Genomic DNA, 57,671 nt, shown 5'->3' with positions numbered 1-57,671 from the left:
GGGTACGAAATTGTATATTACGGGATATGATTTCAAACACTTGCCAACAGGCGGAATGGTTGCGGTAGCTACAGATACCGGCGGTGCAATCAAGGGGAAAAAGGTTGACATTTTTGTACCGGTAAGTAAACAGACAGGCAACACATTCGGCGTGCAAGACGTAAAAGTGTACGTGTTGAAATAATATCTACTATTATAAAGTAGATCATACTTAATACCAGCAATTGAATAACAAGCCTCGCCATTCGGCGGGGCTTGTTTTATTTACTCCTTCTTCTCCTTCTGATCCTGAAGCAAATCCGGTAAGGTAACGAATTCATATTGGCGCTCCCTTAACTGCTTAATTATAGAAGGGAGTGCCTTTACGGTTCCATGCAAATACCCATTCTGTGTGCTACCGCTTGCATGCTGCAAAATAATGGAGCCTGGACGAACTTCACGCATGACATTCTGCAATATGTGTGATGCGCTCAAACCTCTCCAGTCATTTGAATCTACGTCCCAATTGACGACCAAGTACCCGTTATCTCCTGCCCATCGCAGTTGCTCCTCATTTATCTCGCCATATGGCGGACGGAAATAACGCGGTTTATATCCGATAGACTGCTCAATAATCCGTTCCGTATCCTTTAACTGATGCTCAAAGGCAGGAAGCGTGAGCCTCGTCAACAACGGATGGTTGTACGAATGATTGCCGATGATATGGCCTTCGCGAACCATACGTTCGACCAACTTCGGATATGCCTTGGCACGAGTGCCTACAAGGAAGAAGGTGGCTTGTATATTGTGCTCCTTCAATATATCCAAGACAAGCGGTGTAATTCGATTATCTGGTGCGTCATCGAAGGTAAGGGCAACTTGTCGTTCGCCTCGACGTTGCTTTGCATTTAATTTGAAAATATGCGGATACTTCACCCTAAGCTCTGCAATTGTGAGCTGTCGTTTCTTCATTTTATGCATGCTAGAACGTGAAGATTGCGAAGTTTGTGCTGCAGATTGAGATGTGCTCGATTTTTGCCAAGTTTGCTTGCGAGCATTCGAATCATTTTCTATTTGTTGTCTAGAATGAGATTGCGCCTGCTTCTTTTTCAGTTCTTTGCGTTCTGTCTGCTCCGTCGTAACGGTGAACTTTGGCAAATGAATCGTTTCTAATCCAGTTGTCCCATGTAAGCTATTGTAGCTTTGAGAATGGGTGGTCTCTGATCCAGCCTTGAAAATGCGGGGGACAGAATGAGTGCGATCTTTCGTCCACAGGCTTTCAGTTGATGAATGGATTGATTCTGATTGCGTTTGATTGGGCTTGATCGGAGGAAGATTGGGTATGGATGGCGCTTCCTGTTGGCGAGCGAAGCAGCCAGCTACTGCGAGCAAGCACAAAGATAATACAGATAAACAAATTTGTTTATTTCGCATAGTGCCATTCCCCCATTCCGTAGACATCAATGTTCTTGTTATGTCCTTGGGGGTAAAGAAATATGCCCCAATCATCATTCAACAGTGACAGGGAATTAATCTCATTGTACAGGCAGCTGTTTCAAGCACGACTTGTAACTTCTTGCTAATATTCTGAAAATTTGCGAAACCATTGTCATAATGATGACTGATTTGTGATATGTGTCACAGTAGGGGGAGGTTTAGAACAGGCATAGTAGAGTTGTAAAGGTGAGAAAAGCTTTAAATAGGCCATATCGGGCCGCCACAGTAGGGTGGGGCTTTTCTTACGAGCAGGAATCTGCACGTCTCAATAATAACGTGAGAAGGATGCAGACTATCCTTACTCGTGAAAAAAGGAGCATACTTGTGTATACGATTCTTTCCAACGAACGCATCTCTGAAGGCATTTACCTCATGACGGTGGAGGGTCAGTTTCAAGCAAGAATGGGACAATTCTATATGCTGCGAGCCTGGAATATGGCACCCGTTCTGTCTCGTCCAATCAGTATTTGTAATCTGGAGCGGGATCGCATTCAATTCCTGTACAAAATTGCAGGAGAAGGCACACGATTGTTTGCACAGCTTCGTGAAGGAGACCGTATACAGCTGGAAGGGCCGTTCGGCAATGGTTTCCCCCACGTTAAAGGACGAACTGCGCTAATCGGAGGCGGTATAGGCATTGCACCCTTATTGTATACAGCGAAGCAGCTGGATAAACCGGATATTTATCTCGGCTTCCGAGGACAATCTTATTTAACGGAAGTTTACGAACCATATGCAAACGAATTAGTGGTTCGCGTAAACGGAAATCTGCTTGATGACATTGACTTGAGCAAGTATGACAATGTGCTTGTTTGCGGTCCACTCGGTATGATGAAGGCGATCGCTTTACAAGCAGAAGGCTTGGATACGAAAGTATATGTTTCTTTTGAAAAACGGATGGCTTGTGGAATCGGAGCATGTTATGTGTGCACAGTAATGAATAAAAACGGCAACCGCAAAGTATGTGCGGACGGGCCTGTATTTTTAGCGGAGGAGGTGGAATGGCATGCGGAACTTAGCTTGTAATGTGGCCGGAATTCCGTTCAACAATCCGATTGTGATGGCATCGGGGACTTTTGGCTTTGGACAAGAATATGCCAAATTGTATGATATCAACAAGCTGGGCGGCATCTCCTGCAAAGGGCTTACCCTCCATCCACGTAAGGGGAATAACGGTGCCAGAGTATGGGAAACACCTGGCGGAATGATGAATAGTGTAGGACTTGAAAATCCAGGCATCGATGCATTCCTGACAGAAGAAATGAAATTTTGGGAGACCATTGAACCGGTTAAAATCGCAAATCTGGGCGGCAGCAACATTGAAGAATATGTAATCGGGGCCCTGAAGATAACGAAGGATGCTGAGGAGCGCCGAAAAGCAAAAGTTCGGGCCGTGGATATGATTGAACTGAACATTTCATGCCCAAATGTAAAAGAAGGCGGAATTGCTTTCGGTGTTAAAACAGAAGTTGCAAGAGAGGTTATTCGCGAGGTTCGTCAAGTTACCTCGTTGCCTCTTGCTGTGAAACTGTCTCCAAACGCAGAAAATATTGTAGAAATGGCAGTCATGTGTGAGGATGAGGGAGCCGACTGCGTCTCCTTGGTTAATACGTTCTCCGGCATGAAAATAGATATTTATCAGCGTCGCAGCATTTTTTCAAATACGTATGCGGGCTTGTCTGGTCCAGCTATTAAGCCAATAGCGCTGCGAATGGTTCATCAGGTTGCACAGCAGGTGTCCATTCCGATTATGGGAATGGGTGGAATTGCGTCGGCCTCGGATATTATCGAGTTTATTATGGCAGGAGCCGAAGTCGTACAGGTTGGTACTTATAACTTTATGAATTTGCGTGCGGGGGAAGAGCTTTTGGCTGGACTTCAGAGCTTTATGGAAATGGAGAACATTCATAGTTTGGATGAAATTCGCGGCATTATTAGATAAGGTTCAAGCGGCTAAAATGAGGGGGCGCGAATTGGTATGAATCAGCTACAGCCGGGGGAAGATCTGAGCATCCAGTTCCAAAAAATCGGTAGGGATTATCTGTTCACGATTTGTGGTGGGGATCAGCATATTGGTGCCGTATCCACTGCATACAAGGGGCAGGGGACGGATCAGCAGGAATGGGTAGTGCAGACGAACAAGGTTCCGGGTCATAAGGAATATGTATTAACTGAACCTATGGCTCAACAGGCTGCACAGGAACTGCAAGCAACGGTAACGGTCTGTGCAGGCATTCACTATGATCATCTTACAACATCAGAGATTGAAGCTGTTGTTGATCGCGCTTGGAAGCAATTTTTACTTACATTGTCTGCAATGAAATAGAGCAAGTTGAGCGTCTGAGAGAGAAGATCGGGGTTTCCTGATCTTCTTTTTTATATTGTTTTCCATTCAATTTTGATTCTTTTTGTTGTGCTACGATGGGTGTATACAAAATTCCACTTTTCCATATAAAATAGAGATAGGATTTTTTTGTTTTTTTGAAACAACTTTAGAACTGATTCGTATGAATGTGTAATGAAACATAATAGTAAATCACACGTATTTTGTTTCAATGGTTATGCAACTCAAAGGAGGAAATATACAATGTCCGTATTTAAACGTTTGCGTGATTTAACGATGTCCAATATTTATGCTTTGATTGAAAAGGCGGAAGATCCGATTAAGATGACGGATCAATATTTGCGCGATATGCAAGAGGATTTGGAAGAAGCAGAACGCGCAGTCGCACAGCAAATCGCGATCGAGAAACGCTTCAAACAATCTTATGAGGAGCAAGAGGCTCTTGTGAATAAGCGCGCTGAGCAAGCCGCAATTGCAGTTCAAGCTGATAATATTGAATTGGCACGCCGTGCGTTGGAAGAGAAAAAAGCTGCTGAAGCGAAAATGAATGAATATAAAGCAAGCTATGATCAAAATAAAGCTTCTGCAGATGCCCTTCGCGCGAAGCTGGAAGAAATGCGCAAGCAATACACAGATATGAAAAACAAGCGTGAAACGTTGGTTGCTCGTATCAACGCTGCGAAGGCACAAACAGAAATCAACAAAGCGATGGCGGGATTCAGCTCCGATACTGCTATGTCAGGCTTGAAACGCATGGAAGACAAAATGCTGCAAATGGAAGCTCAGGCTGAAGCGAGCAATGAAATTCGCGGAGCGGGAAGCAAGTCATTGGATGATGAGTTCGCGAGCTTGACAAAGGATAAAGGTGTCGAGGATGAATTGGCAGCCCTGATGAAGAAGTACGATAAATCTGCCGAATAATCGGAATCGGATATAGAAGACGCTTGTTATCTGATGTGCAAGCGTCTTTCTTTATTCTCCATCAAGGTATATGTTAGGATAAATTCGATACAATGAAGAGAACAAACTTTTATACGAGACTGCTCAATCTGGACAAACTTCGCTTAGGAAGGTATTCGTTATTGGAGCAGTGAAGGAGGATTCGAATTGAGTTTCGGATTAGAAAATTGGTCTGTCTTACTGGAAAATGTCCCGAGAATTGCAGTGTGGACAGCCATTGGAGCGGTGCTCTTATTCATTCTCATGATTGTAGACTCCTTTTTTACAGGATACAAAGATATTCATGAGATGAGACAAGGTAATGTAGCGGTGACGACTCGCTTTATTATGAAGCTGTTCTCCCAAGGCTATATTTTGTCTAGTTCTATTCGCGTCGCTTACAGCTTAGGCGAGGCATTAATGATGTCTCTCTTCTCATTTATTATTTTGCTCATTCTAGAGCTTCTTGTCCGCTTGTTGTTCCGTTCTGTATTCAATATGAACTTAGAAGTCGGAACGAAGGAAGGAAATATGTCCTATGCACTTGTGGCAGGATCGCTTCATGTGGTCGGCGCGCTAATTATCGCAGCCTGTGTATAACGCAACAGAAAGGAGGCACCATTCATGAGCATATGGAAACGTATCAAAAATATAATGGCTAAGCCGGAAGCGCCTCAACCGGAGAAAACCCCATCCACGCTCGGACCTGGCGATATTTGTGAAGTATCTTTAATCAGTTATGAGGTCATTGGACGTACGGATTGGCGCATGCGCAATTCGGCTTGGCTGACGCTGAGAGATGGCTCACAAATCAAATATTTACTCGTGGAGCAAAGAGAGAAAGCTTACTATAGTCTCTATGATTCCATTGATGGTCGTCTAGACGATGCGGAGGAAGTGCCTACAGAAATTGAGTTAGACGGGAAATGGTATTACATGGAAGACCAATATAACGGCAGAGTTGTGTGTACAGGACAAACGCCATTTGGCGTATCTGGGGAGCAGTACGTATGGCAATTTCAAGCCGATGATCGTAAGCTGCTTCGCATTGAATGGCAGGATGGACGATTCCAGTTGTATGAAGGAGATTCCGTCATATCTGCCGACGTACGCATCCTGCGCGGTTCTTAAGAGGCGCCTATGCGAAAATTCGGATTGGATTCAATCAAATGGCTAGTCATTTTCAGCTTGATTATTCCATTGTTGACCGCCTGCGGTCAGTATGATGTATCAGAAACGTATCCGCTGGAGTCGGTTAGTCGTGATGGAAAGAGCACTTCCTATATCTATCGTGCTGAAAATACGACCGTGCCAGAGGTAGTCAAGTCAATTGCTGATAAGCGCACACCTAAGCAGACATCGGAGCAGAGTGATGAACGGATGTTCCTCGTCTATGATGATGAGCTTATACAGGTGCAGCGCGACAAAGACAAACCAGAAGATGCGATCATCGAGGTTGATTCACATGAATATGTAAAACAGAATTATGACCGCAGCTTCCTGGAAATGTACTTGCAATACAAGCTGCTTGATACGCTGTTCGATTCATTAAGTGGAGCCGGGAAATACCGAGGTTACAATGATCGTCGTACATACGAACCGACGAAATCATATCAGAAGCCTACGGTGGAGGATAAGAAAAAAGCCCCTCCAATGACGGTTGAGCGAAAAGGCTCTATCTTCCGCAGAGGCTCTTCGTCAGATACGTCAACGAACACTGGTGGAGGGTTCTTCTCCAGACAGCCTAAGGATAATAGCAAGCGTGGCTCTATATCACGAGGGGATAGTGGAGGCAGTTATAATCCGCCGAAAGTAAAGAAGAATAAGCCGCCGAAGACTCGTTCAGGTTCGGGAAGCATCTTCCGACGAAAACGATAGGGCAGCTAATAAAGAATGAACCGCTCTTCTAATCCAGAGCGGTTCTATTTGTGTCTGTTCCATTTATAAGCTTATACAAACTTGATAGTTGAATACGTTATTCATCAGCACTTGGACGCCGCTCAATGGCCTCAGACATTGTCTTATCGGTTAGATGGGCATAAATTTCCGTTGTTTCAGTTGAGGCGTGGCCAAGCTGTTCTTTTGTTTTATAGATATCATTTTGCAAATAATAGTCCGTGGCAAAGGAGTGACGAAGCTTATGCACGGTTAGGGCAGGTTTGCCATATCTCTTCGCATATTTAATGATCATCTGCTGGATGGCGCGCTTTGTCATCCGATTGCCTTCCTTTTCTCCATTTTTGATTGCGAGAAAGAAGGCTTTTTCTTTTTTAGGCGCTGCGTATCGAGTAGAACGGGTTGCTAAGTAATCGACCAGATCTTGTTTGGCACTATCGCGGTAATAAACAGGAGTCTTGAACGTTTCATCATTATGTCCCTTGCGGTACACGTAGACAAGCTTGTTGTTCATATCGACATCGTCCAAGTTCAGGTTGACGACTTCGCTGACCCGCAGTCCTGAGTTCAGAATCAGACTGACGATAGCAGCATCTCGAACCGCATTTTGTGCATGGGCGTAAGCGGCTTGCTTATTATTAATGACATCTTGAGCATATCCTTCCCGCACATAGTGGATAAAGCCGCTGATTTCATTGTCTTCAAGCAGTTTTCCCTTGAGTTTGGAAGCACTGTCCTTCGGTTTATGTATACGTTTGATTTCGATTTTGGCCATTACATTCCGTTTTAATAACGGATAGAAATTCTCATCCTCTGCAATTTGGCTCAAGTAGTGAAATAGAGAGCGCAGAGAGGACAGCTTGCGGGACACGGTTACACGAGCATTCGTCGCTTCCTTGTATGTCGTCAAATAAATGCGGAACGAAGTAATATGCTCCATTCGCAGTGACTCCAAATCCAGCAGCGTAACATCTTTCAGGTCATGAGCATCAGTAAGTCGTTCTGAAACGAGCCAACCTAAAAATATTTCGTAGTCCCGCACATATTCCAACAAGGAGGATGGAGATAAATCTGGCATCTTATATTCAATAAATTGTTGCACGTACCAGGGCAGGGACGGCAGCTTGTGCTGAAGCACAGCACGGTCTCTCGTCTTCTGAATCGTCATTTTTGGCAGAGACCTCCTTCCATACTCCTTCTATTGTAACCGAACTAGCGTTCTTGCGTAAAGAAACAAGTCGGTAGTCAAATATATGTTCAAACTAATGGGTAGAGATGCTACAATGGTTAAAGTTGTGCAGACAAGGAGATAAGAGGACATGAAACAAACTTACTCGTTAAAGCAAAAAATGATTCAAATGCTTCATATTTTACTGCCCATATTCGTAACGCAAGTAGCGATGCAGTTGATGACGTTCTTTGATACGGTAATGTCAGGCAACTACCGAACCTCTGATTTAGCGGGAGTAGCGATTGCAACGAGTATTTGGGTTCCCGTATATACGGGGCTTAGCGGAATATTTCTCGCGGTGACGCCGATCGTAGCACAGCATATGGGAGCAGGACGCAGGCAGTTAATTGCCCCAAGTGTGACCCAAGCAGCATATTTAGCTGTCATTTTCGGAGCGGCTGTCATCGGAATTGGTATTTTTGCGGTTGATCCGATACTGACTTTCATGAAGCTGGATACAGATGTCCATCGAGTTGCTCGGGAATATTTGACTGCAATTGGCTTTGGAGTCATTCCATCTTTCCTTTACACCGTAATGCGCGCTAGCATTGATGGGCTTGGCTTAACTCGGGTTACGATGATTATTACACTGCTGTCCTTCCCAGTTAATGTGCTGTTGAATTACTTGTTCATTTTCGGAAAAATGGGGCTGCCTCAGTTCGGCGGCGCAGGAGCTGGAATCGCAACAGCAATTACGTATTTCATTATTACATGCGTCGCATTTGCATTTTTGCGCCGTAACGATCGTATGCGGGAAATGGGCATGTTTCGTTCTTGGAAGGGGATATCGCTTACGCATTGGAAAGAAGTGCTGCTCATCGGGTTGCCAATTGGACTATCCATTTTCTTTGAAGTAAGTATATTCTCCATGGTAACCATATTCATGAGTGAATATGACACGGCAACAATTGCAGCACATCAATCGGCACTCAATTTCGCTTCATTATTATACATGCTTCCGATGAGCATCGCGATGTCATTAACGATTCTCGTTGGTTTCGAAGTAGGCGCCAAGCGATTCAAGGATGCGAAGACCTATGCGAGACTTGGTATATTTACAGCGGTGGGTTTATCCTTGCTATGTGCGGTATTCCTGTTCTTATTCCATAATGAAGTGGCAGGCATGTACACGAAGGAAGCGGGGGTACGCGAGATTACATCGTCGTTCCTTATATACGCTATATTCTTCCAACTGTCTGATGCGGTTGCGGCACCCGTACAAGGTACACTTCGCGGTTATAAAGATGTTAATGCAGTGTTCATTATTGCATTTGCCTCGTATTGGATTATTGGTTTGCCATTAGGCTATGTATTGGCCAACTGGACAGACTTGCAAGCCTATGGGTATTGGATCGGGCTTATTAGCGGGCTTGCAGCAGGCGCGGTTGCTCTGTTTACGAGACTTGCAATTGTAGAACGCAGAGTAATAAAGAACGTACAAACAAATTAATTAATGGAACTAAAAATTAGATTGATTAAATAAACGCATTCAGTAAATTACTCGAAACAAGAGGGCATCTGCTCTCTTGTTTTTTGTTTTGTTTCATTGAATTCAGTGATCTCCTCGGTATTTTTGTCCAACGACAGAATAAGGTTTACTTTGAAATTATTTAACCATGGATTATATGCAAAAAAAGCAATTATTTTTCTGGACGTTGATTTGCGGCAAGAAAAGTGAATACTTTTCTGAGTAGCGACAGAAAATTGATCTGTTCTTCTTCATCCATAGTTTCAATTGGCATGGCAAAAAGAATGATTCTCGCAGTCATCTTAGCGTCGGTTCTCCTGTCGGGAATTCCGGAAGCAGATCATTCTCTCCCAGCACACTTACTGCCCGGTTCAGATGATCCTGCGAATCTGCAAAATGATGATGATGAGTGGGCCCTTCCCATGTTCCGATCCATTGTATATCTAAAACCTCATTTGCGTTTTTCCAATCTTCAATTCTGTTATCTACCCAACCATGCAGCTTCCAAAATATTGGGTTTACATGACTTGAATAAGTATCCCCTAAATAGTCATACTGAGGATTATCCCATCTTGAGTCTATAACTTCAGGATTCTCGGCAGCCACAGGAGGTCTTTGTTGACCAGGATTCGACGCAAACCGCATATGAAGATTATTATGAATCGTAAACTCGATGCGCGCTCCCATCTCACCCAAGCTCATATTCCTTAATTGTTCCGGATCTTTAAACTGATTTTCTAAAGGCAACAGAACCGTTGAATAATAGGAATCTGATTTTACTTGATTCAAATCGGAATTCCAAGCCGGAGGAACCGGATAATCCTGATCACCAGGCGCAGGAACATTCGTCCACCCTTCGACTTTAAGGTAATCGGGTTGGCCGATTCTTTCCAGTTCCTTGTTGACGGATGCGATCATTTGCCGATGCATAAACAAAAAATCTTCACCTGAAGCATTGTTAAAGATTGGAGTTCTGTTTTGATTCAGGGCGGGGCGGGGGGGTTCCCACCCCAAGTTTCTCAAACTCTGCTGTGCTGAGCTAGACAGGCGGAGCCAATTGTTTCGCACTGTATGCCAAATATAGTGGTGCATTCGCATATCGCGGCTAGCCATCATTAAGATAATTTCATTCGGTAATTGAGGTACTGCCATTTGTTGATACTCCTTCGTTTTTCGATAGTTTCGAGCTTTAACAGTCTGCTAACCCATACGTTTTGCTTCATCGATCGCGCGGGACGCATCGACCAGACCAAAACCAGTGGCAAGGTCGGAACCCGGCATAGCCGGATTTTGATCGGATCGACCCTCTGTGAAGTCTTAAAGTTAATGTCATTCCTGCTTGTATGTCCTCAATTTCGGATTGTCTGAATAGCTCCTTTGATTTTTCATTTTATTGATGTTGGAAACACATATAGATTGACCCAAAATACCGTTAAAATACATGGACATAAATTTCCTGTCTCTCTTGTCGTTGTATGCCATATTGGAATTTCTTTATTGCACAGGGATGAGGCCTCTTAAACAACTTCCGAATGAAGGATAAAGATAAGCTATAATGAGGTGAATTTATTTGGAGTAGATCGAATGAAGCAAAGACTGGAATGAGCATGAATCGTGTTGTGGAATTAGAAAGGAGAGGAAACACTTTAAACCGCTTGAGGCAAATTGCAAAAAGTGCTTGTACTTTCCAAACTATCGATGTACCTTTGGCCTGAGAATCGCGAATGGAAAATGTGTTTCTGTCACTAAAATAATCAGTATTCTGTCGTTCTACAATATTTTGTTAGGAGTAAATGATTTACGTTTTATATTGTCTTTACATAAAAAATATTATGTTAACTAAAATATTACTGCAAATATTGGATTCATGAAATGATGTTCATTATTAGTGTACTTTTTCATCACATTATGTTAAGGTTATAGCGAATATAGTAGAGGAGGTATCTATTTTTAGGTCATGTGGACTAACTAATTGGATTTCGTTATGAAATTGGATACAACGATCCAGGTGCTCTGCCGCAATGGTGGAACGGTTAGAAAACACGTGTGCCTATATACAGATACTCTTATCGTAATAGTTCGTACAGAGGAAGCAGTGCAGGCTGAATAAGCCATGCTCCTGTTTTGTTTTGTCGTGACTTGTACCTATGCGTAAGCTCTTTAGAGTGCTTATGGAGGGTATGCGAATTGTTGACGTTAGGTTTCTTTATCGCACAATCTAATCGTGACTCATCGGCAGAGGCCGGTGGGTTTTTTTGTTGCGCTTAGTTGCGCAGATAAAGGAGGTTAACGTATGACGTTGTTGTTAAGCTGCAGAAAATTAGCGAAAGCCTTTGGAGATTTGCAGGTTCTGCGAAATGTTCAGCTCGATATTGCCAAGGGGGATCGCATTGGACTGGTCGGATGCAATGGTGCAGGCAAAACGACACTCGCTCAGTTACTATATGGAACAGAAAAGCCGGACGCAGGCGTGATCACTTGTTACGGAGATTCGATTGATATCGGATATTTACGGCAATCGACTTCGTATTCTGTTCAAATGTTCCGTGAGATGTCGGAATGTATGCTGGAGAAGGAGGGAGCTTCCTCATTCATGACTGCAACAAGCATGATGGGCGTAAGTCAGGTACAGTCCTGGGAAATGGAGAGAGTTCGTCATATGAGCGGAGGGGAGCGCACGAAGATGGCGCTAGCTCATATCTGGTCTACTCGCCCTCATTTATTACTATTAGATGAACCAACGAATCATTTAGATTTGGATGGCGTAGAATGGTTGATTCGAGAACTGAATGCATATGATGGTTCGATGATTGTCATCTCGCATGATCGATATTTTCTCGATCGGACGGTTCAGCGCATCATTGAGCTCGAGGATGGGGTTGCTCATGAATACATGGGGAACTACAGTGCTTATCGCAATGAAAAAGCTCGAAGATATCAGAATCAGCTGCATCAATATGAGACAGAGCAAAAGGATAAAGCAAAAATAGAAGCGGAAATCCTCCGCTTGGAACAGTGGTCTTCCAAGGCGCACCGAGAAGCAGGCAAAGTTGGCAAAATGATCGAGATGCGTACTGGGATCAAGGAGTTCTATCGTACCAAGGCCAAGAAAATGGATCGACAGGTGAAATCGAGGATAAAAAGGCTTCGTCGATTGGAATATGAAGGAATTCAGAAGCCGCGAGAAGAGCAGCAAATCTATTTTGAATTCGATCATCCCGAGAAACGGGGGAGGCGAATGCTGGAAGCCAATCGGATTCGTAAATCTGTAGGGAATAAGCTCTTATTTCAAGATAGTTCATTTACCGTTCAGCGTGGTGACAGAATCGGACTTCTGGGGCCGAATGGATGCGGCAAATCAACCCTTATCCGGATGCTGATTGGGCAGCTTCAACCTGATAAGGGGGAGATCTGGCTAAGCCCAAGTATCAAGCCCGTCTACTTATCTCAGGAGCTGGACGAGCTGGATACGGAGCAATGTGCATTAGAATGGTACGACTCCGAAAGTCTTGCCGAGGTACGTACGGTACTCGCTCAGATGGGGATCGAGTCAGCAATGTTGATGAAACCGATGAAGCGCCTAAGCTTGGGGGAACGGATGCGTCTTAAAATTGCGAACTTGATCGTCAATCATTCAGACGTACTTGTACTAGATGAACCAACGAATCATTTAGATTTACAGAGCAGGACCCAACTGGAGGAAACGCTAACCTCATATTCTGGAACGATGCTGATTGCTTCTCATGATCGGTATTTCCTCGAACGAGTATGTCACAAATGGTTGGTCTTTCATGACGGTAAAGTGACTCTATCACAGCGCCCATTAAGTCAGGTAGTGCAAATTGGAAGCGTTGATGCAAGGAGATCGGAACAGATGCCTTCCTCAACTGTTGTGTACGATCGATTAATGGTAGAGCATAAATTGTCCCAAGTGTTAGCTGAGCTATCACTGTGTAAGCCGGGAGATAAGAAGTATGCGGCACTAGATAAGGAATACCAATTGTGGATCAACAGAAAAAAGCATTTGGAACAATCTAATCATAATTAGCTGAATTTAGCGAATGATAGGAGTACATTCGTGCATGAGAGGATGTCCGACAATATGAGAATGAAAAGGCATGTACTCCTGCTAAATGTATGGCTATTCTGATGTTCATGTCTGGTTTTCAAAACGGAACTCATGTCCGATTGGAGCTAACGGAAAATGAATTGGACTCTGTGGTTCACGCCCTACAAACAGGCGGTAGCTCTATTTCAGCTTAAGAGAAACAAAGTATCGTGACGCAGGGAGAGAAAATGCTCTGAAGTGAGGCCTTCGTCTGGAACGAACAAAGACGTAATCGGGCATGCATTTCCTGCTAGCGTTTCCATCGGTGTGATTCCTTATATGGGTACAGTCGTCATTAAGCCCAAAGGGATGGGGAATGGGTATGAGTTGATCCAAAAAATCAGCCTTGAAGATTTCATGAGATAGGTTTTCTAATAAGCAAAATTTCCTTCATTTCGAAGGAAGGCGTTTCGATCTCCATTTGCCGCATTACAGGAGATTATAGAACGACACAAACATTGGTTCAAGGAATTTCTACTAAATGGGTGGAAATCAAAGGTCAAGGATTAATGTTTGTGTCGTATTTTTTTAGTACAAATGTCCTCAGATTCTACTTGATCAGAACCGCAGCCTGTCACAACCATCAAAAGATGCAGCAGTCATCCAACCTAGATAATGGAACAGGCATAAACCTTGTCAAAGATAAATGATTGTGTTATTTTATATGTGTAACCGGTTTCACATTTAGAGGTGAGTAACAATTATGGCAACAATTAGAGACGTAGCGAAACATGCGGGCGTATCGGCGGCAACCGTATCGCGGGTAATCAATGACACTGGATATGTGCATGATGATACCCGCAGAAAGATTGAAAACGCTATCAAAGAACTCCATTATACGCCGAATGAAGTAGCAAGATCCTTATACAAGCGAAAATCCAGACTCATCGGTTTCCTTCTCCCGGATATCACTAACCCTTTTTTTCCTGAGTTGGCGCGAGGGGTCGAGGATAAGATGCAGGAAAATGATTTTCGGATCATTTTTGGCAACAGCGATGAAGACCTCAGAAAAGAAAAGGAATATATCCAAACCTTCGTACAAAATAATGTGGTTGGCGTGATTGCTTCCACGAATCATCCGGATGCCGATATCTATCGAAAGCTGAGGATTCCGGTAGTATTCCTCGACCGGACGGTGGATAATCGCCCATCGGTATATGCGGACGGATACGAAGGCGGAAAGATAGCTGCCCGTGAAATGATTGCCCGCGGCAGTCGACGGATTACGGTCATGCAGGGTCCGGCTTCCATTCGGCCGGCGCAGGATCGTTATCAGGGCGCGATTGATGTGCTGAATCGTCATGGGATGGATTACAATGTGATCCAGACTACATCATTTTCGTTCACGGAAGCAGGAAAGTGGGCGAAGGAATTGTTCGAACGTTATCCGGACACCGATGGCATCATTGCCAGCAACGACATTGTTGCTACGGCGGTGCTTCATGAAGCGCTTCGACTTGGCAAGAATGTACCCGATGACGTGCAAATTATCGGATTTGACGATATTCCGCTCAGCAGTCTCTTAACACCGGCGCTGACGACGATCAGGCAGCCTGCTTATGATATGGGCAGAGCCTCGGCAGACCTTTTGATACAATTATTAGAGAATGAAAACGTAGATCAGAAAATCATACAGATGCCCGTAACATTTACAGAGCGGGAAACAATGAGGAAGGTGGGGCAACATGGCAAAAATTATTGTAGTAGGAAGCTCATCGATTGATTTAGTCGTTACATCGTCCAAACGCCCGGGGGCCGGTGAAACGGTACTCGGAGAAAGCTTCAAAACCGTTCCTGGAGGCAAAGGAGCTAACCAGGCCGTAGCCGCAGCGCGGCTCGGAGCCGACGTAACCATGATCGGGCGCGTGGGAGACGATGCATTCGCTGAACAAATTTTGAACAACTTTAAGCAAAACAAAGTTTGTATCGACTATGTGGAACCGGTTACACATATGGAAAGCGGAACGGCGCATATCGTTTTAGCGGAAGGCGATAACAGTATTGTTGTCGTAAAAGCGGCCAACAATGAAGTAACGCCGGATTACATCGACCATTCGATGAGAGCTTTTAAAGACGCGGATATGGTGATGATCCAGCAAGAAATTCCGGTAGAAACCGTAACTTATGTTAGCCGAATCTGCAAGAAGCTGGGGATTCCGCTGCTGCTCAATCCGGCGCCTGCACGTCCGCTTGATAATGAAGTAATCGAAAATGCTGCGTATATTACGCCAAATGAGCATGAAGCGAAAATACTGTTTTCAAGCCTGAGCATTTCAGAGGCGCTGCGCAAGTATCCGAACAAGCTGTTTATAACCGAAGGCAGCAAGGGAGTACGTTATTTTGATGGCTCAAATGAAGTGCTTGTACCCTCTTACAAAGTAGAAGTGGTGGATACAACTGGTGCGGGAGATACTTTTAATGCCGCTTTTGTGGTTGCTCTGGCAGAGGGAACAGCGATTTACGATAGCGTCCGTTTTGCCAATCGTGCAGCTTCCTTGTCTGTAACGAAGTTTGGTGCGCAGGGCGGCATGCCATATCGTCAAGAAGTGGAGGCGCAGATGTAATGAAAAAACAAGGCATATTGAACAGTCATATTTCGAAAATTCTAGCTGATTTGGGCCATACGGATTCGATCGTTGTCGCCGACGTCGGTCTTCCCATCCCGGAAGGGGTAAAGAAAATTGATCTGGCGCTGACGCTAGGTACGCCAAGTTTCGAAGAAACCGTAAATGCCATTGCTGCCGATATGCAAATCGAAAAAGTGGTGATTGCGGAAGAAATCAAAACGCAAAATAGTGAAGCAAATGCTTATATTCAGCATAAATTTGCAGATTGCGAAATCGAGGATTGTCCTCACGAAGAATTCAAACAATTGACCCGCAAGGCCAAAGCTGTGATTCGCACGGGCGAGGCCAAGCCGTTCGCCAATATCATTTTACAGGCAGGCGTCTATTTCGGTTAGCAAGCGTGTGCTTGCCAAAGCAGTTTTCTGTGATAAACAGTTAGAGGAGTCTTGCTCCGCTAAACGAAGCATTTGCTTACGAAGCTAGTTTTGCTATGAAGGCAATCAGAGAAGCAACACACACAAAACTAAGCATCTGCTAACGAAGTAAGTTTTGCTGTAAAGAACATCCATAGAAGCAACGTTCGCAAAACTTTTAAGGAGGAGCCATTATGCAGATTCAAATGAAAGGAATCCACAAGGCCTTCGGCAGCAACCAGGTATTATCTGGCGTCGATTTTGACTTGCGCGAAGGCGAGGTTCACGCCCTCATGGGTGAAAACGGTGCAGGCAAGTCTACCTTGATGAACATCCTGACGGGCCTGCATCAAAGAGATAAGGGAACTATTCTTATCGACGGCAAGGAAACGTATTTTGCCAATCCGAAAGAAGCGGAGCGTCAAGGCATCGCTTTTATCCACCAGGAGCTGAATATATGGCCTGATATGACTGTGGTGGATAACCTGTTCATCGGGAAGGAAATGTCCTCGTCTTGGGGACTTCTTAAATCAAAGGAAATGAAGGCGCTTGCAAAGGAGCAGTTCAAAAGACTCTCCGTTGACATTCCGTTGAATATGGAAGCAGGACAATGCTCGGTGGGACAGCAGCAGATGATTGAAATCGCCAAGGCACTGTTGACGGACACCAAGGTCATTATCATGGACGAACCAACCTCAGCGCTGACGGAAAGAGAAATTCAGAAACTATTTGAAGTCATTCGTTCCTTGAAACAAGAAGGAGTATCGATTGTTTATATTTCGCATCGAATGGAGGAGATCTTCGAAATTTGCGACCGGATTACGGTTATGCGTGACGGCCGGACGGTAGACACGAAGGCGATTCCGGAAACGAATTTCGACGAAGTCGTAAAGAAAATGGTCGGCAGAGAGCTGACCGAACGCTTCCCTGCTCGCAGTCCTTCACCGGCCGAGGTTGTATTGGAAGTTGAGCATGCAACTCGCAAAGGATGGTTTGAAGATGTAAGCTTCAAGGTACGTCAAGGCGAAATCGTTGGTTTCTCCGGTCTGATGGGTTCGGGACGCACCGAAATCATGAGAGCGCTTTTCGGATTGGATCGGCTGGATCAAGGCGAGGTTCGCATGTTCGGCAAGAAGGTCGTGATTAGAAAGCCGGTCGATGCCGTAAATCATGGAATCGGTTTCATCACGGAAGACCGCAAAGACGAAGGATTGGTTCTGGACTTTTCCGTTCGGGAAAACATGGTGCTCCCAAGCATCAGTGGATTTACAAAAAAAGGCCTCATCTCGACGCAAAGTGAAAAGTTGTTCGTGGATGCCTTGATTAAGCGACTGCAGATCAAAACGCATTCAGCGGAAACCGCAGCGGGCAATTTGTCCGGCGGTAATCAGCAGAAGGTGGTTATTGCCAAGTGGATAGGTATCGGGCCGAAGCTGTTAATCCTTGATGAACCGACCCGGGGCGTAGACGTTGGCGCTAAGCGCGAAATCTACCAGCTCATGAACGAGCTTACAGGCCATGGCGTTGCCATCATTATGGTATCTTCCGAATTGCCTGAAGTGCTCGGCATGAGCGACCGCATCGTTGTTGTTCATGAAGGGAGAATTACAGGAGAATTAAACAAAGCAGAAGCGACACAGGAGAAAATAATGACGCTGGCGACAGGGGGACAGTGATATGACTACCATCAATGATGCAAAAACAAGCAAAGGCTTTCAACTTTCGCAAATGACGCAAAAGCTCGGACCGCTTCTTGGTCTATTCATTCTGATTGTCATCGTATCCATTCTAAACCCAAGTTTTTTGGAACCGCTTAACATTTTAAACTTGCTGCGGCAGGTATCTATCAACGCACTGATTGCGTTTGGGATGACCTTCGTCATTCTTACGGGCGGGATCGACTTGTCCGTCGGTTCAACCCTGGCATTATCAAGTGCGTTTGTAGCCAATATGCTCGTAGCCGGCTATGATCCGATTCTATCTATCCTCGCCGGATGTTTGCTTGGTGGCGTTATGGGCATGATTAACGGTCTTCTGGTGACACAGGGCAAAATGGCTCCGTTTATTGCGACACTTGCAACAATGACGATTTTCCGAGGACTGACGCTTGTTTATACGGATGGTAACCCGATTACCGGGCTTGGTGACAGCATGACATTCCAATTGTTCGGTCGCGGTTATCAGTTCGGTATTCCGGTTCCTGCTATTACGATGATTATTGCCTTTGCCGTGCTGTGGGTGATATTGCACAAAACGGCATTTGGACGCAAAACCTATGCAATCGGTGGCAACGAAAAAGCGGCTATCGTTTCCGGCATTAAAGTATCACGCGTTAAAATCATGATTTATTCTTTGGCAGGTATGCTTTCCGCTTTGGCCGGGGCTATCTTGACTTCACGTTTGAATTCGGCACAGCCGACTGCAGGTACATCCTATGAGCTGGACGCAATCGCTGCGGTTGTATTGGGCGGTACAAGCCTTTCCGGAGGCCGGGGACGAATTGTCGGCACGCTGATTGGTGCACTGATTATCGGCACCCTGAACAACGGTCTAAACCTGCTTGGCGTATCTTCTTTCTATCAAATGGTGGTCAAGGGTATCGTTATTCTAATTGCGGTGCTCATCGACCGGAAGAAATCTGCATAAGCGAGAGGAGAGAATCACATTGAAAAAGCTAACGTTTATACTGGCAGCGTTTCTGCTCATTGTAACGACCGGATGTTCCCTAGAGCCTCCAAGTTGGGCGAAACCAAAGTCAGACGGCGACTTGAAAAATATGAAAATCGGTTTGTCCGTCTCAACGCTGAATAACCCGTTTTTCGTTTCCTTGAAAGACGGCGTGGTTGCCGAAGCCAAAAAACACGGCATAGAAACAATTGTCGTCGATGCGCAAAACGATTCGGCTAAACAAAGCAATGACGTGGATGACTTAATGCAAAAAGGCGTTAATGTATTGCTCATTAATCCGACTGATTCTTCAGCCATCTCAACCGCCGTGCAATCGGCGAACAACCTTGGTATTCCTGTCATTACGCTCGACCGCTCGGCGGATCAAGGCGACGTTAAAGCACTAGTAGCTTCAGATAATGTCAAGGGCGGGCGCATGGCGGCTGAATTTATCGAGAAACTCGTCGGCAAAAATGCGAAAGTCATTGAGCTTGAAGGTGTAGCGGGCGCATCGGCAACCCGTGAACGCGGCAAAGGCTTCCACGAAGTGGCCGACCAAACTTTGAAAGTTATTGCAAAGCAAACGGCAGACTTTGACCGTACAAAAGGCCTCAATGTGATGGAGAACCTGCTGCAAGCAAACCCTGATGTACAAGCTGTGTTCGCGCACAATGACGAAATGGCGCTAGGTGCGATTGAAGCTATTAAGAGCACCGGCAAAAATATTCCGGTTGTCGGATTTGACGGTAATGATGATGCATTAAAATCGATTCAGGAAGGCAAGCTGACGGCTACTGTGGCGCAACAGCCTGAGCTGATCGGACAGCTTGCGGTGCAAGCTGCATATGATGTGCTGCAGGGCAAGACAGTGGACAAAACGATTCCTGCTCCGCTGAAGTTGGTGATCAAAGAATAAGATACGGAAAATACTTGGATGACGATTCGTTTATTATGCTCTCTTTTCGGCGAACAGGCTCATGTTTTTGGGCCTGCTGCTGTTAAGGGAGCTTTTTTTGCGAACGTAATCGGCGGCGTTACGTCTCAAAAACAAAAGGAAATCAGATTTAACGTAACTACAAGTCGATATTGGGGGTAAAACAGTCACAAAGGCACTTGTTTAGCACAATAACGATACTAGAATCTTAGCGGCTCAATTTAGCCGCAAATAGCGATATCACGTTTCGTTAGAGATCATTTATATGGCTTCCTCAACAGCCTGATTTATCTCTGCCTTTCAGCTAATCTTCTTCAGATCGATTTTCCGTCTCCCGGCGCTTTTCGTTGTTACCGGGCTTGCACAGGGCGGCACGGCTGACTTCATCAACAACGCTGCGAGCGCGAAGATGAATGCGCCGTTTATGGAGCTGTTCGTGCGTGGAATTTTATGTAATACGCTTGTCTGTCTCGCGGTTTGGTGTTCGATGAAGCTGAAGGAAGAGGTCGCGAAGCTGGTCATGATTTTTTGGTGCCTGTTCGCCTTTATCACCTCCGGGTTTGAGCACAGCGTGGCGAATATGACGCTACTGTCGGTCTCGCTGTTCATCCCGCATCCAGAGACGGTTTCATGGGCAGGACTGGCCGCAAATTTGATTCCGGTCACGCTTGGCAACATGGTTGGCGGCATTTTGTTTGTAGGAAATGCTTATTGGTATATTGCGAAGGATTGAGAAGGAGTGGAAGTTTAGTTGTTTTAGAATAAAAGTAGAAAACACGGTTAAGCAGCCTGTCGTCGCTTGAATGAAGTAGCGATGGGCGGCTTTTTTTGTATTAAAATGTGCTTAGCGTGGTTTTTCCGAAATGCTGGCGGTACCCCTAGTTTAACATATACCTAGTTAGGGAGAGAAAGTCATACGTGAAAAATATGAACGTCAAATAGGGCCGTAGCGGACGGACTGGGGCCCGTGTATGATGAAAGAGATTAGTATAGCTGACGACCATGATATCAAGTTCTTGTCATCCGACAGGAACGTCAACATTTTAACGAAAAAAAGCTAAGCGAATCGTGTTCATGAAAAAGCCGGTTTCTCCTACTCTAAGGATGAATCGGCTTCACTTTTTCCAGATCATGTTGATCAGTGGATATCACCGCGATTATCGATAGTCAAAATTTCGAAAACAATCGATGATTGTTACGATCCAATGGATACGGGCTAATTTATTTGCCTCTCAGATCTAAAACTGCGTATAATATCAATTATACGCAGTTTTTTTGTAGCTATTTAGGCAGCATAATCAAGGGAGAAATGCGTAATGAACTGGACACGAGATGATTTGCAGGCCATGTACGAGCAGCCGCTTGAAGCCTTTCGATTGTGGATGGACAATGCGGGGTATACGTATTATACGAAGAAAAATTATATGGGAGATGTTCGTCAATTTTTGCTCACTTTGGACGGCAAGCCTGCCGAAGAAGCGACGAAGTTCCAAGTGCTTTCATTTCTTGCGAAGGTGAAGGCGTCCGGTGTGAGTGATGCGACGCGTAATCGCAAGCATTGTGCAGTAACAAGCTTTTATAAAGCGCTAAATGAGTTTGAGCTGGCAGATGTGAACCCGGCTGCCGGGGTGAAAAAATCAAAGACAGAAATGAACCGTGCACCTGTATTTATGAACCCAGAGCAGCTCCGCCAGCTTCTCGTTCGAACAGAAGGAAAGTATCGTGATCGTAATCTGGCGATTCTCATGCTGATGGGATATGCGGGTCTTCGTGTTGGCGAGGTTCATCGTCTGAATGTATCGGATTATTATCCGGAACGGCATTCCATTGAAGTATTGGGCAAAGGGAGAAAGTGGAGAACGATTCCCCTGCCTGCGGTGGTTGCTGCTCAGCTGGACATTGCGCTTGCGGAGCGACTCACGCCTTGGAGGGAAGGTGAGGATGCCTTCTTCATTTCCCAGAAGGGTCAGCGTCTGTCAATTCGCAATATTCAATACATTGCAGAGCAGGCTTTTTGTAAGCTGCAATCGGATCAGGAACGGAGACCGCATGGAGGAAGAGGGCGATCGTATTCCTGCCATAAGCTGCGCCACTCCTTCGCTACCATGCTGCTGCAGAGCGGTACTGATATACGAACCGTGCAGGAAATGCTTGGACATGCTTCCATTCAAACGACAACGGTATACACCCATGTAACCGATCGACAAAAAGAAGAAGCTGTGACTCGCTTGCAGGCATTTTTATCATGAGTCGAAAAATGATGCAAGAACGTATACAATTAGGAAGGGAAACGTATAACGAACCTGCCCCCACTACAAACTATATGGTATCAGGGAAAAGAGGAGGGGTTGAATGAATGCAATCAAGACGAAGCTGCAAGCCTTATTGCGCAATAAGCGGCTTGTTCAGACGCTCAAGATAGCCTTTCCTTTAGCCGTCATTATCTTTGTCTTTATTCAAGGAAAGAAGGAATTATCCAGGTTTTCACTACGGGAATCGCTGCATGCCATCCGTTTAATATCGAGTGAGTATTTTACGGGACTCATTGTATTAGGAGGACTGGCGGTTGCAACTATGTTTTTCTATGACCGCCTGCTGCTACGTTCGATTAAGGCACCTGTTCCTATTGGCAAAACATTTCGAGTTTCTTGGATTGCAAATACCTTTAACGGCATTGTTGGATTCGGAGGTATTGCTGGGGTAGGAATTCGTACCGTTCTATACCGTCCATTTACAGGGGATGCGGGTAAATTGCTGCTGGCGATCGCTTGGATGGCGCCTTCCATGATTAGCGGATTATCATTGCTAGGTATCTTAGTGCTGCTGCACGTGTTCCCTGCAGGTGAGCTGCTTGCAGCCAAGGGATGGCTATGGATCGTTCTTGTCGGGGTGGCCTTATTCTTTCCTGCGTATTTACTTTTCTCGCGCTGGAAGGGAAGAGCGAACGCGAACGCCAAGCTGACATTTGGCTATACGGTTGTGTCATTTATTGAATGGCTCGCTGCAGGTTCGGTGGCCTATGTAATCTTATTTATGCTGAAGGCAGATGTCTCCTATGCTGAAGTAATCGGTGTATTTACAGTGAGCGCCATCGCCGGTCTGATCAGTATGGTCCCAGGGGGATTCGGGACTTTCGACATCACATACTTAATTGGCCTGCAGGCGCTAGGGGTTGCAGACAGCACGGTATTTACCGCATTGCTTCTCTATCGGATCGTATACTACTTTATTCCCTTTACGCTGGGGTTAATCTTTGCGGCCTTCGAGTTCGGCGGTGTTGCCGTCAAGAAGTTCGAGGATCATCCTACGTTAGGATCGTATATAGAGTCAGGAAGCATTCTATGGTTCGTACAGAGGTCGATATGGAGCTCTTTGTCTGCATGGTCAGTTGTGATTCTGCTGTTCATGACCTCTTTGTTTTTATTTACATACACGTTTACAGAGCCATCCTGGGAATCATCCATGTTCGTTCTGCCCTTGTTCCATGGTTCCATATTTCCAATAGTGAACGGTATCTTATTAGGTGCAAGCCTTTTGATGCTGCTGCAATTGAAGGGGCTATTTGAAAGAACGATTCGGGCGTATGTGATGACTTTAGCCTCTCTCGCCATTTGTACGCTGCTTACATTCCTGTTAGGGACAACGATTCGCCATACGCTGTGGCTTTGCGGAATGCTGCTGTTCTTATTTCTAATTCGCTCACAGTTCACGCGATATCGGTTCCCATTAACGAAGAGCACCATTTTCTTCACCAGCTTATTCGGGACGCTTCTCATGCTTCTGTACATGATGATGGGATACATGTTGGCTGAGTACCATGAAAAGTCAGCAGATGCAGCGACATATACTTTGGGCTACGTTCAATTTACGACGACATTAATTACGGGGCTTCTCGTAGCGGGAGTTATGTATGCAATTGGAGTACTGATGTTCGAGCGGCATTTAAAGAAGCCGCTTGGAAGAGATTGGCGCGCAGATGATCAAGCCATCTTAACTGGCATTAATGGCTGGATGTATCACAATGTAGCGGACAAGCGTGTCTTCTCTGTCAATGGCGGCAAAATCCGCTTCCCATTCATTATTAAGGGCCGCCGGGTCATTATGCTTGGAATGCCTCGATTAGAACGAATGAAGGCTAAGGAGCATGACGCCTTGCACTCTTTATATGAGCACGCTGATCGTTTTGGGCTTGATATTGTGTTCTATCAAGCAGGGATTGAGGGTATGCCGCTGCTCCATGATTATGGGAATGACTTTTTCAAGGTAGGAGAAATTGCCCGTTATGAGCTGGCTGAACCTGTAACTGGCCCGCCTCTTCATCGCTATGAGCTGATTCCATTCCCTTTGCCAGAACCATTGGTTCAGCAAGTTATGGAGTCAGCTAAAATGTGGGAAGAAGTGACTCCGGGATATCTTGATACGATTCATCAAATGTTAATCGTCCCTGATCCTACGCTGCAGTTAGTACGCTTATTGGATGAAGCAGATGGGGATCGACTGCTCGGCTACATCGTCCTTCGGATTGATTACACAGCGGAGATGATAATGATTGGCGATATTCGTTCCTGCCACGGCTTATGTCAGCCGGAACAGGATGAGGTGCTGAAGCAGCTGCGCGACATTATCGTTTGGTTAGGACAACATCATGATTGCAAGCAACTTGCGAGTGGATTATTGCCGCTTTCGCATGTTGAATCGGATCGTGCGCCATATTTATGGTCTGAACGGACAGCGGTAGCAATCTTCCGCAGGATTCGTGAGCTGTATCCGATGAATAACTATAGAAGAGTATGGTTGTCTTTATTTGATGTTACGTGGGAGCCGCAGTATATTGCATTCCGCAAGCAGCGTCATATGAATTGGACAGTGTGGCGCGTAACACGGATTATTCGCCGATTGCGGCAATAGTGTGACACGAATCATGCGAAAATGATTAGAATTTATGAAAATTGCAGAAAAAAGGTGAAAAGGCTTGGAGGCTGCTCCAGGCCTTTTTTATTGTAAAAAACCGCTTACAGCTCAGCTTTTCGACCATATCCGTCTGTGGGACGTGAAGTCCAGTTCTGCTAAAATAGTGGTGTTTCAGAATAGGAACGGATTTCAACAAAGTCTTATCATCAGAAGGTGGTTCCTTATGCTTGGATTTGCAATTCTATTAGGGTTCAACATTGCAGGTGTGTGGCTGCACAATTTGCTTCATCTCCCGCTGCCCGGCAACGTGCTTGGCTTGGTGCTGTTCCTGATTGCACTCGGCATGAAGTGGGTGAAGCTGGAGTGGGTAGAGAATTCCGCTCAATTCCTGCTTGATCATATGCTGTTATTCTTCATCCCGTATGTTGTCGGCATTATGGCGTTCTTGCCCATACTAAGTGCGCATTGGGTGAGTATTTCGGTAGGCATTATTGGCAGTACGCTTGTCGTACTATGGATGACCGGCTTCGTGGCATCGAAGATGGAGAAGCCCTCGTCAGAAGCTGATACGGTAACAGTGAGAAAGGGGGATGCTACATGAACGTATTATCGTGGACACAGCAGCCTTTGTTTGGAATAGCGGCAACGATCGTTGTGTATGCATTGTCTCGCGTTCTGCACGTTCGCTTCAAATGGATGCATCCGATCGTATTTTGCTCGGTAGTGCTAATCGGCTTCCTCGTCATCGGAAACATTCCGCTTCAAGATTATAAAAATGGGGCAGATATTTTGGCTCTCATCCTTGGGCCAGCTACAATTGCACTCGGTGTACCGATTTATAAATATCGTGAGCTGGTTAAGAAACAGTTCGCTGCCATCTGCTTGTCGATTACATGCGGATCGCTTGTAGGGATAGTTAGTGTCGCGGCGATCATGATGAGCTTGGATGGTGCGAGAGAGGTGATGCTGAGCATGCTGCCGAAATCAGTCAGCTCACCAATCGCGGTTGAAATTTCGAAGTCGCTAGGCGCAATGCCTGAATTGTCCGCTGTATTTACGGTATTTACCGGTGTTGTAGGTGCATTGTTCGGAACGAGCTTCCTGCGCATGACCGGTATTCGCGGCGAAGTGCCCCTCGGCATTGCAATGGGAACAGCTGCACATGGATTCGGGACAGCAAAGAGTTTGGCGGATTCAGAGAAGCAAGGTACGTTTAGTGGTTTGGCAATGGGGTTAGCTGGACTAATTACATCCATTTTATTTACACCCATTTATATGTTCTTTATGTAATGCTTGTTATGCACATCACAGGCTAACAAGTAGGAGACGTCTATCGCACGTGCGGTAGGCGTTTTTTTGTTGGAACTGATTATATTAGTAGAACCAAAGCATTGAAGGGAACAACTTCACCCTATTCGTCTATATGACAAGGCTTATAAAAAGAGTTGAAACATTTTCGATTGCAGCACGTTGTTATTAGTAGGCGAAAAATCAAATATGCAGCCAACATATCGGGCTGTGCTGATGAATGATATTATACGTGAAGGAGATGATCCCTTGAAGGCGACAATTTGGGCATGGGGTATCCTCTTAGGCTTGAGCCTGCCATCACTCGCAGGTGCAGCAGGTACATATTCTGCCGAGAAGATATTTACCGATCCGCAGAGCGGGGCGGTCTATTATAATGTTGAACGGATCGACTTGGAGACGCGCGAGAAGCGTGTTGTTGTAAAGATGGCTGACGGCCAGTGGAAGAAATGGAACCCGAATATTAGGAGCATGCGGGTAGAAGAAGGTCAGCAACTACCTGTGCTCGATACTAATTTTGCCGATAGTGTGGAAGGCGGGATGCAGTATATTTATGATCCTGAGGATCAAGAAGTTGTGAAGGGGAAATTGTTCCGTTCCTCGCCTGACGGCAAATGGGGCATACATGAACGGTTATATTTTGAACCGACTGGTAAAGGAAATACGGGCAAGGTTCATAGTTATGTATTGCGTAATAATCAAACCGGGAAAACGAAGGAGTGGCTTCGCATGGATTATTCCATTGGAGCTACGTGGATTTCAGATAATCGAATCATCTATAGTCGCTTGAATGAAAAGTCAAACCAGGAGGAAATTGTGATCTACGATCCTGCTGCGGATAAGCTGGATCGTGTCGCTTTTGGTAACCTCCGCGGCGTTCAACCAGACAAGGGATACGTGGTGTATACATTGAACAAGCCAGATCGCCCTTTGTATGTTTTGGATTTGAAGAAGCGCGTATCCAAGCCCTTGAAGGATTGGGCAGCGGCTGAAGCTTATTTGCCGCACTCCGAGAACGCGAAGGATTCAACGATTGATTTGCCGTCGGATTTCGATCTGGACGCGCTGCCCGAGGAAAAAATGAAAATGAAGACGCAGTGCGATTACAAAGTGACGATTGATGGTACGACCGCGCGCGTGCCGTTTATATTTGAAGAGAAGCAGACTGCGAAAATTCCGGTTAAGCCGCTTGCGGAAGTGTATGGTTGGAAGCTAAGCAAGCTGGATAAGAAGGCCGCTGCCTTCCGATTTAAACTTGAGCATGGAAGTCGCTTAATCGAATTGAATCCCGCAAATAGTGTTCTGGAGGAAGGTATCTTATATATGACAACAGAGCAAATCAAACAGCTCGGGTATCGCTCCGTTAACGTTGCTTATGATCCAGAGCCATAAGAATAATAGCATAATGTTTTGGCCAATAGGGCATGCACATGCAGGCCCTGTTTTTGTGCCTGTATGGGGAGAATACTGGTAGTGACTGGAACAACTGTACGGATCTGGCCGATTCCAAGTCGAGGAAGAACTGGTAGAGATCCACGCCGACGTACTGCCGCCCGGCGCCCCGCGGATGATCTCGACCAGCGCCAGATGTAAGTAAGGCGGAATTCCGCCGGATCGATGTATCGGCCGAGCAGGTCGCCGCAGCAAACCGTAGTGCTGGCGACTATTCCAGCCAGCACGTCCGTGAGAGGCGTATAGAAGCCGCCTATCATGTTGTTCGGGGCGCACATAAAAATATGCGCCCGTACACCGGACTGTTGTCCAGTTTCGGGTTGTGCGGCGATGAAGCGCCCGGGGACGACTCAGCGGACAGAAGGCGGCAATTGGTTCGCGATCTCTGTTGGTATGTCCTCCGAGTCCCACGCAAGACTATTGCCGGGAATGGCGCCCTCGACTTCTTGGATCTTATTTTGCATGACCAACATCTGGTCGTCGGTCAGGTCGCCGATCCGAGTATTCACCGTAATGCCCTCGTGCGACAAAGCCGCAGCCACCGCGTTGGCGTATGCAACCGGGTTGTTTCCATCTGACGCGGGGGCGTATTTCTTGAATCCGTCCAGGATTGACAGATCCACGTAAGCCGGGCTGCGGAGCAGCAAGGCGATTGCGTTGAATCCATCACTCCACGTTGGGAAGATCAAGAAGTTGTGCCAGTTGAACTTACCGGGATACTGCCCGAAGTCGAGCCCGCCGGGTCGGCCTGTGATGTTACCGGGGTTGTTGTTGAGCCACGCGAAACTGCCTTCGTAGTTTCGCATATGCGGGCGTCCACGCGCGATTTCATCGGCGTGGATCACGTAATTGTAGATTTCCTTTCCGTGGCCCTGGTAATCGTTTGGATCGTGGGGATTCGAACCTGGGAACCAAAGGGCCCTCGGGATGTTCTGGTCAAGTGAGATGTTGCCATTCCAGTACCAAACATGGTCGCCTAGTTCGAGCGTCATTTTGCTGCACTCCTCTGTCGGTGTTCTATTGCTTACGGTAACTAAGACGTGTGGCAATGCACCGGTTTCGTGGGCATCCTCATAGATAGGAATTTGCTTTTTCTATTACTGCCCGTTAAACATAAAATTATTCCCAAAACCGTTACTTACCGGTTTTTTTATGAACGATAACCTGGCTGTTTCGTCAAAAAGGGCAGGCAAAAAACTCTCAGTCAAAATGTGCGCAGAACAAACAGGCCATGACAGGAATCCAAGTAACATGTCGTGAAAAATCCTCTAGCCCAATTCCCCAGTGAACCTATCTTAACCAGACCCTAAATGCGTTCTCACAAGGTGACAATTGGAAATATTCATCCTCATTCGGCAATGGACATAATTATCAAAATACTTGATGTCATGGTGCAATACAAAGGGGAGAGTTATCACATGTGGTGTCATTACCATGGGATCAAACTCCTTATCGTATTCGTGCTTGCTTATGTTCATATCCCGGAATGCCACTCTATGCGCAACTGTATACTGCAAATGAGTATTTCTCCGAGTCAAAAAGTCGACAAGTTTGGATTATAATCAAATTCGTGTTTTAAAAACTTCAAACAAACGTATTAATTGAATTATTTAATCAATTTGCTATGATAAGATAGGATGAAATATCCATAAAAGAGAGTTCACTTAGAAGAGAGAGGATGCTAGAGAATTGATGGCGTTATGATCCGATTTTATGTAAACGCTTTATTAAAAGATTAAAGGGAGTGAACTAATGAAGGCAATGAAATATGTACGTATACTGACGGCTACCTTCCTTCTTGCTTCGGTGCTCATGGCATCGTTTTGTTCGACCGTTGCTCAGATGAAGGGGAGTGAATACCCATTAAAAATGAATTACGCATTTTCAAATCCAATACTGACCAACCCGCTGCTTGGCACCACTCAATATGTCTTGAAAAATGGAAGCAGCCTGAAGATTGCGCATAAGTACAATAGCGGCAACGATATGTGGATTATGTTCGACCATGCCGGTGCGAATCACTTGTACGGGATGAAGGAGTGGAGGCTTAGTCCGAATGCGAACAAGGATACCAATGCGGATTTGGCTCGTCCTTCAGTGATTCTATGGCCTGATATATCGGACTGGATTGGACCGTACATCGTTGGTGCCAACCAGAATGGCAATGGAAAGGGTCAGGATTTCACTGGCGGCAATCATAATTATGATGGCGGTGAGAATAGCTCTACAACAGGAAGAACCGTTCGGTACAAAGTTTGGGTAGATGGGAAAGAGCTGCAAGATGGGATCGTTGCAACCGGAAACAAGATCAAAATCGAAGTTGTTAATCGAATTCAAGGCTTTAATACGAAGGAGCAGGATGGCAGCGGCCGTGAAATTTTGCAGGAAACCGTAACGTATGAGGTAGAAGGTGGAAAGGTACAAGTACATTTGGATATTTTGCCGCTCGAGGATATCACGCTTTATCGGTATTATGGTTTGCAATCTGTCAATGGGGCATGGAACAATGAGGTGCGCTACTATGCGGGGACAACAGAAGTAGCAAGAAGTGCAGGATCCAAGTACAGCGACTCTGGTACGAAGTCTCAGCATCCTGACGTTGATAAATACTTGGTTAGCTCAGCAGTGCAGGATGGAAGTCAGCATCAATTGCTTGTAACGCTTGATCGCAATTATGGGTTCGGACAGTTGCATTATCTTGCTGAAGATCAGCCGATTGTATTTACCCAGGATTATGGCAAGTCATACTTCCTGCAAGTCTATAATAAATCAGCGGTGTTGAAAAAAGGAGGGACTGCTTCATGGCAGGGCTCCTATCATTTTTTCTCTACATCGGATCAGGAGCACGATTAGGAAGCGGGATATGAGGGTAGCAATCGCTTCCTCGTGATCCATAATAACCATATTCATTCATTTGGTTCTGTATTATAATAGGTCGGTATGTAAAAAAAGCATCATCATCACGAATGAACATCATTGCAAAGGATGAGCGATCATGACTAATATTTCACTGGCTAAGGTGGAACGCCAGAGGGTTCAGCTTTCGCAAGGCGGGCTGTTGACATTTCTTCTAGTGGGGAAATTAATGCTGCTTCGTCACTTCGTCTATGATTCGGTAACCGCATCAGGCTTGCTGACAGATATGATTTCAATACTTGTTCTTGTCAGTTTCTTTGAAGCAGTATTGCCTCGACTAGTGAAGGGATCTATTTATTGGGTTTTTAATGGCATTTTCTCTATTATTATGTTCGCAGCGACGCTGTACCATATTCACTTTAATTCAGTTCCGACATTTACAGCGTTTAATGAAATGGGGCAAGTTCCCCAAATCAGCGGCAGCATCGGGCCGCTCATCAAGACCTCACATTTTTTGTTTTTTGTAGATATTGCAGTGGCATTGATTATCGTAGCAACGCGATGGTTGCTCCGCAGAAACTACTCGAAACAGAGATTCTGGATGGATTCGGCTCCTTTGCAGCGGTACATAGGTTGGAAGTGGAGAGTAGCAGCGGCTCTGCTTATGGTCGTCTGCATGAGCTACTCCTGGTTCGTAATAGACAAGGCCGAATCGATCAGCAATGAGAAAGTAAAGTCAGAGAAGATTGGCTATCTCAACTATCAAGCAGCAACAGCGTTGAAAATTATACGTGAGAATGAAATCATTGCGAACGGAAACCTGGATCAAACAAGATCGAAAATTAATGAGCTTCAAGCAACTTATCCTTATCGCAAATACAGCCAGCCGCTTGGTCAGCCGCATTATTTCGGTACTGCTCGTGGCGCCAATGTAGTTGTGGTTCAGCTAGAAGCCTTTCAAAATTTCCCGATCCAAGCCAAGCTGGAAGGACAGGAGATCACACCTGTGCTGAATGAGCTTTTGAAGAATAGCTACTATTTCTCGAATATATATCAGCAAATCGGCCAGGGGAATACATCGGATGCAGAATTCCTGTCCAATACGTCCATTTACCCGACAGGAACGGTTGCGATGTCTACGGGCTTTGGGATAAGAGAGCTGCCAAGCCTGCCTCGGCTCCTTCATGACTTGAATTATCAATCGGCGACGTTCCATGTCAATGACGTAACATTCTGGAACCGACATTTGCTTTATCCTGGTTTAGCATTCGATCATTACTACGATAAGCCATACTATACGAACGATTTCTTCAATGATTTTGGTGCTTCGGATGAAGAATTGTATCGGATCGGAGCAAAACAGATTCGGGACATGACGAAAAAGGATAAGCCCTTCTATGCTCAATTCGTTACAACATCCAGTCATGCTCCATTTCTTGTTCCGGACAAGCTGCGGAAGTTGAAGCTCCCAGCAGATATGGAGGGCTCGTATATAGGGAACTATCTAACGGCAATTAACTATACCGATTATGCGTTGGGTCAGTTTATCGAAGAGTTAAAGAAGCAAGGAGTCTGGGATCAAACAATGCTGGTCGTGTATGGCGATCATTTTGGCGTGAATCCGAATGAAGGAAGCGACGCAGATATATCTAAAAGATTGGGTGTTCCTTACTCGAATGAAGTGAGCCGCTTTAATATTCCGCTTATTATCCATGTGCCGAAACAAGCCGGGGGGAAAGTCATTGAACATATAGGCGGTCAGATTGATATTATGCCGACGATCGCCAACCTACTCGGTATATCGCTACAGGAGAAGCAATTTATCGCTTTTGGACGCGATATGCTGAACACCGATAATAACGTGGTTGGTATGCGTTATTATTTGCCTACGGGCTCATTTTTCAATAATGAGGTGATGTTCGTCCCAGGCGAGGGCTTTGAGGATGGTACGGCCATTTCGCTGAAAACCCTACAGCCTGTCCCGGTTCAAGAAGCGTATCGAAAGGATTACGACTATATTCTCTCTTTGATGAAGCTTTCAGACGAATATATTCAGCTGCTCCCGAAAAGATAACGCAAAATAATAATAGGATGAAGGGCTATCCGTTATGTAACGATGAACCCGACAGATTATGTTGCGGAAGCAGCCGTATCCGATGCAGCAGCAAAATTCATCTAGAAATGAAGGACAAGAAATAAGAACTCCAGTAAATAGCTGCAGTTCTACCGTAACCAAACGATTGTGGGAGAACTGCAGCTTACATATATATGTTCACGTTAAGTTGTGATTTAATTCACATACTATCATTAAATTCCATGATATAGTATAACCATAAAGAACAGGGAGTGATAATGATGAGAACATTCAAAACATTTGACACAACGGATCAAGTAACTCGCAACTTCCTTCAACTTTGCTATATGTGTGATGATAACGACCGCTGCACGACAGAAGAAGAGTGCAGACAATGCTGGGCAGACAAAGGACTTGCACCTGAACAAGAAAATGAAGAAACACGTGAATTACTGAATGCGTACTACGCATAACCATCAATGACTTTCATTTTGATTACTTTGTGAAAATAATAACTTACCATGGTTAGTTTTCCCTCCACCTTATATAATAGAAAGAGCGCCGCATACACATTGGCTGTATGCGGCGCTCTTTCGCTGTATCCGTATATTAGCTAGCACTCTTGGATAGTGTGGGTGCAGGCTTAGGCTTGACCGGCGCAATATTGCGATTTGCCAAGCTTGTGGCGATCATCCCGGCAATAATGATGAACATTCCGACGAGCGACCACCCTTGAGGGAATGAACCGTTGAGCAGCAGTACCTCGCCAAGCACGGTGAAGATAAGAATACCTGCTTGGGTAGATTCGACCCCGGCAAGCAGCACTGTGTTGTGCTTCGCCATATCGGTTGCCAAGAAGAACAGCAGGCTGGCGATTACGCCAGAGCTAATGGCAAGCAGCAAAGCTTGACCTAACTGGGAAGCGGATGGCAATCCAACCGTAGCGGTTCCATAAATGCCAAGCAGAATGGCAATAGGCATGCTGCCAAGCGCCATGCCGAGTGTGCGCTGGAAGGAATCCAGCTTACTGCCGCACAGCTCCATCATTTTACGGTTGCCAAGCGGATAGAAGGTGGCGCCGATAATAACAGGTATGAAACCAAGCAGCAATTCAGACAGTGTAACATTGCTCGCTTCAGACACTTGCATGAATGCTACACCGATAAGTATAATGACGGAAATACGCATGCTTTTGAATGGAATAGATTGTCGCACTTTTACCGGGCCATTCGGTGTCTGGCGAGTCTCATAGAACAGAGGAGACAAGCATGCGCCAATTAAGATCGTAATTTGCCACGTTCCTGATGTGAGCCAAGATGGTGCATAGACTGCCGCGAAGCTAAGCAGAGAATAGAACGCGACGCCGCACATGGAACCCCAAGTTAGCCAGTGCAAAGGATGCTTGCGCATTTCTCGGAAAAGCGGTGTAAGGTTTTTGCGAAATGCAACAATTGCCAGCAGGATTGGGATGGCAAGTAAAAAGCGCAGCGATGCGGTCCAAGCCCAGCTTGTCCCAGATAGGTTCATCGCGCGATTAATAATGAATGTGGATGAAAAAAACATGGATGCTAAAATGCCAACAAATATGGCTCTCATGATGCTCACCTTACCTCTACTTGAAAATCATTTTCAATTGTGTATCCAGTAAAGTATAATATACTATATTATATTTTAAGTAAAGTATATTGTAATAAATATTTTCGTGATGATTGTACACTATTCGTTTGAATTGGGGGAAACATTCGATGAATGAACACGAAACGAAGCAATTGATGCAATCGGTAGGAGCGAATTTGCGGAAGTTAAGAAAAGATAAGCAGCTCAGCTTAGAAGAATTAGCCGTTCTATCAGGGGTAAGCAAGCTTACTCTTGGGAATATCGAGCGTGGGGATACGAATCCGACAATCGGAATGATGTGGAAAATATCCCGGCACTTGTCCGTCCCGCTCATGACGCTGCTCATGCCCGATAAGTCGGTGCGGATTTCGCGCGCAGGCCACGGCCCTACCTATGAAAGCGAGTCAGGGCAGTGGATATTGGAGCCTGTATTTACGGACTTGCGCGAAAAGATGGAAATGCTGCGTGCACGGTTGAAGCCGAATTGTGTATACGAGCCAGAACCGAATCACCCATGGACTGTGGAAATTGCGACGGTTATGTCAGGCACGATCCGATTGACGATCGGGGAGGATACGTATACACTTCATCAATTTGACTCGATTCAATTTTCAGCTACCGAAACGCATATGTATGCCAATGTAGGGGATGAAGAGGCGGTCGTGCAATTTACGGTATTTTACTCGTAACATGCTGTTATTCATATAGGAGAAGACTGGAAAGGTAGGTGGAGATGATGCACCCACAATCACGTTGGTTGCTGGAAGTATATTATGACGGGTGGTGCCCGTTATGCACAGGAATACGCAAGCGGCTGGAGCGCTGGGATTGGCTGCATGTGCTGCAATTTTACTCCATACGCGAGCCCGAGGTAACAGAACGGATATCGGTATCCGTCGATCACTTGATATCCAGCATGCATGTCCGGGAGACGGGCAGCGGACGCATTCGCTCTGGCGTTGAGGCGGTGCATGCTCTCTGTATGCGAGTGCCCATACTCATGCTTATTAGTCCGTTTGTTTGGATTAGTATGAAGCTGGGAGTAGGAGAAAAGTTGTATACATACATCGCTTCAAGGCGCACCATTGTTCCCGCCGGGCAATGTAATCATGACAGTTGTGATATTCCTTTAAATGGGGAGCTACCAGTTAAACACAAGTAGATTCTAACGTCCTTATGTGCAGCTAGTGGGCGTTTTTGTGTTTGTGTTGTAATTTGCAGCCATATATAACTGCAATTGTTCATTTTTCTCGATCATAAGAAAAAAAGGAAGTGGGGAGTGAGAGCGAGCGTGACGAACCAGCGTCATCAAGGTACACAACGAAAGGGCACCAAAACTCGAAAGATACGCGGGTGGTTTCTTTTTTTTCTGCTTGCAGATATTCTCATTTTCAGTGGTTTCGCTATCATCTACAGCGAGTCAAAAGGGTGGGAAAGGGATATAAAACATGCGGTTGCGGTTCAAACGATAACTGCAGATACGAGCGGCATAGTTGCTATAAAGGGGGCACTGAAATCAAGCGCCCCTGCTCGAGATGATGATTTGACAGACTCTTATGCGATTCTCGTGAAGGAAGATCGCAATTGGTCATGTAATTCTCGCAAATGCAGGTATGTGGCTGTTATGACGTCAACGATTGGTGATGTCAACGGACTGTCGGTAAACGGTATCTCGCTTCAACCTTCTGTATTCCGACTGACAGGTCTGGAAGTGCCGCTGCTAGAAGGTTCGCTTCGTGATTCAGACCAAACAGTGGAGAATGGTAACATACTCGTTGTGAGCCAGAAGGAAACGGCACGGAGCTATGCAGGCGTGCGAAATGGCGAGGAGGTTACCGTTATTGGTGAGGCAGTGGACGGGCAACTAAAGCCGATGGCTTTTCCTGAAGGTACTGATTCCGTCCTGTATGCAGGTCTGGCTCCATATGCGCCGAAGGACATGCCTGAACGGATTGAAAGCGGGTATGTTGTTGGATCGTCATTGGAGGCGATTATTGAACATGAGCTGAATATGCAGAACAGTGTTATTTGGACACTGCTTATCGTTGGCTTGCTACTGCTGCCTGTAACGCTATTGTTCGCTCCGTGGCCGAGGTCACGAAGAAGCAGAGCAGGATGAAACGAAACCATCTTGTACTTATTAAAAAATGATTTGAAGATGCTATTGTGAACGAAATCGAAGATGGGTCAAAATTAGGGGGCTGGTTCGTGGTTCCGTGCATCCAAGGGATATTGAAAGATAAGACTGCATTAGGGAAATAGCGGAATTCCAAGTGTAAAAGGTGCACAATATGAGTGAACTACATGGTGCACCTTTCAAATGTTACTTTTGGATAGTTTGATTTATTTTTCCACATAGGCGAGCAAACTGGGTCAGCTCATCCTCGCTTAGTGCAATCCGAATATCGTCCATGATGCTATGCCGGGATTCTGCTGCTTTTTTAAGAAAGTCCAGCCCCGCCACGGTGATATCATGATACATGTACCTTCTATCGCTTTTGTCTCGAGTCTGGGTAATCATCTTTTTCTCAATCAGCTTCTTTGTCAGCTTTGAGATCGCTGACAGCGATGCATGGAACGCATCGGCAAGCTCTCGAGTTGTCCTTGGGCCGCTGGTATTAAGCAGATCAAGTATATTGTATTGGGCGGACGTGATTCCTTCCACGTTAAATCGATTATGCTCGGCTGCCAGTTTGCATTGGAGCATCGTAAATTCGGTTTCGAAGTCATATAATTGTCTTTCTGACAAGGAGAACCTTCCTTTCTATGTGCATATCTTCTATGGTCATATCTATTGTCAGCCCCGATGATGCATTTATCTGCATCTTGTAGTCTCGTGGACATCATCAGACCCATCGGGAGAAGCGTTGAGCTTATAAGTATGCTCCAATAATCGACTCTTTGCAGGTGCGGAGCTCATCCGGAGTTCCAAATGCGATAACGGATCCTCCAGCCTGTCCACCTCCGTGTCCGAGCTCGATCACCCAATCAGCATTTGCGATAAGTTGGGTATGGTGCTCGATGAGCAGAACCGAGTCCCCTCGATCGACAAGGCGATTCAATACTGCCAGCAGCTTACTCGTATCTTGATTGTGCAATCCTACTGATGGTTCATCCAATATGTACAGCGTATGACCGCTTCTGGCATTGGACAGCTCAGCAGCCAGCTTGACACGTTGAGCCTCACCGCCGGAAAAAGTACTGGATGGCTGGCCCATCCGCAAATACCCTAAGCCAATGTCGCATAAGCAATTCAGCTTAGCTACGATTTTCAGATTATCGCGGAATAGTTCCCTCGCCTGCTCGATACTTAACTGAAGCACATCAGCGATAGAGTGTCCGCGCCATTGCACAGATAGTATTTTCTCATGATAACGTTTGCCTTGGCAAGTCGGGCAGGCAATGAAACGATCGGCCATGAAGTGCATTTGAACTTTAATGCTGCCTGTGCCTTTGCATGATTCACATCTTCCTCCGGCTACATTGAAGGAGAAATCTGAGGCTTTTAATCGTAAGCCTTGTCGAGATGCAAGCTCCTTGAACCATTCCCGAATATCGTCAAAAACTTTTGTATACGTCGCTGCATTGGAACGGGATATTTTGCCCATTACTTGCTGATCTACAACAACGAGATGCTGGATATGCTCATGTCCGCTTATTCGATCTGATTTAGTCGATGTTAAACGGCAAGATTGAATTCGCGGGAGCAGCTCTTCTAATACGAGAGTGGATTTACCTGAGCCCGATACGCCTGCTATGACGGTAAGGACTCCTAGAGGAATATCTACCGTAATATGCTGCAAATTGTTCGAATGCGCATCACGGATCGTTAATACGCGATGCCAACTGCGAGCAGTTGACCGGTTCGTCTCCAAAGAACCCCGCAAGCTTCGTGCCGTCATCGATTCTGGATTCAGCATCAACTCATTGACCTTGCCTTGGAACATCAAATTTCCCCCAAGCTCTCCAGCACCTGGCCCAATGTCTACGACATAGTCCGCTTGTCGGATCACATCAATATCATGTTCGATGACGATTACCGTATTGCCTAGATCAGTTAGCTTGCGTATCGAACGCATCAGCTTGTCGGTATCCTGCGGGTGCAATCCTGCCGTAGGTTCATCAAGTATACAGATCATGCCGCTCAAGCTCGAATTCAGCAAGGAGGACAGCCGCATACGTTGCGCTTCGCCGCCAGACAGGCTAGAAAAGCTTCGATCCAGTGTTAGATAATCCAGTCCCGTATTCATGAGACTTTGCGTACGTTCCAGCAATTCTATCCAGATAGGATGAGCCGCTTCGATGTATCGCTCAGGCAGAGTAGAAGGCAAGTCTTCCAGCCAATTTAGCAGTTGCGTTAGAGACATGGACATAAGATGGTGGATCGGCGTGTTGTGCACCAGGACGTGAAGACTGGCGGGATTCAACCGCGATCCGTGACATGATCCGCATGGAACCGTTCGTAGGAAGCGTGTGAATTCCTGCTGTGATTCTTCGTCATCGTCACCCTCGTAATAGCGGCGCAGCAGGCTGTTCACGGCACCCTCATATTTACCCTGCTTCATATTGGATGGGGCAGGGGCGTCAGGGCGAAGTTCGCGAATGTGTTGGTCGTCCGTTCCGTACAGCAGCATGTGACGCACGATGTCCGGCAATTCGCCGATCGGCCGCTGAAGATCCTCTTCGAGCAAGGGAAGACGATAATATTTGGCTGCACGCAGGAGAAGCGGGGCAAAGTGCCACAGGAAGCCCTTTTTCCATACTTGAATGCCGCCATCTTGAATCGACAAGTCGGGACGTACAATTGCATCGAGAATGGGCTCTACTTGTTCGCCAAGACCGGTACACGTTGGGCACGCACCCAACTGCGAATTAAAGGAGAAGTGCGCCATCGTTATATTTTCTACTGGTTGTCCGCAGGAAGGGCAAGCATATTGTTCTTGATGCATGTGATTCTCTTCGGACATGCGAACAGGGGATGTTCGTATATCTGCATAGTTGAATATCGTATGGCAGTGCGGGCAAGCTCGTTCACCAATAGCGGTGTATAGAAGGCGAAGGTATGTATAAATTTCACTATACGTTCCGACAGTGGAGCGTCGGCTGAAGTTGTGATGATGTTGACTAACGCTGATGATTGGTGACAAGCCATAGATGTTGTCATAATCCGGACGCTGTACATCGTCCGCGGCATGTCCGGAAGCACTGACAAACTTGCGTTCCCCTTCTTGGACGAGGATGTTGAACAAAAGGGTGGATTTACCTGAGCCGGATACGCCCGATACAACAGACAATTGATTCCGTGGAAAGCGAACCGTGACATCCTTCAAGTTATGTTCCCGGGCTCCTTGGATGACGATCCAATCGGGTGATGATGCAGTCATGTTGATTTCACTCCTTAATAAATGGAATCAGGAAATAGTTGAATTGGGAAACTATTGTGTGCAGAAACTACTATAGTCCTGTTCGAACCCAATGTCAAATAGCGGCAACGGCAGGATATGAGATGAAGTTGCTGTGCCGATAGATCGTATATGAGAGGGGAAGAAAAAAGAAGAAGCCTGCTCGGCTGCATAAGCGAGCAAGCTCTGACCTTGATTGATCTTCATTTATTGCCTTACGGAATACGGAGCAGATTGATAGTAAAAGTTTGGATTCACGATCGAATTATCGTAGCTTTGGTGAAAAATAGGCGTTGACGCAGGCGACATCGGCGGAATCAACCAAGTCCAGTCACCCGTATAAGCCCGTTCGCAGCTCAGTTCCTGCTCCTGGAACCTGACGAATTGCTGCGCGGCAGTATGATGGTCTACGATGCTTACTCCCGCTTCTTTGAAGGAGTGAAGTACCGCTGCATTGAGCTCAACAAGTGCCCTGTCTTTCCATAGAGTTGTATTGGAAGCAGTAGAGAGTCCCATGTGCTCCGCAATCACGGGAAGCAGATTATATCGTGCTTCGTCGGCCAGATTGCGTGCGCCGATCTCAGTGCCCATGTACCAGCCGTTAAATGGCGCCGCAGGATAAGATATGCCGCCGATATCGAGACGCATGTCCGAGATAATCGGGACGGCGTACCAACGCAGCTGCAGCTCGGCGAACCAATCGAACTCCGAATGGACAAGAGGAACCTCCATTATGCAAGCTCGCGGGATATCGAAGAGCTGCGGCGGATTTGCTCCTGTCTGGATGATGAGCGGCAGTACGTCGAAGGGCGTTCTCTTTCCTTGCCACCCAAGCGATTGGCATATCTGAGTAAACGTAAGCGAGTGCGGATCCCCAATCATCCCTTGCTCCGTTTCATAGCCGGCATAGCGGATGAGCTGGTGATTCCATATGCGAACATGATGGGTTCCGTCTGGATGCGCCGGCGCGAAGATTGTGATGGTGGGACGTATTCGCCCTTCATTCGTCGCCGACTCGATATGATGGATGAGCGCATCAGCTACCTGCTTCCCTTCCGTTAAATGCCGCGCGTCAACCACGTGCAAGGATGACCAGAACAGGCGTCCAATACAGCGGTTACTGTTGCGCCAAGCCATCTTAGCTCCATGTGATAGCTCCTCTGCCGTATGCGAGTAAGTGCCCGTATGCAGAATGTCGGACTCTATCCGTGATAGGCGCTCATTAATGTCTGCAGGAGATTTACCGAGCTCTTGGTAGCATTGCCTAATAAATTTCGCAGCTTCTTCGAGAAGCCCTTGCTTCGCTTGTACATTCATCTTCCGATGTCCTTCCTTGCGGCTCTTGCCGTTATGTATCGGATTAACTATATCAGATTCCGGCGGATTGGTATGCATCGTTTAGGACGATGTCGATGAGATGTAACAATTTCGCCTGTTTCGGGTACGAAAAAAATCATGCTCCGATCATGAATGGTGACACACAAGCTGTCACCATTCGCGTGATATAATCAAAACAATACAGTTAAAATAATCCAGATAAGGTGAATCTCTTGAGAAAAATTGATCGATTAACCGCTATCATTATCGCCCTTCAGCAGCGTCCCGAAACGTCTCAGTCGCTTGCGGAAAAGTTTGAGGTATCCCGCCGCACCATAATCCGCGACATGCAGGCATTAGGAGAAATGGGTGTACCGTTGTATGCGACTGCGGGTTCAACCGGCGGCTATCGGTTGATGGAGGGGTACACGTTACAGCCGCTTCAATTAACGACAACAGAGGCATTAACGGTGCTCTTTGCCCTGCAAGGGATGACTCAGCTTCCCGACTCGCCTTTCAATCAAGAGCGCTGGACTGTAATGGACAAGCTGAAGCAGATTGTGTCCAGTGAGGTGCTGACAGAAGTGGAACCGATATTGGAGAGAATCGAGCTGTCGGTTCCAGCGAGGAATTATCGTGCTCCTCAATTAAAGCAGCTACTGGAGCATATTGCACAGCCGAAGCCAGTGTGGCTTCATGTGTACTATCGATCGCAGAAGCATGAGCGCTGGTTATATTTGCAGCCGAATCGCATTTATTCTGCGCACGGCTTCTGGTACTGTGACGCGTACTCCCCAACGCATGGAGAGGATCGAGCATTTCGAGTAGACCGGATGTCGCAGATAGCGGTTGTGGATGATGAGGTGTTCAGGGAACTGGAAGGTCAAAGTATTTCCAATAAGCAGACTATCTCCGATGGGGAGAAGGATACAGGCTCTATAAGGGTAAGGGCGAAACTAACATATCGCGGCATGCTGCTTGCGGAGCAGGATGAGCATATCGGGGAGTATGTCCATGATATAGGCGAAGATATGGGGGAGGTTGATTTTAGCTGTCCCCGATCTGAATGGGAGTGGGCTCAGCGTTTCTTTTATGGACTGGGACTGGATGCAGAGGTGCTGGAGCCTGACGAATTGCGCGCAGCCATTCATCAGCATGCAAGTCAGGTCAGCGAACGGTATGCCCGTACCATATAATACGAAATGGTATAACGGGTGAACGGATGTTGTTGATGCGTGTTGAGCATGTATAAGAAGGGAAGGAATAGAGTATGAATGCGAACCAGATTCAAAGTTATGAAGAGGCAGTTGAACTTATTCGCCATGTAGGCATATTGCCGCTGGCCAACCTCGCGCCGAATCATCCCTCGCTAGTCAGTGTGACGGAGAAGAAGCAATGGCACAGTGATACGGAGGCAGATCCGTGGCGCTGGCGAGTTCGATTTCCTGGGGATGGTGTTGCCGCTTATGGAAAGTTTTTCAAAAAGAAAGGAGTATTCATATCCATTGATTTAGTGCCACTTGTCAGGAACGCGATTGTTGGGAGCCTACGTACGGTGAGGGAGCGATATGAGGCGGGATTAATGTCGCCCGAAGCGAAGCTATTGTACGCCATCATCGCCGAACATCCAGGGATTGATACTAGGGTGCTCCGGATGAAGGCAGATATGAAATCTCCAGACCAGAAAAAGGTATTCGATAACGCGTTGAACGAGCTGCAGGGCAAAATGGACATCGTCATTTCAGGAGTGACGGAACGACGCAATGATGCAGGCGAAGTTAACGGCTGGAATAGCACGTCATATGAAACGATCGATCATTGGATGGAGCAATTAGGAATCGAAGCATTAACGATAAATGCTCATGAGGCGAGGCAGCAGCTTCAGGAAAGGCTTGCTAGTTCGGTGACTTCCGACGCGCTTGCGTACTTCACTAAGTTATTGCAGCCATGAATATTAACGTAATTAAATAAAGCGTTTCGTCCATCAGCGAAACCTTGAACGGCAATTCGTGTGAAAGAAAGAGGTCAATAAAGACCGGAAAATGAAATATATTAATCACATTAAATATAAATGGAGTTGATAAAATGTTGGATGTTGATAGTTTCATTCGTGCGCAGCGATTTGTTCACAAGAATGCGAGACTTTTGGATCGAAGACGGTTTGAATATCATTTTAACAAGGGGAGTAAGGAGGCGGTAATCCTTGCACTCAAGGGCTTCCAAAATGAAGATGGCGGATTCGGTCAAGCCTTAGAGCCAGATATTCGTTGTCCGCACAGCCAGCCTGTACCCACTGAAATGGCACTTTCGATCATGGGTGAAATCGATGAATATGATGCTGATATTTTAGCAGGAATAGGCCGATATTTGGAATCGATTTCGGTAACAAGTACGGGAGGATTCCCTTTAATTCTGATGTCGGCGAACGATTATCCCCATGCGCCATGGTGGACTGTATCCGATGACGGTTGCGCTTCCGTGAACCCCACGGGACATATTCTCGGCTATCTGATGAAGCAGCAGGCAGCTCCCGAAATTATGCAAAAAGGCTGGTTTAAGCAAGCTGAGCAGTTTATGTGGAGTCAACTGAAGACGGCAGAATGCGCTGACTATCACAGCAATATTCAGTATATTTCCTTTTTGGCAGCTCATCCGGATAGGGAAAGAGCGGGGGAGGCTTTACAGAAGGTTAACGATTGGCTGCGGCAGCCCGGCGTTATTGAACGTAATACGAAGGCAGAGGGGTATGTACATAAAGTGCTGGATTGGGCACCTATGCGCGAGAGCTATTGCGCTCAATTTATCGCAGATAACGAAATTGAAGAACATTTGATGGCATTAGTTGGTGAACAGCAGGAAGATGGAGGTTGGCCGATCAGCTGGCCTGCCGTGAGTACCGCTGGCGAGATGGAGTGGCGAGGGAGCGTGACCGTAAATCGGCTGTTGACGTTACGGTCATATGGTTGGTTGAACACGTGAATTGTAGTGGAAGGAAAGAACCTTACTGGATTAACGGTAAGGTTCTTTGCATGTTTGGAAAAAAATGTTGTGCAATCTATAATTATTCCCCTAAATTTAGAGCATATCTATTCATTTTTGTCGAAATATGACGATATATAGCTCGTTGGCATACTTTGTTCGGTCAGCTAATACGTAAGTGGTGCATATGAATTTGTATTCGTAATACGAATGACTCCCGTATGTAACCTGCGTACCAGTCAAAAGGGGGCTTATTTGGATGAAGCACAAAAGTTTAGTCATGAAGTCAGTCATCGGGATGACAATTTTGCTTGCTCTCATGTGCGTTGTATTTACGACGACTTCTTATTGGATGGAGCGGGGAATTTATAATGATGAGATGTTATCCCTTCACACTACGCTGACAAGGCAAATTGAAATTGAAAACGATGGTATTGCGAGCGCTGCAGGCAAGCTGAAGTCAATGGGAGCATCGCAATATTCCAATGACGAAAACATTGAGTGGATACGTGACAATTTGAACGTAATGGTTCGGGACAATTTTATTAACTATGTCTATTTGCTGTTTCCGGAAGTAACGGAAAAAGACGGGAAATCGTACATGAAGGTGCTGCAGGGAAGCCATGATTTTGAACAATTAGGCAACAAGCCTGGCAGCGATTATGAATTGAAGCCGGCCCTGTTTGAAGCGGTACGTACCATGGAGAAATCCGGAATCGGGTTCAGTGATGCGTATGAAGATCTTGGCGGAGAATGGATCACGGTCGTTAAGCCGATTCACAACGATAAAGGTGAGACGGTGGCCGTTTTTGCAGTAGATTTCAATAACAATAAGGTTAAGGCCGATCTGAATGGGATGCTGTGGAAAGCGATAGGCATCGGCACAGGGGTAGGAGCAGTGTTCATCATCATTATTGCCTTTTTGATCCGCCGATTAATAAGTCCGCTCAAGCAACTGTCGAAATTGTCGAAGCAAGTGGCAGGCGGGGATTTGACCGTGTCTATTCCCGTTCATTCCAAGGATGAGATTGGAGTGCTGGCAGACAGCTTCAATGTCATGATCGCTCAAATTAAGCACTTAATAACGAATGCGAAGACAACTGCTAATCATGTTGCCGAATCTTCTCATCATTTGACCATGATCGCGGAGCAAACAGCGCAGTCAAGCTATGAAATATCCGGATCGATCCAGGAAGTGGCTACCGGTTCCGAAACGCAGATGCAAGGTGCGGAAGAAAGTAAAGCGGCCATGGAAGAGATTGCAATTGGCATACAGCGAATAGCGGAATCCTCCTCGACTGTATCTGAACTTAGTCATGACGCTGCAGTATCGGTCGATCAAGGTAATCAGGTTGTACAGTTGACTATGCAGCAGATGGATCAGATTCGCAGCTCGGTTAACCGTTCCGTAGCCATTACGCAATCATTGGCGGATCAATCGGAGAAGATTGAGCATATCGTGAGCATTATCGGCAATGTAGCCGTGCAGACGAATTTGCTGGCGCTTAATGCTTCAATTGAAGCGGCGCGGGCAGGAGAGCATGGACGCGGCTTCGGGGTTGTGGCACAGGAGGTGCGCAAGCTGGCGGAGCAGACAAAGGTCTCCACGGAACAGATTGGCGAACTGCTGAACTCCGTTGTCATGCATACGAAGGAACTCGCTGAAGCGATGGGAGAAAGCGCGGAACAGGCAGAGCAAGGAACGCTTGTCGTTCAAGAGGCTGGTGCGCATTTCCAAGAAATCTGGAAGGCTGTGCAGCATGTCACGGAACAGATTCAAGAAGTATCCGCAGCAGCGGAGGAAATGTCGGCCGGCACTGAAGAGGTAGCTGCCACGCTTGATAACTTGGCTTCAATTGCTAAGGAATCATCGGGGAACACGCAAAGTGTAGCCGCTGCGTCCGAGGAACAATTGGCTATCGTAGAGGAAATATCAGATACAGCCACTCTATTGAATGGGAAAATGAAGGACTTACAAGCAGAAATGCTCAAGTTCACGATATAATACGACGAGAAGAATTCCTGAACCCCTGCACTCCTAAGGAGCAGGGGTTCTTTTTGTTATAAGCTTTCACAAGCGAGATGGGTGGGCATTTCAACAGCGTGCACAAGGGGGAAAGAAGTGAATAAAATCGGCGTAAAAAATAAAACGATGTAAAATATATTTGACATTATTTCGTAGTTGCTTATAATAAATAATGTAAAATGTTTTTTACATTTGAGAGGGTAGGTCTCGTTATGAAAAACAAGATTACAGAGCTGCGGAAGCGTATGGGCTTGTCACAACAAGAGCTGGCGCTGCGGTGTGAAGTGACCCGGCAGACGATTAATGCGATCGAAAATGACAAATACGATCCAACATTAGCACTTGCCTTCAAGCTGTCACGCACATTAGGGGTCACGGTCGACATGCTGTTCACTTACGAGGAGGAACTGAAATGAGAAAACAAGATGAAATGGAACGCTATCATAATGACAAATCAGCAAAAAATGGCTACGTGTTCTATACGATAGCCTTGCTCGTATGGGCGCTGTACGATCTCATGAACAAGGGGAACAGCGGGTTGCAGTTTACGATTCTGTTAATTGGGAATGCGATATTTTTGTGGACAAGAGTTTATTTTAAACGAAGAACAATGTAGTGCTTGCAACTAGGACTTATATTTGGGTACATCATTCTAGTGAATTTTATATACATAATAATTATTATGTTAACTTAATTGTTTTTTTAACTAGGTTTGAACGAAAATGAATCCTCAACCGTATTATGGTCAACTTATCATTAAGAGATACTGTCAGTATAAGGTGCGGTTGAGGAGGGGCTAATCGATGATTATTGTAACAACAGAACATGTGCCAGATTATGAGGTGAAGGAAGTTCTCGGAACGGTATTTGGCTTGACCGTTCGGGCGAGAGGATTGGGGAAGGACATTGCGGCTGGATTGAAGGGCCTTGTAGGCGGCGAGATTAAGCAGTACACCGAGATGCTGGAGGATGCGCGTAGGCAAGCGATAGATCGCTTAGTTGCGAATGCGCAAGCTATGGGAGCAGATGCAATCATAATGATGCGCTTCGACTCTGGAGAGGTCGGCCGCAATATGAGTGAGATTGTCGCCTATGGCACGGCAGTTACGATTCGCCCCAAGCGTGATGTGAAATGACAACGTTCTTAATCGTTTATTTTTCCATACAGATTGCCTTTTTCATCGTCATACTCATTGTATCTGCTTTTCGAGATCGCAGGCATGAGGCTAATGCGGAGGACAAGGTGCCGGAAGGATATATCGAGACATCGGAAATTAGCGTGGATCCATCAACGGGGAGGAAGGTAACTGTGTATTACAATCCCAGCACGGGACAGCGGTGGTATCATTCGGAGAAAATTACAAAATGATCGTCCTTCTTCTGCAATGATTAAACAATGCTTCATCTACGATTTTGTAAATGACAAGTTCATATGTAACGATGTAACCGAAGCTGATTGGAGGCTTACAGGAAGTTCGTCTTCCTGTAAGTCTCTTGATTAAAGGCTTCGGCTTTTTGTCTTTATGGATATAAATGGCGGGTGCAAAGGATTGCTTCCGTGGGCCTACATAATTAGACAAAAGAAAACTTTTGTCGCTATATACACGAGTGTTGAAATCTTTTAAACTTAAGTTGTTAAAAATTGTGAAATTATATTTCATCCATCTAGAGCTGTCTGATGATATTCTCATTTCTTAATCAAGAAGGAGGGAATTAACGTTGCATCATGCAAGGAAACGGGCTCGCATTATGCTCATGGTAATGCTGTCGGTCATGTTTATGTTCAGCACAATTGTAAACGCTTACGCGATAAATTCCTCAGAAGCGTCACCGACACCATCTTCTGAAGCGGCCGATGAACAGGCTATGTTGCCTAATCTTGAAAGCGCTGCTTCCTCCCTGTTAATTGATGACTTCGAGCAGCTTCAACAATTAACGGCATCATCCGCTCGAGCAGTGCCGGGCTCTGTTAAGGCAATCTTAACCTCTAGGCCGGATGCTGTGCAGCATGATGAGCATGCCGTCAAGCTCACCTATGATTTCACTGATACATCAGGAACATCCGCAGCCTATCTGAATTTCTTAAATGCTTCTGGTGGAGCAGGTCGGGAATTAATCGGCTATCCTTCTACAATCGGTGTTTGGGTATATGGAGATGGAAATAAACATTGGCTGCGAGCTCAATTGCAGGACGGAACAGGAGCAAGGCCTACAATAGACTTTACAACCAGCAACGGGCTGAGTTGGGAGGGATGGAGGTATGTTACGGCAAACATGCCTACGAATCTAGTCCAGCCTATTAAACTGAACCAGTTGTATGTGGTAGAAACGAATGATCGGAACAAAAATAGCGGAGCTATTTCTTTCGATAGTTTGCGGGCTTTCTATGGAGCGACTACTGTCTATGAAGTTACTGTTGCCGGTTTACCGCCCTTGCACACGGGGGAAACCAAGCGGGTTCAGGTATTGGCAACATATGCTGGAGCAGCAGAGCAAGCAGATGTAACCAAGGATGCAGTACTTGTAAGCAGTGATGTTTCGATTGTACGAGTGAATGCTGATCATACCATAACAGGAGTAGGTGAAGGACGTGCAAAGTTAACCATTCAATATTTGCAGGCTCCAGACTCGGTATATGAAGTTGCTGTCACCAGCAGCGCACCAGCCATGCAGCAATTGAGCCTGTATGGAAATCCGCTCATGGAGATCGGTCAACGTGTAAAAACCAATGCATTTGCGCGCTACGAAAGTACACCGAAGCCTGTTGCTATGCTTGATGGAATCACATATTACAGCAGCAATCCGAAGGTGGCTTCCATTGATGCAGCTGGCATGGTCACTGCCTTGGAGAGTGGTACGAGCGTGATGAAGGCGGTATATGGCGAGCTGACTTCCTCTTATGAGCTAACGGTTGTTGCGGCGCAGCCGAAGCTGGAGAAAATTGAACTGTCTGGACTTCGCGCAATGACTATTGGCGAGTCCTTGCAAGGGAAAGTGACAGCTTACTACTCAAATGGCACATCGCAAGAGGTGACAAGCAGTGTGATGTTCAAGACAAGTCAGCCGAAGACAGCGACGGTAGATGCAACTGGTGTCATAGCTGCGCTTCAAGTTGGAATTAGCTCCATTTCAGCTACTTACGGAGGAAAGACAGCGGATTTCACGCTTGTCGTTAATAAGAATTCATCACCTCCCAAGCGCCAATTGCGAGCGGCTTGGATTGCTTCAGTCGTCAATATCGACTGGCCGCGAGAGGGTGTTGTAACGGAGAAAGAACAGAAGCGTGATTTTATTCAGCTGTTAAATGAACTGGAAGCGGCAGGAATGAATGCGGTTGTGATGCAAATCAAGCCGACTGCTGATGCATTCTACCCTTCGAAGTACGCGCCATGGTCAGAATGGCTGACTGGCGTACAGGGTAAGGATCCGGGATACAATCCGCTTCAGTTCATGATTGAGGAAGCACATAAGCGCAATATGGAATTCCACGCTTGGTTCAATCCCTATCGTGTCAGCATGCAGTCAGACGTTACAAAATTGGTTGCCGATCATCCTGCGAGACTGCATCCTGATTGGGTTATCACCTACGGAGGGAAGCTTTATTTCAATCCAGGCGTGCCTGAGGCGAAGCGCTTTGTCATAGATAGCGTTATGGAGGTTGTCAACAATTATGATATCGATGCGGTTCACTTCGATGATTACTTCTATCCGTACAAGGTAGATGGGGTAGACTTTCCGGATCGGGAGACTTATCAGAACTATGGGGCTGGGTTTCCCGACATTACGGATTGGAGACGCAACAATGTGAATGCCTTCATTGAGGAATTGTCGAAGGAAATGAAGCAAGTGAAGCCTTACATGAAGTTCGGCATTAGCCCATTTGGAGTATGGCGCAATAAAGCGACAGATCCGACTGGATCGGACACGACAGCTGGTGTAGAGAACTATGATGACCTTTATGCAGATACCCGCTTATGGATTCAAAAGGGCTGGATTGATTATATTACTCCGCAAATTTATTGGTATTTTGGCTTTACTCCAGCGGCTTTTGAGAAGCTTGTGGACTGGTGGGTGAAGGAAACTGAAGGTACGCACACTCAGCTCTATATTGGTCATGCCGATTATAAGGTAAACGATCCCAATACGCCAGCATGGCTCAATCCAGATGAGCTTCCTAATCAACTGAAGTACCTGCTTAATTTCGACGTGGTGAAGGGCAGCATGCATTTTAGCACGACGGATATCCTTAACAATCCCCTTGGTTTGAAGGATCGGCTAAGTGGAGAGAGCTATCGCTTTAAGGCGCTTGTTCCCGAGATGCCATGGCTGCCAGCCAATACCCCGCCTGTACCCAAGCTTACGGCTGCGCATGTAACAGGTCAGGGTGTGCACCTGTCCTGGGAGGATGCAAAGAACAGCTCAGCAGCTTATTACGTGATATATCGGGCCGAAGGCAATACAGCAATTGACATTAACGATCCGAAGAACATATTGACAACGATTCGGAAAATAAATGGGATGTATCAGTTTTACCTAGACACGACAAGCAATCCTGGAAAGCAGTATTCGTATGCGGTAACCGCTGCTGATCGGCTCCACAACGAAAGTAACATAAGTCAATCTAAAACGATATGGAATCAAACGCTTGTGTCAATCGAAATAAAGGCTGATGCGAGAATGGTTGTTGGACAGCAGCAGCAAATAAAAGTATATGGCATTGCGAAGAACGGTGATCGGTTCGAGATGACCAGCGATCTCCGATTTACCAGCAGTTCATCTTCGATAATGTCTGTTGGGGAGGATGGCCGGGTAAATGCAAAACAACCCGGTACTGCGACCATAACTGTTAAATACGGAAGATTTTTGCAGGGAACGCTGCAAATCCACGTGTTAATGAAATGAAGCAGTGAGCTTCCTATTTGTTGATCCCACCCTATAAAACAGCGCATGCAAACGCCAAAGCCAGCATTCAAACCGAATGCTGGCTTTTCTTATACGCGATGGCAACATATCCGTCATTATTGCGATATTTGATTTATTTCTGAAAATAATGAAAATTTTCGAAAAATGAGTTTCGCATTAGATGAATTAGGGTAAAGATACACATGTCCTGCTACACTCATCGCAGGACATCACTCTGGTGAAGTGAAAGGATTGCTATAAGGAGGCAGTTTCATCATGAACGCACAAGGCAAAACTTATCAACTGAAAGCAGAGAGAAGAACGGACTTTACTCGCTCTTCCCTTCGTGAATTACGTCAGAAAGGTCGGATTCCGGGTGTTGTGTACGGTGCAGATATGGAAAGTACAGCACTTCATGTCGATTCAAGGGAGTTCGCTAAGCTCGCCCGTGTTGGACGCACAGAGGTGTTCCATCTGCAGATTGAGGGTATGAAGCCTGTACAAGCTTTAATCAAGGACGTTGTCAAAGGCGACGGTGCTTATGCGCATATTGACTTCCAACAGGTATCGGCCAATCATCCGATTCGCATTCATGTGCCAATTGAGTATGTGGGCACACCTGTAGGTGTGAAAAAAGGCGGTATTTTGCAAACACAAGAAACGAATCTGGAGATTGAGGGGCTGCCTGCACATCTTCCTTCCGTTATTCAAGTCGATATCTCTACTTTGAGGATAGGCGGCAAATTATTGGTAGAAGATGTTCAAGTTCCAGAACATATACATCTCATATCCCATAAGAACGAACTGTTGGTATCCATTGTTACGCAGCGAGGAATGGAAGAAGCGGAGGGTGAGGAAGAGTCGCTAGCGGAGGCGCCAGCAGCAATTGAGGCATAGCGAAATAATAAGTAATATAATTAATAATATATAGCGTTAAGAGTCTGCTGAGGTGCGCATTAAGCACAGGCAGGCTCTTTTTAATTATTAATAACTGTTATTTCGATTCACATGAATCATGTCTCATCGACTCATACTAACAAGTAGTGATGGGGGTGATGGATTGCGGAATATATATGTGATAAGCATTTTGGTGTTGAGTCTGACCTTGTACAGTGGTTGCATGATACAGGGAAATGAGCGAACCATGCTGCATATTGAGACAAAGCCTGCTGCTCACTTATCCTATACGGTTCATGCAGGGGATACCGTTGAGCTGCACCTGCAAACCTTGCGTTCATTCAATCACGCAGTATGGAAGATGCAGCAAATGCCGACACAGCTTGTTCATAAGTTGTCAGAAAATGAGGTTAGAAGTAATGGGGTGCTTGTGAACAAATTCAATAAGCTCCCTAATGATTACCGTCCTAGTGATCTTGTTTATCCGAATGCTCCATTTATTTTTGATGAGCAGGTGGATAAGCGTAAATTGCGTAAAGAAGCGGCCCGTGCTTTGGAACAACTTATTGCCGGCGCTAGACAAGACGGCATTTATTTAGCTGGCGTATCTGCTTACCGCTCTCAAGCTGCTCAAACGGAAATATACCAGAACAATGTTCGGCGTTATGGCAAGAAAATGGCTGAATTGTACTGCGCAGAACCTGGACATAGTGAGCATAAGACAGGGCTGGCTGTTGATCTGACTCGCAGTGACGGGAAATGTGCGGTTGAAGCTTGCTTCGCAGTGACGAAGGAAGCGAAATGGCTGAAGGATCATGCCTATGAATATGGATATATTGTGCGATATCCCAAAGGCAAAGAACACATTACAGGGTATCAATATGAGCCTTGGCACATTCGGTATGTTGGGAAAAATCTATCTTGGCTTTTGACCGAACGTGACATCACCTTGGAAGAATATTATCAATCGTCCTATCTATATTGGAATGAGCTTGGGAAATAGACAAGAGAAGTAAAAAATAATAAACCACCCAAGCGATGCTTGGGTGGTTGCCTGGATTCGATTATTAGAACAAGAATGAGCGGCTTACGATTACAAGCAAAATGAAAAGTACCAAGATAACACCTGTGCTTGTGAAGCCACCGCAAAATCCGCCAACACCACAGTTTCTTACATCAGACATGTTCTTAACCCCTTTCGCTGGAGAATGATGTATTACCGTATAATTGTATGTAGGAAACTGCGGGGGTGATTGGACGTTTGACGGATTTCAGCGCGTCATTCATATGAAAAAGCCATGCAATTGTTGCATGGCTTGTACGTTCTGCTAGGTTTAGAAGCCTTTATATTGCGGCTCTTCCGCTTCCAACTGCTGAACGCGGCTTTCCACTTGATCCAAGATCTGCTGCGTTTGTTGCGCTGCATTGGTATATAATTGCTTGGCTTCTTGGTTTTGAGTAGCTAGTGCGAATGACTCTAAATCAGCCTGTACACCCTTTAATGAAGCTAAGCATGTTTTTACTTGTGATCCTACTGTCATGCTGCAACACCTCCCTTCCTCGTTCGATCTACAGAGCATAATTTGTCCCGAATACGGCTGTACCATACCTCCCAGGAGCAAATAAAACCACTTTCATAAAAACAGGAGCACCTACAAATAATGACGTAGTGGAACAAATGGAACTTTTCTTCTCAAGGAGGATGTATTATGCCACAATGGCTGGAAATCACACTTCGGACTTTGGTTGCGGTTGTTGCCTTGTTCTTGCTTACGAAGATGCTCGGTAAGCGTCAGGTAACGCAATTATCCGTATTTGAATACATAACCGGCATCACGATCGGAAGCCTAGCAGCCTATGTCTCTTTGGATTTGGAGAGCAATTGGTATTTAGGGCTTGTGTCGCTTGGGGTGTGGGTTGCTGTATCATTCGGAATCGAAATATTGCAATTAAAAAGTAAAACGATGCGAGATTGGATTGATGGCAAGTCAACAGTCCTTATCAAGAACGGAAAAATTTTAGAGGATAATTTAAAAAAGGAACGTCTAACCACTGATGAATTGCTGCTGCTTCTTCGCAAAAAGGATGTATTTAAAGTCGCTGATGTGGAATTTGCCATGATGGAATCAAGCGGCGATGTTAGTGTGCTGTTAAAAAATGAGAATATGCCCTTTACCCCGAAGCATTTGGGCATCAAGGTTGCACCTGAATACGAGCCGCAAGCAGTCATTATGGACGGTCAGGTTTTGGAAAAACCACTGGCCACCATTGGACGTGATAAAAAATGGCTGAGCGAACAGTTAACCGCACTGGGGGTGAAGGCCGTTCAGGATGTATATTTAGCTCAAGTAGACAGCTTCGGAGAATTATATGTTGATCTCCTCAATGACCAAATTAAAATCACGGTTCCGCAGAAGCGAGCGAATACGCTGGCAACGATGAAAAAATGCGAAGCTGATCTGGAACTGTTCTGCCTGGCAACAGAAGATGAAAAGGCTAAGCAAATGTATTGGCAATGTTCTCGTACGATGAAGCACATTATTGAAAAGGTACGACCATTACTCATTCAATAATTGCAAAGGAATGGGATGAAGCGAGGTGGCTTTATGCTAATAGGCAAGCAATCTTGGAAATTTGAGCGAGCTCCATATATTATCGGCACGTCAGCTATTGTTGGCCCTGAGGAAGGGCAGGGGCCGCTGGCGGCTGATTATGATTTGATTCATGAGCAGCTTGATTTGTATGAGAAGAGCTGGGAAAAGGCCGAGCGCAAGCTTCTTGAACAAGCGACGAGTCTCGCCATTACGAAGGCAAATGTAAATACAAGCCATATCGAGTACTTCATCGGCGGAGACTTAATGAATCAGATAACAAGCAACAGCTTCGCTGCACGTACTTTGTCAGTTCCTTATATTGGTGTATTTGGCGCGTGCTCGACTTCCATGGAATCGTTGGCGTTAGCGGCGATGATTATCGATTCTGGCAATGCCAATTATGCGCTGGCAGGCACGTGCAGTCATAACTGTACAGCAGAGAAGCAGTTTCGTTACCCTACGGAATATGGTTCACAGAAGCCGCCAACGGCTCAGTTTACTGTGACCGGAGCAGGGGCAGCCGTTCTGTGCAGCCGAGGTAGCGGGCCAAGGGTTACTACCGCTACGATAGGCAAGGTCATTGATCTAGGGGTTACGGATCCATTCAATATGGGGGCGGCAATGGCTCCCGCAGCTGTAGATACACTGCGGGCACATTTCAGAGACACCGGGCGGGAGGCAAAAGATTACGATCTTATCGTAACTGGGGATTTGGCTGCAGTCGGTCATCCAATCGCGTCAGACTTGTTGAAACAGTCTGGAGTATCAATGGAGGGTACAGTATTCGACGATTGCGGACTCATGGTATTTGACCGCAACAAGCAAGCTGTTCAAGCTGGAGGCAGTGGCTGCGGCTGCTCAGCTGTTGTCACTTATGGGCATTTGATGAAGCGAATGATTCGAGGGCAACTAAAACGCTTGTTAGTCGTGGCTACAGGCTCATTGCTGTCTCCACTTTCGTACCAGCAAGGGGAGAGCATTCCATGTATTGCCCATGCGGTGTCCATCGAGATGGAATCGTAAAAAACGAAAAATTATCATCTTACAATTAATGTATATAATGGATCCTGATTATCAGGGTCCCTTTTTATGTCATAATGTATTTTGTTTTCAGACATGTGGTTAATTATTCATAATGTCTACTATGGAAATATCAATTTGAGTAAAAATCCTCTCCACGACTACTCCTGTAAGAAAATATAAGAAACTACTTTACAAAACTATGAAGATAAAGTAGTATAGTGAGAAATATTGAGGTGCCTATTTATGGTAGACGGTTTTATGTGCAAAGAATTTAATGGAAAACGAACGAAATTCTCGTATTTTTTTCCGCTGCTGCCATGTTTAAAATAGTGCATAAAAAAACATCACATCATTGGATTTATTCCAGATTTAGGGGGCGAAAGTATGAAGAAGAAGTGGAGTTTGTTCCTGAGTACGCTTCTTGTTGTATCGATCGCGTTGTCCGCGTGCGGCAGCGACAAGGCGAAGGAATCAGAGAAGAATGCACAATCAAATGAGCAGGGTTCTGGCCAAGAAGAGAAAAAGGACGATGCTGCTGGGGAAGGCGAAATTGTTTCTGAGGGTGTAATAAAAGCAACAGATCCTTCTAAATCTCCAGAATTGGCAAACAACCGTAAAGATATGGCTATTATCGGTATGACAGCTCCAAAAGGTATTTTCAACCCGATTTATTCGGAGACAGCCTATGATACTTATGTAATGCGCGCTTTATTCAAGGGCATGCTGGAGTATGATAAAGATGGTACATTGAAGAAAGCATTGGCGGAAGACTATCAAGTGTCTCCTGACAATCTTAAATATACGTTCAAGCTGAAGAAAGGCTTGAAATTTAGCGACGGCACGGATCTTACTGCAGAAGACGTAGCGTTTACATTTACTGCACTGCATGACAAATCCTACGATGGTCCGTCTGATATCGTCAAGGACGCACATATCAAGGGTGGACAAGAATACCGCGAAGGTAAAGTATCTTCCATCGAAGGAATCAAGGTTATCGATCCATTAACGATCGAATTCACGACAACAGAAGTTAGTGCGACAGCACTTGCTGCTATCGGTGGTTTGGAAATCATGCCTAAGGCATACTACGGCAAAGATTACAAACAAGGCAACCTCGGTTATATGCATGACTTGTTCACGAAGCCAATCGGAGCTGGCCCATACAAGCTGGATAAGTTCGTAGCAGGACAAGAAGCGCAGTTTACTGCAAATGAGAACTACTTCTTGGGCAAGCCTAAGGTTGAAAAGCTGATCTTCAAATTCACAACTGACGAAACCAACGTTCAATTGCTGCAAACGGGTGAAACGGATATGGATGCTCCAGCAGTATCCAAAGACCAAGTTGAACAATTGAAGGAAATGGGCTTCCTGGATTCCACATTGTACCGTACGAATGGCTACGGCTACATCGCATTCAACCACAAGCTGGATAAGTTCAAGGACAAGCGTGTTCGTCAAGCACTGACATACGGCTTGAACCGTCAAGAGATTGTTGATGCCGTATACCAAGGCTATGCAGACGTTATCGACATTCCGCAATCCAAGCAATCCTGGTCTTACACAGATGACGTAACGAAATACAACTTCGATCTGGAGAAGGCGAAGCAATTGCTTGATGAAGCAGGCTGGAAAGTCGGCGCTGACGGTAAGCGTGAGAAGAATGGCGAGAAGTTCGTAATTCACTTCACAGCTTCAACACCGAACCCAGTCAATGATGCAATTATTCCAGTTGCACAGAAGAACTTCGGCGATCTTGGCATCGAGTTCATCGCTGACCAAATGGAATTCAACGCAGTTGTCGACAAGCGTAAGAAGGGCGATTTCGACATGCTGTTCATGGCATGGAGCTTGACGCCAGATCCGCAATCTTCTGAAGGTGTATTCTCAACGAAAGGCTTCCAAAACGATATCGGATACAGCAATTCGAAGATCGATGATTTGTTCAAGCAGGCTAATTCGACTCTCGATGTTGAGAAACGGAAAGGATTCTTCCATCAAATCTATAAAGAGCTGAACGAAGATCTTCCTTACATCTTCATGTACCAACGTCGTGATATGTTCGCAACGAACGCTCGCCTGCAAGGCTTCGATATGTCGCCTTACCGCGATTTCACGTACTCTCTTCCTACTATTCACATTCAATAATCGAACATGCTTATGTTCTTGGAAAGTCCAGCGCTATGCTGGACTTTCTTTTTATTATGGGCTTTAGCCCGTTGAGTGCGTGAACCGCACGAAACAAAAAACCACCCGCTATGCGGGTGGAGGGA

Annotated in this window: 53 protein-coding genes (1 of these 53 running past the window's edge); 42 read left to right on the top strand and 11 right to left on the bottom strand. The window is 45.8% G+C overall.

Annotated features, from left to right (window positions below; translation table 11 throughout):
- Positions 1 to 184, top strand: the final stretch of a protein-coding gene (locus NO352_RS11620; RefSeq protein ID WP_005549969.1) for a 3D domain-containing protein. It extends 530 nt beyond the left edge of the window; the window shows 184 of its 714 coding nt (coding positions 531–714); its start codon lies off the left edge, out of view; it ends in the stop codon at positions 182 to 184.
- A gap of 80 nt (positions 185 to 264) precedes the next feature.
- Here the strand turns inward: NO352_RS11620 and NO352_RS11615 are convergent, their stop codons facing one another.
- Positions 265 to 1,413: a polysaccharide deacetylase family protein gene (locus NO352_RS11615; RefSeq protein WP_289355726.1), complete on the bottom strand. Its 1,149-nt coding sequence runs from the start codon at positions 1,411 to 1,413 to the stop codon at positions 265 to 267.
- Between the two features lie 387 nt (positions 1,414 to 1,800).
- Here NO352_RS11615 and NO352_RS11610 point away from each other — a divergent pair, with 387 nt between their 5' ends.
- The 7 genes from NO352_RS11610 to NO352_RS11580 all read left to right on the top strand — a co-directional run bounded on the left by NO352_RS11610 (position 1,801) and on the right by NO352_RS11580 (position 6,637).
- Positions 1,801 to 2,502, top strand: coding sequence for a dihydroorotate dehydrogenase electron transfer subunit (locus NO352_RS11610; protein ID WP_005549971.1), 702 nt, complete (start codon positions 1,801 to 1,803; stop codon positions 2,500 to 2,502).
- Positions 2,483 to 3,418 carry a dihydroorotate dehydrogenase gene (locus NO352_RS11605; RefSeq protein ID WP_163977601.1) on the top strand — a complete coding sequence of 312 codons (936 nt, stop codon included), beginning with the start codon at positions 2,483 to 2,485 and terminating at the stop codon, positions 3,416 to 3,418. Before NO352_RS11610 ends, NO352_RS11605 begins: the two co-directional genes overlap by 20 nt.
- 36 nt (positions 3,419 to 3,454) lie before the next feature.
- Entirely contained in the window at positions 3,455 to 3,802 is a 348-nt protein-coding gene (lpdD, locus tag NO352_RS11600) for a prenylated flavin chaperone LpdD (RefSeq protein ID WP_005549974.1), read from the top strand.
- A gap of 261 nt (positions 3,803 to 4,063) precedes the next feature.
- Complete coding sequence (locus tag NO352_RS11595) at positions 4,064 to 4,741, top strand: PspA/IM30 family protein (protein ID WP_005549977.1); 678 nt, start codon at positions 4,064 to 4,066, stop codon at positions 4,739 to 4,741.
- A 186-nt stretch (positions 4,742 to 4,927) separates the two neighbouring features.
- Positions 4,928 to 5,359, top strand: a complete 432-nt coding sequence (locus NO352_RS11590) for a DUF350 domain-containing protein (protein WP_005549978.1) — start codon at positions 4,928 to 4,930, stop codon at positions 5,357 to 5,359.
- Positions 5,360 to 5,383: 24 nt separating this feature from the next.
- On the top strand, positions 5,384 to 5,890 hold the full coding sequence (locus NO352_RS11585; RefSeq protein WP_005549980.1) for a DUF4178 domain-containing protein: 507 nt from the start codon (positions 5,384 to 5,386) through the stop codon (positions 5,888 to 5,890).
- A gap of 9 nt (positions 5,891 to 5,899) precedes the next feature.
- Positions 5,900 to 6,637, top strand: a complete 738-nt coding sequence (locus NO352_RS11580; protein WP_268622249.1) for a DUF4247 domain-containing protein — start codon at positions 5,900 to 5,902, stop codon at positions 6,635 to 6,637.
- Positions 6,638 to 6,734: 97 nt separating this feature from the next.
- Here the strand turns inward: NO352_RS11580 and xerS are convergent, their stop codons facing one another.
- Positions 6,735 to 7,823 (bottom strand): tyrosine recombinase XerS, encoded by a 1,089-nt coding sequence (gene xerS / locus NO352_RS11575; RefSeq protein WP_268622250.1) that lies wholly within the window; start codon positions 7,821 to 7,823, stop codon positions 6,735 to 6,737.
- 151 nt (positions 7,824 to 7,974) lie between these two features.
- Between xerS and NO352_RS11570 the strand changes: the two genes are divergently transcribed.
- Positions 7,975 to 9,336, top strand: a complete 1,362-nt coding sequence (locus tag NO352_RS11570; RefSeq protein WP_268622252.1) for an MATE family efflux transporter — start codon at positions 7,975 to 7,977, stop codon at positions 9,334 to 9,336.
- 190 nt (positions 9,337 to 9,526) lie between these two features.
- Here NO352_RS11570 and NO352_RS11565 read toward each other — a convergent pair whose 3' ends face one another.
- Both NO352_RS11565 and NO352_RS11560 read right to left on the bottom strand, forming a co-directional pair.
- On the bottom strand, positions 9,527 to 9,655 hold the full coding sequence (locus NO352_RS11565; RefSeq protein ID WP_289355725.1) for a hypothetical protein: 129 nt from the start codon (positions 9,653 to 9,655) through the stop codon (positions 9,527 to 9,529).
- Positions 9,652 to 10,506, bottom strand: a complete 855-nt coding sequence (locus NO352_RS11560; protein WP_262866696.1) for a Tat pathway signal protein — start codon at positions 10,504 to 10,506, stop codon at positions 9,652 to 9,654. Before NO352_RS11560 ends, NO352_RS11565 begins: the two co-directional genes overlap by 4 nt.
- A 1,141-nt stretch (positions 10,507 to 11,647) precedes the next feature.
- On the opposite strand from NO352_RS11560, the gene abc-f reads away from it, so the two are divergent.
- The 13 genes from abc-f (at position 11,648) to NO352_RS11495 (ending at position 27,654) form a co-directional block, all read left to right on the top strand.
- Entirely contained in the window at positions 11,648 to 13,402 is a 1,755-nt protein-coding gene (gene abc-f, locus NO352_RS11555) for a ribosomal protection-like ABC-F family protein (RefSeq protein WP_289355724.1), read from the top strand.
- A 763-nt stretch (positions 13,403 to 14,165) separates the two neighbouring features.
- A complete protein-coding gene (locus tag NO352_RS11550) occupies positions 14,166 to 15,185 on the top strand; it encodes a LacI family DNA-binding transcriptional regulator (RefSeq protein ID WP_289355723.1) in 1,020 nt (339 codons plus the stop codon).
- A complete protein-coding gene (rbsK, locus tag NO352_RS11545; RefSeq protein ID WP_289355722.1) occupies positions 15,148 to 16,026 on the top strand; it encodes a ribokinase in 879 nt (292 codons plus the stop codon). The genes NO352_RS11550 and rbsK overlap by 38 nt, the downstream gene beginning before the upstream one ends.
- A complete protein-coding gene (rbsD, locus tag NO352_RS11540) occupies positions 16,026 to 16,424 on the top strand; it encodes a D-ribose pyranase (protein WP_005549992.1) in 399 nt (132 codons plus the stop codon). The genes rbsK and rbsD overlap by 1 nt, the downstream gene beginning before the upstream one ends.
- A 212-nt stretch (positions 16,425 to 16,636) precedes the next feature.
- The gene (locus NO352_RS11535; protein ID WP_289355720.1) at positions 16,637 to 18,118 is read left to right on the top strand and encodes a sugar ABC transporter ATP-binding protein; all 1,482 of its coding nucleotides are present in this window, start codon (positions 16,637 to 16,639) and stop codon (positions 18,116 to 18,118) included.
- Position 18,119: 1 nt separating this feature from the next.
- Positions 18,120 to 19,088, top strand: coding sequence for a ribose ABC transporter permease RbsC (gene rbsC / locus NO352_RS11530; RefSeq protein ID WP_171418699.1), 969 nt, complete (start codon positions 18,120 to 18,122; stop codon positions 19,086 to 19,088).
- A 19-nt stretch (positions 19,089 to 19,107) separates the two neighbouring features.
- On the top strand, positions 19,108 to 20,025 hold the full coding sequence (gene rbsB, locus NO352_RS11525) for a ribose ABC transporter substrate-binding protein RbsB (RefSeq protein WP_005549995.1): 918 nt from the start codon (positions 19,108 to 19,110) through the stop codon (positions 20,023 to 20,025).
- Positions 20,026 to 20,332: 307 nt separating this feature from the next.
- Positions 20,333 to 20,776: a formate/nitrite transporter family protein gene (locus NO352_RS11520; protein WP_483311833.1), complete on the top strand. Its 444-nt coding sequence runs from the start codon at positions 20,333 to 20,335 to the stop codon at positions 20,774 to 20,776.
- Positions 20,777 to 21,359: 583 nt separating this feature from the next.
- On the top strand, positions 21,360 to 22,292 hold the full coding sequence (locus NO352_RS11515) for a tyrosine-type recombinase/integrase (protein ID WP_005550000.1): 933 nt from the start codon (positions 21,360 to 21,362) through the stop codon (positions 22,290 to 22,292).
- A 103-nt stretch (positions 22,293 to 22,395) separates the two neighbouring features.
- A complete protein-coding gene (locus NO352_RS11510; RefSeq protein ID WP_289355719.1) occupies positions 22,396 to 24,951 on the top strand; it encodes a flippase-like domain-containing protein in 2,556 nt (851 codons plus the stop codon).
- A gap of 226 nt (positions 24,952 to 25,177) precedes the next feature.
- On the top strand, positions 25,178 to 25,555 hold the full coding sequence (locus tag NO352_RS11505) for a CidA/LrgA family protein (RefSeq protein WP_163977583.1): 378 nt from the start codon (positions 25,178 to 25,180) through the stop codon (positions 25,553 to 25,555).
- Positions 25,552 to 26,244: an LrgB family protein gene (locus NO352_RS11500; RefSeq protein ID WP_005550004.1), complete on the top strand. Its 693-nt coding sequence runs from the start codon at positions 25,552 to 25,554 to the stop codon at positions 26,242 to 26,244. Before NO352_RS11505 ends, NO352_RS11500 begins: the two co-directional genes overlap by 4 nt.
- Positions 26,245 to 26,511: 267 nt before the next feature.
- On the top strand, positions 26,512 to 27,654 hold the full coding sequence (locus NO352_RS11495; RefSeq protein ID WP_289355718.1) for a hypothetical protein: 1,143 nt from the start codon (positions 26,512 to 26,514) through the stop codon (positions 27,652 to 27,654).
- Positions 27,655 to 28,064: 410 nt separating this feature from the next.
- Here NO352_RS11495 and NO352_RS11490 read toward each other — a convergent pair whose 3' ends face one another.
- Positions 28,065 to 28,706, bottom strand: a complete 642-nt coding sequence (locus tag NO352_RS11490; protein ID WP_289355717.1) for a hypothetical protein — start codon at positions 28,704 to 28,706, stop codon at positions 28,065 to 28,067.
- A gap of 760 nt (positions 28,707 to 29,466) precedes the next feature.
- Between NO352_RS11490 and NO352_RS11485 the strand changes: the two genes are divergently transcribed.
- The 3 genes from NO352_RS11485 (at position 29,467) to NO352_RS11475 (ending at position 33,117) form a co-directional block, all read left to right on the top strand.
- The gene (locus tag NO352_RS11485; protein WP_289355716.1) at positions 29,467 to 30,567 is read left to right on the top strand and encodes a hypothetical protein; all 1,101 of its coding nucleotides are present in this window, start codon (positions 29,467 to 29,469) and stop codon (positions 30,565 to 30,567) included.
- A gap of 142 nt (positions 30,568 to 30,709) precedes the next feature.
- Entirely contained in the window at positions 30,710 to 32,644 is a 1,935-nt protein-coding gene (locus tag NO352_RS11480) for an LTA synthase family protein (RefSeq protein ID WP_289355715.1), read from the top strand.
- 281 nt (positions 32,645 to 32,925) lie between these two features.
- Positions 32,926 to 33,117, top strand: coding sequence for a hypothetical protein (locus NO352_RS11475; RefSeq protein WP_157267191.1), 192 nt, complete (start codon positions 32,926 to 32,928; stop codon positions 33,115 to 33,117).
- Positions 33,118 to 33,253: 136 nt separating this feature from the next.
- Here the strand turns inward: NO352_RS11475 and NO352_RS11470 are convergent, their stop codons facing one another.
- Positions 33,254 to 34,240, bottom strand: a complete 987-nt coding sequence (locus tag NO352_RS11470; protein WP_268599861.1) for a DMT family transporter — start codon at positions 34,238 to 34,240, stop codon at positions 33,254 to 33,256.
- A 149-nt stretch (positions 34,241 to 34,389) separates the two neighbouring features.
- On the opposite strand from NO352_RS11470, the gene NO352_RS11465 reads away from it, so the two are divergent.
- The 3 genes from NO352_RS11465 (at position 34,390) to NO352_RS11455 (ending at position 36,380) form a co-directional block, all read left to right on the top strand.
- Positions 34,390 to 34,950, top strand: a complete 561-nt coding sequence (locus tag NO352_RS11465; RefSeq protein ID WP_005550018.1) for a helix-turn-helix domain-containing protein — start codon at positions 34,390 to 34,392, stop codon at positions 34,948 to 34,950.
- 44 nt (positions 34,951 to 34,994) lie between these two features.
- Positions 34,995 to 35,423, top strand: coding sequence for a thiol-disulfide oxidoreductase DCC family protein (locus tag NO352_RS11460; protein WP_289355714.1), 429 nt, complete (start codon positions 34,995 to 34,997; stop codon positions 35,421 to 35,423).
- A 117-nt stretch (positions 35,424 to 35,540) separates the two neighbouring features.
- On the top strand, positions 35,541 to 36,380 hold the full coding sequence (locus tag NO352_RS11455) for a hypothetical protein (RefSeq protein ID WP_289355713.1): 840 nt from the start codon (positions 35,541 to 35,543) through the stop codon (positions 36,378 to 36,380).
- A gap of 204 nt (positions 36,381 to 36,584) precedes the next feature.
- On the opposite strand, the gene NO352_RS11450 is transcribed toward NO352_RS11455, so the two are convergent.
- The 3 genes from NO352_RS11450 to NO352_RS11440 all read right to left on the bottom strand — a co-directional run bounded on the left by NO352_RS11450 (position 36,585) and on the right by NO352_RS11440 (position 40,980).
- On the bottom strand, positions 36,585 to 37,010 hold the full coding sequence (locus tag NO352_RS11450; protein ID WP_005550022.1) for a MarR family winged helix-turn-helix transcriptional regulator: 426 nt from the start codon (positions 37,008 to 37,010) through the stop codon (positions 36,585 to 36,587).
- A gap of 124 nt (positions 37,011 to 37,134) precedes the next feature.
- A complete protein-coding gene (locus NO352_RS11445) occupies positions 37,135 to 39,645 on the bottom strand; it encodes an excinuclease ABC subunit UvrA (protein ID WP_289355712.1) in 2,511 nt (836 codons plus the stop codon).
- Between the two features lie 225 nt (positions 39,646 to 39,870).
- Entirely contained in the window at positions 39,871 to 40,980 is a 1,110-nt protein-coding gene (locus NO352_RS11440; protein WP_268620579.1) for a nitric oxide synthase oxygenase, read from the bottom strand.
- Between the two features lie 233 nt (positions 40,981 to 41,213).
- Between NO352_RS11440 and NO352_RS11435 the strand changes: the two genes are divergently transcribed.
- From NO352_RS11435 to NO352_RS11385, 11 genes are all read left to right on the top strand, one after another.
- The gene (locus NO352_RS11435; RefSeq protein ID WP_289355711.1) at positions 41,214 to 42,176 is read left to right on the top strand and encodes a helix-turn-helix transcriptional regulator; all 963 of its coding nucleotides are present in this window, start codon (positions 41,214 to 41,216) and stop codon (positions 42,174 to 42,176) included.
- A 74-nt stretch (positions 42,177 to 42,250) separates the two neighbouring features.
- The gene (locus NO352_RS11430) at positions 42,251 to 42,931 is read left to right on the top strand and encodes an AlkZ-related protein (protein ID WP_005550027.1); all 681 of its coding nucleotides are present in this window, start codon (positions 42,251 to 42,253) and stop codon (positions 42,929 to 42,931) included.
- 134 nt (positions 42,932 to 43,065) lie between these two features.
- Positions 43,066 to 43,959 carry a hypothetical protein gene (locus NO352_RS11425; RefSeq protein ID WP_289355710.1) on the top strand — a complete coding sequence of 298 codons (894 nt, stop codon included), beginning with the start codon at positions 43,066 to 43,068 and terminating at the stop codon, positions 43,957 to 43,959.
- A gap of 259 nt (positions 43,960 to 44,218) precedes the next feature.
- A complete protein-coding gene (locus tag NO352_RS11420; protein WP_289355709.1) occupies positions 44,219 to 45,964 on the top strand; it encodes a methyl-accepting chemotaxis protein in 1,746 nt (581 codons plus the stop codon).
- 233 nt (positions 45,965 to 46,197) lie between these two features.
- On the top strand, positions 46,198 to 46,401 hold the full coding sequence (locus tag NO352_RS11415) for a helix-turn-helix transcriptional regulator (RefSeq protein ID WP_005550030.1): 204 nt from the start codon (positions 46,198 to 46,200) through the stop codon (positions 46,399 to 46,401).
- A complete protein-coding gene (locus NO352_RS11410; protein WP_005550033.1) occupies positions 46,398 to 46,601 on the top strand; it encodes a hypothetical protein in 204 nt (67 codons plus the stop codon). The genes NO352_RS11415 and NO352_RS11410 overlap by 4 nt, the downstream gene beginning before the upstream one ends.
- Positions 46,602 to 46,788: 187 nt before the next feature.
- The gene (locus NO352_RS11405; protein WP_005550035.1) at positions 46,789 to 47,121 is read left to right on the top strand and encodes a YbjQ family protein; all 333 of its coding nucleotides are present in this window, start codon (positions 46,789 to 46,791) and stop codon (positions 47,119 to 47,121) included.
- Complete coding sequence (locus NO352_RS11400; RefSeq protein WP_005550036.1) at positions 47,118 to 47,354, top strand: hypothetical protein; 237 nt, start codon at positions 47,118 to 47,120, stop codon at positions 47,352 to 47,354. Before NO352_RS11405 ends, NO352_RS11400 begins: the two co-directional genes overlap by 4 nt.
- A 350-nt stretch (positions 47,355 to 47,704) precedes the next feature.
- A complete protein-coding gene (locus NO352_RS11395; protein WP_289355708.1) occupies positions 47,705 to 50,887 on the top strand; it encodes a family 10 glycosylhydrolase in 3,183 nt (1,060 codons plus the stop codon).
- A gap of 276 nt (positions 50,888 to 51,163) precedes the next feature.
- The gene (locus NO352_RS11390) at positions 51,164 to 51,784 is read left to right on the top strand and encodes a 50S ribosomal protein L25 (protein WP_289355706.1); all 621 of its coding nucleotides are present in this window, start codon (positions 51,164 to 51,166) and stop codon (positions 51,782 to 51,784) included.
- A 163-nt stretch (positions 51,785 to 51,947) separates the two neighbouring features.
- Entirely contained in the window at positions 51,948 to 52,787 is an 840-nt protein-coding gene (locus NO352_RS11385) for a M15 family metallopeptidase (RefSeq protein ID WP_289355705.1), read from the top strand.
- Between the two features lie 64 nt (positions 52,788 to 52,851).
- Here NO352_RS11385 and NO352_RS11380 read toward each other — a convergent pair whose 3' ends face one another.
- On the bottom strand, positions 52,852 to 52,968 hold the full coding sequence (locus NO352_RS11380; RefSeq protein ID WP_193373007.1) for a sporulation protein YjcZ: 117 nt from the start codon (positions 52,966 to 52,968) through the stop codon (positions 52,852 to 52,854).
- A gap of 150 nt (positions 52,969 to 53,118) precedes the next feature.
- Complete coding sequence (locus tag NO352_RS11375) at positions 53,119 to 53,325, bottom strand: DUF1657 domain-containing protein (protein ID WP_005550041.1); 207 nt, start codon at positions 53,323 to 53,325, stop codon at positions 53,119 to 53,121.
- Between the two features lie 168 nt (positions 53,326 to 53,493).
- Here NO352_RS11375 and NO352_RS11370 point away from each other — a divergent pair, with 168 nt between their 5' ends.
- From NO352_RS11370 to NO352_RS11360, 3 genes are all read left to right on the top strand, one after another.
- Positions 53,494 to 54,357 carry a DUF421 domain-containing protein gene (locus NO352_RS11370; protein ID WP_268599853.1) on the top strand — a complete coding sequence of 288 codons (864 nt, stop codon included), beginning with the start codon at positions 53,494 to 53,496 and terminating at the stop codon, positions 54,355 to 54,357.
- 33 nt (positions 54,358 to 54,390) lie between these two features.
- Positions 54,391 to 55,401: a stage V sporulation protein AD gene (gene spoVAD, locus NO352_RS11365; protein WP_262866700.1), complete on the top strand. Its 1,011-nt coding sequence runs from the start codon at positions 54,391 to 54,393 to the stop codon at positions 55,399 to 55,401.
- A gap of 384 nt (positions 55,402 to 55,785) precedes the next feature.
- Positions 55,786 to 57,546 (top strand): ABC transporter substrate-binding protein, encoded by a 1,761-nt coding sequence (locus NO352_RS11360; RefSeq protein ID WP_289355704.1) that lies wholly within the window; start codon positions 55,786 to 55,788, stop codon positions 57,544 to 57,546.
- Positions 57,547 to 57,671: the final 125 nt, after the last annotated feature.

The sequence above is a fragment of the Paenibacillus sp. S-12 genome, assembly GCF_030363895.1.
GTDB classification, from domain to species: domain Bacteria; phylum Bacillota; class Bacilli; order Paenibacillales; family Paenibacillaceae; genus Paenibacillus_B; species Paenibacillus_B alvei.
The sequence above is the reverse complement of the archived record's forward strand: the minus strand, read 5'-3'. Positions and strand labels throughout refer to the sequence as shown.

What these genes read in the sequence shown, in the direction of transcription:
- NO352_RS11615 (WP_289355726.1), bottom strand. Translation starts at nt 1,413, where the DNA reads ATGCGAAATAAACAAATTTGTTTATCTGTATTATCTTTGTGCTTGCTC.
- NO352_RS11605 (WP_163977601.1), top strand. Translation starts at nt 2,483, where the DNA reads ATGCGGAACTTAGCTTGTAATGTGGCCGGAATTCCGTTCAACAATCCG.
- lpdD (WP_005549974.1), top strand. Translation starts at nt 3,455, where the DNA reads ATGAATCAGCTACAGCCGGGGGAAGATCTGAGCATCCAGTTCCAAAAA.
- NO352_RS11595 (WP_005549977.1), top strand. Translation starts at nt 4,064, where the DNA reads ATGTCCGTATTTAAACGTTTGCGTGATTTAACGATGTCCAATATTTAT.
- NO352_RS11585 (WP_005549980.1), top strand. Translation starts at nt 5,384, where the DNA reads ATGAGCATATGGAAACGTATCAAAAATATAATGGCTAAGCCGGAAGCG.
- NO352_RS11580 (WP_268622249.1), top strand. Translation starts at nt 5,900, where the DNA reads ATGCGAAAATTCGGATTGGATTCAATCAAATGGCTAGTCATTTTCAGC.
- xerS (WP_268622250.1), bottom strand. Translation starts at nt 7,823, where the DNA reads ATGACGATTCAGAAGACGAGAGACCGTGCTGTGCTTCAGCACAAGCTG.
- NO352_RS11570 (WP_268622252.1), top strand. Translation starts at nt 7,975, where the DNA reads ATGAAACAAACTTACTCGTTAAAGCAAAAAATGATTCAAATGCTTCAT.
- NO352_RS11565 (WP_289355725.1), bottom strand. Translation starts at nt 9,655, where the DNA reads ATGACTGCGAGAATCATTCTTTTTGCCATGCCAATTGAAACTATGGAT.
- NO352_RS11560 (WP_262866696.1), bottom strand. Translation starts at nt 10,506, where the DNA reads ATGGCAGTACCTCAATTACCGAATGAAATTATCTTAATGATGGCTAGC.
- abc-f (WP_289355724.1), top strand. Translation starts at nt 11,648, where the DNA reads ATGACGTTGTTGTTAAGCTGCAGAAAATTAGCGAAAGCCTTTGGAGAT.
- NO352_RS11550 (WP_289355723.1), top strand. Translation starts at nt 14,166, where the DNA reads ATGGCAACAATTAGAGACGTAGCGAAACATGCGGGCGTATCGGCGGCA.
- rbsK (WP_289355722.1), top strand. Translation starts at nt 15,148, where the DNA reads ATGGCAAAAATTATTGTAGTAGGAAGCTCATCGATTGATTTAGTCGTT.
- rbsD (WP_005549992.1), top strand. Translation starts at nt 16,026, where the DNA reads ATGAAAAAACAAGGCATATTGAACAGTCATATTTCGAAAATTCTAGCT.
- NO352_RS11535 (WP_289355720.1), top strand. Translation starts at nt 16,637, where the DNA reads ATGCAGATTCAAATGAAAGGAATCCACAAGGCCTTCGGCAGCAACCAG.
- rbsC (WP_171418699.1), top strand. Translation starts at nt 18,120, where the DNA reads ATGACTACCATCAATGATGCAAAAACAAGCAAAGGCTTTCAACTTTCG.
- NO352_RS11515 (WP_005550000.1), top strand. Translation starts at nt 21,360, where the DNA reads ATGAACTGGACACGAGATGATTTGCAGGCCATGTACGAGCAGCCGCTT.
- NO352_RS11510 (WP_289355719.1), top strand. Translation starts at nt 22,396, where the DNA reads ATGAATGCAATCAAGACGAAGCTGCAAGCCTTATTGCGCAATAAGCGG.
- NO352_RS11505 (WP_163977583.1), top strand. Translation starts at nt 25,178, where the DNA reads ATGCTTGGATTTGCAATTCTATTAGGGTTCAACATTGCAGGTGTGTGG.
- NO352_RS11500 (WP_005550004.1), top strand. Translation starts at nt 25,552, where the DNA reads ATGAACGTATTATCGTGGACACAGCAGCCTTTGTTTGGAATAGCGGCA.
- NO352_RS11490 (WP_289355717.1), bottom strand. Translation starts at nt 28,706, where the DNA reads ATGACGCTCGAACTAGGCGACCATGTTTGGTACTGGAATGGCAACATC.
- NO352_RS11485 (WP_289355716.1), top strand. Translation starts at nt 29,467, where the DNA reads ATGAAGGCAATGAAATATGTACGTATACTGACGGCTACCTTCCTTCTT.
- NO352_RS11480 (WP_289355715.1), top strand. Translation starts at nt 30,710, where the DNA reads ATGACTAATATTTCACTGGCTAAGGTGGAACGCCAGAGGGTTCAGCTT.
- NO352_RS11475 (WP_157267191.1), top strand. Translation starts at nt 32,926, where the DNA reads ATGAGAACATTCAAAACATTTGACACAACGGATCAAGTAACTCGCAAC.
- NO352_RS11470 (WP_268599861.1), bottom strand. Translation starts at nt 34,240, where the DNA reads ATGAGAGCCATATTTGTTGGCATTTTAGCATCCATGTTTTTTTCATCC.
- NO352_RS11465 (WP_005550018.1), top strand. Translation starts at nt 34,390, where the DNA reads ATGAATGAACACGAAACGAAGCAATTGATGCAATCGGTAGGAGCGAAT.
- NO352_RS11460 (WP_289355714.1), top strand. Translation starts at nt 34,995, where the DNA reads ATGATGCACCCACAATCACGTTGGTTGCTGGAAGTATATTATGACGGG.
- NO352_RS11445 (WP_289355712.1), bottom strand. Translation starts at nt 39,645, where the DNA reads ATGACTGCATCATCACCCGATTGGATCGTCATCCAAGGAGCCCGGGAA.
- NO352_RS11440 (WP_268620579.1), bottom strand. Translation starts at nt 40,980, where the DNA reads ATGAATGTACAAGCGAAGCAAGGGCTTCTCGAAGAAGCTGCGAAATTT.
- NO352_RS11430 (WP_005550027.1), top strand. Translation starts at nt 42,251, where the DNA reads ATGAATGCGAACCAGATTCAAAGTTATGAAGAGGCAGTTGAACTTATT.
- NO352_RS11425 (WP_289355710.1), top strand. Translation starts at nt 43,066, where the DNA reads ATGTTGGATGTTGATAGTTTCATTCGTGCGCAGCGATTTGTTCACAAG.
- NO352_RS11420 (WP_289355709.1), top strand. Translation starts at nt 44,219, where the DNA reads ATGAAGCACAAAAGTTTAGTCATGAAGTCAGTCATCGGGATGACAATT.
- NO352_RS11415 (WP_005550030.1), top strand. Translation starts at nt 46,198, where the DNA reads ATGAAAAACAAGATTACAGAGCTGCGGAAGCGTATGGGCTTGTCACAA.
- NO352_RS11410 (WP_005550033.1), top strand. Translation starts at nt 46,398, where the DNA reads ATGAGAAAACAAGATGAAATGGAACGCTATCATAATGACAAATCAGCA.
- NO352_RS11405 (WP_005550035.1), top strand. Translation starts at nt 46,789, where the DNA reads ATGATTATTGTAACAACAGAACATGTGCCAGATTATGAGGTGAAGGAA.
- NO352_RS11400 (WP_005550036.1), top strand. Translation starts at nt 47,118, where the DNA reads ATGACAACGTTCTTAATCGTTTATTTTTCCATACAGATTGCCTTTTTC.
- NO352_RS11390 (WP_289355706.1), top strand. Translation starts at nt 51,164, where the DNA reads ATGAACGCACAAGGCAAAACTTATCAACTGAAAGCAGAGAGAAGAACG.
- NO352_RS11380 (WP_193373007.1), bottom strand. Translation starts at nt 52,968, where the DNA reads ATGTCTGATGTAAGAAACTGTGGTGTTGGCGGATTTTGCGGTGGCTTC.
- NO352_RS11375 (WP_005550041.1), bottom strand. Translation starts at nt 53,325, where the DNA reads ATGACAGTAGGATCACAAGTAAAAACATGCTTAGCTTCATTAAAGGGT.
- NO352_RS11370 (WP_268599853.1), top strand. Translation starts at nt 53,494, where the DNA reads ATGCCACAATGGCTGGAAATCACACTTCGGACTTTGGTTGCGGTTGTT.
- spoVAD (WP_262866700.1), top strand. Translation starts at nt 54,391, where the DNA reads ATGCTAATAGGCAAGCAATCTTGGAAATTTGAGCGAGCTCCATATATT.
- NO352_RS11360 (WP_289355704.1), top strand. Translation starts at nt 55,786, where the DNA reads ATGAAGAAGAAGTGGAGTTTGTTCCTGAGTACGCTTCTTGTTGTATCG.